Raw genomic sequence first — 57,671 nt, 5'->3', positions numbered from 1 at the left:
CTCAATCCCATCTTGACTAAAAGTTCAGCATTAAATACATTTGTAATGTATTTTTAAAGATAATAAGATTGCATAAAGCGATTCATAATACTGCTTAATCCTGAAATACAGTGAAAAGCCTATTCTTTTTTAGAATAGGCTTTTTGCTTTGTATCAAAATTTATTTTTCGGGATTATTTTACTCTTCAATTAACATAAAAAATAAACACCTTACAAAAGCGGAGCAAATGAAAGCCGTTAAATAACAAATTTTATGCTATTAATTTAAGCTAATTTCTCAAAAGTTACTCCGTTAATCGAAGAGGTGCAAAATGTTAAAGTCAATTATAGTATTGGGAACAGGTATCGCGATTGGGATGTGTATGTACAAGAAAAAGCAAAAAAATAGCAAAAGCTTTACCACAGATAGTGATACAGACTCATTGATTAGTAAAGACACTGCTAAAAATAAAGATGATGGTTCGCTGGATAACGCAGTACAAGTTTAGAATTAAATAAAAAGGGTTCAGTTAATGAACCCTTTAATTTTGATTAAAAGTAAATTTTTTAATAAGTAATATTTACATTGAATAGATTAACTTAAAAATAATATTTAAATTAAATAATCACTCAACTATTCATTTAATTATTGCAAAAATATGATTAAAACAAAGAAAACACTTTCATTATTAAAATTTACATATTGTATCAGTGGAGTCTTTATTATTGTCGATGCGGATAATAAAAAAATGGAGACTAGTATGTCAAAACGCCATATCTTAAAAGAAGTGAATGCTAAAAGTATGTGTGGTATGGAAATCGTTGTCGAACAAATTTATGAAAATATCAATGAAAAAAACTTTATAGACGTTGAACTGGAACAGAGCTGGTTACCACTTTCTAAAATTGTGATTTCGGATAAAGTCATCAATTTAGATCCAGATAATAGCTTTGCTCATCCTAGAACAGGTAAAGTCTTTAAAGTCCTTAATTCTTAATCGTTTTTCTGTAAGTACATTTTTCATATTTCTAAGTCATTGAGGCGAAACATAGATACGTTTCGCCTCAATGTATTTAACTAAGAATTAATTTTCTTTTTGGAAAATAGTTTCTCTGCGGCTCCCAACACAAAAATAAAGAACACGGGAACAAAAAAGATGGCCAAGATGGTGGCAGATATCATGCCTCCAAATACTCCTGTACCTAATGCATGCTGAGTTTCCGAACTTGCTCCAGTTGCAATGACCAATGGGATAACACCACAAGTAAAGGCAAGGGAAGTCATCAAAATTGGGCGTAGGCGTAACTTTGCTGCTGCAACGGCTGCTTCAATTAAAGTCATGCCTTCTTCTTTGAGCATCTTTGCGAACTCAACAATTAAAATCGCATTTTTGGCAGATAAACCAATAATAGTGATAAGACCAATTTTGAAGAAAATATCGTTTGGCATTCCTCTTAACATAATGGCCATTACCGCACCAAAGATGCCTAAAGGAACAACAAGCATGACAGATAACGGAATTGACCAACTTTCATAAAGTGCAGCTAAAACTAAAAACACGACTAACATTGATAAAGCAATAAGGAATATCATTTGAGATTCAGATTGCTTTTCTTGCAGTGAAATACCTGTCCACTCATAACCAATACCTTGAGGAAGTTTGGCAATCAGCTTTTCCATTTCTCGCATCGCATCACCTGAAGATACCCCTATGTTAGGCACTCCAGCGATACTTAATGATGGTCGGCCATTGTAGCGATTATATTGCTGCGGCAACTTATTCCACTGAGGAATCACGACCTCAGATAAAGACACCAGTTGTCCGTTTGCGCCTGCAACCTTCAAACTCAAGATATCTTTTAAATGCATTCGTGATTTTGCATTGGCTTGAACAATAACTTGCTGCATTCTGCCTTGATTTGGAAAATCATTGATATACATCGATCCCATTGAGGTCGAAATAATATCTGAAACAGAAGCAAAGCTTACTCCTAGAGTGTTTAGTTTTTCGCGGTCGATCTTCAAGCTAATATTGTCACCTTGAGGTAGACCTTCTGGGTAAACCATGTAAAATTTTTTGTTTTGGGCCGCCATTTCCATAAGCTTTTCTTGCGCCGAAATTAAAGCAGGCATTCCTAAGTTTGCTTTGTCTTGTAAACGTAAACTAAAGCCTGAAGATGTACCCAATTCATCAATTGCTGGAGGAAGTACAGACATAGTTGTACCTTCTTTACTGTTTGCCATTTCAGCATTTATGAAGTTGGTATAGTCAGTAGTAGATTTATCACGCTCACCAAAATCTTTTAAGGTTGTAAAAGCGAGTGCAACGTTTTGGCCAGCGCCACTAAATCCCCAACCCATAATTGAAATATTGCTTTTAACATCCGACTGCTCATTTAAATGGCCTTCAAAATCTTTCACAATTTTTGTTGTACGTTCAGCAGTCGCATCTGAAGGTAATTGGAACGACGTTAAAAACCAGCCTTGATCTTCCTCTGGCATAAAAGCAGTTGGCCAATATTTCATGCCTGCAAAAGTTAAACCTGTAATCACCACAAAAATAATTAGAGTCGGAATAGTATGTTTAACGACTTTAAGTAAAATCGCTTCATATTTTTTTGTGACTTTATCAAAGCTACGATCAAACCATGCATAAAAACCTTTCTTTTGATGATTTGCATCAACTGGTTTTAATAAGGTTGCACAAAGTGCAGGGGTGAGCGTTAAAGCTAAAAATGCCGAGAATAAAATTGAGACTGACATCGTAATGGTAAATTGGCGGTAAATAATACCGACTGAGCCACTTGCTAAAGCCATTGGTAAAAATACGGCTGCTAGTACCAAAGTAATACCAATAATCGGGCTGGTAATCTCTGTCATGGCTTTGGAAGTCGCTTCTTTAGGCGATAGACCTTCGGTTGCCATAATTCGTTCTACATTCTCAACAACTACAATAGCATCATCGACAATAATCCCGATCGCAAGCACCATACCGAACATAGTTAACACATTAATTGAGTAACCAGTTAAAAGCATGATGGTAAAGGTGCCAAGCAGGGCAATTGGAGCGACAATCGCAGGAATTAAGGTATAGCGAACATTATGAAGAAATATATACATCACAATAAAGACCAAAACCATGGCTTCAATTAATGTATGAACTACCTTTTCTATCGAAATTTTAACAAAAGGCGCAGTATCGTAAGGAATGCTAAATTGCATGCCTTCAGGTAAATTGACTTTTAGCTCTTCGAGTTTCTGTTTTACCGCATCTGCTGTTTTTACTGCATTTGCACCAGGGCTCAACTGAATAGCTGCAGCTGTTGCAGGTTTACCATTTTCTAAAATCGCAAAATTATATGACTGAGCACCCATTTCTACATCGGCTACATCCGACAACTTAATAGTGGCACCACTAATATTGCTCTTTAGACTAATATTTTTGAACTGCTCTACATTTTCAAGCTGTCCTTGAGCGGATAAAGGTATGGTAATTAATTGACCATTAACTAGAGGGCGATCACCAAGTCGTCCTGGTGCAATATCGATATTATTGTTACGAATCGCATTATTTACATCACTAATCGATAGGCCATAAGAAACTAATTTATTTGGATCTACCCAAATTCGCATCGCTTTTTCGGCACCAAAAGACTGAATTTTTCCGACACCTTCAACACGTTTAAGCTCTTCGACCACATTACGAACCAGATAATCGCTCAAATCAACTTCTGAATAACGATGGTTGGGTGAATTTAACCCCACAAGCATTAAAAAACCTGAGGAAGATGCCTCTACAGCTAAGCCTTGTTGGCGGACGACTTGGGGTAAGCGTGCTTCAACCGCTTTAATTTTGTTTTGTACGTCGACTTGTGCCATATCCACATCGGTACCGGGTTTAAACGTCGCGGTAATTTCAGCGGTTCCTGACGAATCCGTTGTAGCACTATAGTAGAGTAAGTTTTTTACTCCTGACATTTCCCGTTCAATGAGAGTAATCACACTATCATTAATCGTTTTGGGAGTAGCGCCAGGATAACTTGCTGTAATGTTCACTTCGGGTGGAGCGACACTCGGAAAGCGTGCAATGGGTAACTTTGGAATACTCAGTACACCAAATAGAATAATAAAAATTGCAATTACCCATGCAAAAACAGGACGGCGAATAAAGAATTGAGACATCATTTAGCATCTCCTTGCTTCACCGTATTTTCTGTTGAGGCCGCTTTCCATGCTGAAATTGCTAGTTTTTGGTTGGGCTGGATACGCTCTATACCTTCAACGACAACTTTTTCGCCTGCTTTCAGCCCTCTATTGATGAGATAAAACTGCTCATATTGTTGCCCTAATTCTACTGAGCGAACATCTGCGCCACCTTTGGCATTCACTACATAAACTTGAGGATCGCCATTCATATTGCGCTGAATAGCTTGTTCTGGCACGAGTAAGGCCTGAGGAACCGAAGCACGCTCAATATTAACGCGGACATACATACCCGGCAGTAATTTTCTTTCAGGATTGGTCACTTCAATACGGATGGTGACATCCCCAGTTTCAGGGTCTACATTAATATCTTCAAACAGCATTTTTGCTGTAACGTTATAGGGCTGTCCCAAACTATTCAAAATCTGTACAGCTTTTTGATTGTTGGCAGATAACTCACCACTTTGAAGGGCCGCCTGTAGGCGCTCATATTCTCCAATAGACTGCTTTACATCGACATAAACGCGGTCAATTTGTTGAATGGTCGCCATAGTATTGCTATCAGCCTGACTAACCAAAGCGCCTTCGGTTATGAATGATTTACCAATACGCCCGGAAATCGGTGCTCGCACTGTCGCATACTGTAAATTAAGATTTTGACGAGCCAATAACGCTTTCATTTGAGCAACATCTGCAATCGCTTGTCGATATTGCGCTTCGACATTACTTACTTCTTGCTTACTAATCGCATTACTTGGTAAAAGTTGCTGGTAGCGCTCCAGTTGTATTTTTAGGCGGTTTACTTCTGCTTCAGCTTTATTTAAACCCGCTCGATTACTATTTACATCAGCCTCAAATGTTTCTGAGTTTATTTTGTATAGAGGTTGTCCAGCTTTAACTTCACTACCTTGAGCGAATAAAACTTTTTCGATAATACCGCCAACTTGAGGACGAATTTCGGCAGTTCTGAAAGCTTGAACACGCGCCGGTAGATTTTCACTAAAGTTAATAGACTGCGGTTGAATTGAAATAACGGTAACCTTAGCCGTAGATACTTGTGTTTGATCACTTACTTGTTCATTGCCACAGCCATGTAATACAAGACCGAAAGATAAAACGAATGGAACTAAAAAATGCTTTTGCACTTTTATAACACCTAATGGACTTCTAGATGCTGGCATTATTTTTGATGTGTGTGTAACCAAAATCACGAATATGTGGAAAAAGTGTGGAGATCTATCAAAAAATACGCGTATGATAAATCAAATTTTTCCCGCGTCTTATTGCTATGTTCGAGTCAACCTTTACGTTTAATTGTCAGGATAAGCTTATTCTTGTGGTAGAAGATGAGTATGATATTGGCGATATTATTGAACATTATCTTAAGCGTGAAGGTATGCGTGTTGTACGGGCCATGAATGGTAAGCAGGCAATTGAAATACACGCAGCGCAACCTATTGATCTGATGATTCTCGATATAAAAATGCCGGAACTGAGCGGGTGGGAAGTACTGAATAAAATTCGGCAAAAAGCAGCGACACCAGTCATTATGCTTACGGCTTTAGATCAAGAAATTGATAAAGTCATGGCTTTAAGAATTGGAGCAGACGACTTTGTCGTAAAACCCTTTAACCCAAATGAAGTGGTCGCACGTGTACAAGCAGTACTAAGACGTACTCAACAAAACCAGCAAACTCCTAACCGAAATCTGATTTATAAAAATATTGAGGTGAATACCGAAATTCATACTGCTTACATCCATTCGGGCGATCAAAAACAAACACTCAATTTAACTCTAACTGAGTACAAAATTTTATTACTGATGTTACCGCATCCTCATAAAGTCTTTACTCGTTCAGAGCTCATGAATCAGTGTCTACCAGATCGAGATGCATTAGAACGTACGGTCGATAGTCATGTCAGTAAGCTACGAAAGAAAATAGAAGATCTGGGTTTACGAAATATGCTCATCAATGTTCGTGGTGTAGGCTACAGGTTGGATCATCCACATGAAAAATAAAACGGGAATTAGTAAGCAACTGATTATTGCACTGAGCTTTACCAGCCTAAGTGTTACGCTGAGTTCGCTAATTTTAGGTTATGGCACCTACTATGTTGCAATTGAAGTAGGGCTTATATCTCTCGAAAAGCTGAAAGAAAGTGATGAGTTTTTCCACTATCTAGATGGTATATGGTTATTCGCCGTGCTTCTGTTTGGCACAGCATTATCAATTATTTTAGGCATCAAGCTTGCTCAACGTTTTATTGTGCCTATTAATCTATTAGCCGATGCAGCTAAGAAAATTAGTCATGGGGATTTAAGCGCACGAGTTGAAAAACCGATGCATAATTCTTCTGAAATTGGTGAGCTCATGGATAATTTTAATGATATGGCTCAAAAACTAGAGACTTCAGTTGAAAATGCTCATGTCTGGAATGCTGCAATTGCACATGAGTTAAGAACGCCAGTCACCATTTTGCAAGGTAGGTTGCAGGGGATTATTGATGGTGTTTTTGAAGCTGATCCTATTTTATTTAAAAACTTACTGAATCAAGTAGAAGGTCTTTCAAACCTAGTCGAAGATTTACGTACATTGAGTCTTTTTGAAAACCAACAGCTTAGACTTAACCTCGAAACGATTTGTTTTAATGAAACTGCTCATAAAGTCGTGCACATGTTTGAAGAAAAATTAGAAAAAGCTCAGCTTAAAGTCATTTTCGATATTGAAGCGCCAAAAGTTGAGTGTGATCAACGGCGAATTGAACAGATTTTAATTGCTTTACTGGATAACGCTACACGTTATGCAAATCCGGGAAAGTTAATTGTTTCAACGAGACAAGAACAAACTAACTGGATTCTTGAAATAGAAGATGAAGGACCTGGCATTTCAGCTGAGCATCGCAAAGATTTATTTAACCCTTTTTTCAGGTTAGAACAATCAAGAAATAAAGAGTTAGGCGGCACTGGGTTAGGTCTTTCGGTTGTACAAGCCCTTGTGATTGCCCATAAAGGTCAAGTCGATTATTTAAATCAACATTCACATAGTATTTTTAGAATAAGCATTCCCCAATAATGATCGCTTTTGTATAACCTTTAACGCTTTAATTAAGAGAAATTGCATTTCATGACTCGTGATTAACTAAAAAATAGGTTAATTTGTTTATAAAATTTTTAAGTAAATACTGATTTTTTATGATAATTGAGATAGAAACCCATCCACTTGAGCCATTTTTACCTGAGAATGCCCGTTTATTAATGCTAGGCAGTTTTCCACCACCACGTAATAAATGGAAGATGGATTTTTACTATCCCAATTTCCAAAATGATATGTGGCGTATTTTCGGTTTGATCTTTTTCCAAGACAAAACTTACTTTTTAAGTGAAAGCCAAAAAAATTTTAATGAAGAACGTATTCGAAACTTCTTGATTGAAACTGGTATTGCAATCTTTGATACCGCTTATCAAATTAAGCGGTTGAAAGGGAATGCCGCAGATAAATTTCTTGAAATAGTAACACCAACAGATCTTGCAGTTTTACTTCAGCAGATTCCTCTATGTCAAACCATTATGACCACAGGCGATAAAGCGACTGATACTTTAATTTCAGTTTTACCAGAGCACACCGAAAAACCGCTTATAGGAATGTCTACCTCGACTTACTTTGCTGGACGAAATATTAATTTATATCGTCTACCATCTTCTTCTAGAGCATATCCATTAGCGCTAGAGAAGAAAGCAGAGGCTTATCAAAAATTCTTTAAAGAGATAGGCATTTTATAAGTAAACTTGAAATGCTGTTACATCATCCATTCAACTGGTAAATATGAAACAGCTTTAATCATGGTACGTTGGAAAAGGCTCGTATCTGGGTCTTTTTCATATTCAACAATCTTTCCATCCGACTGATAATCTAACCAAATGATCTTTCCTTCACTATTTAACTTAAGCTGGTAAGCAACTTGAGGTAAGTGCTGATCGAGCATGACTGAAATTTGCGCTTGTAATTGACTCGATTCAATAACCAGACCGACCTCAGTATTTAAGTAAGTCGAACGCGGATCAAAGTTAAAAGAACCAATAAATACTTTACCGTCTACATCAAAAAACTTGGCATGTAAGCTCGATTTATTTTTACATTTAGCAGGGATCACACTTCCAGTCACCACTTCATACCAAGTTCTGCGTCTGCGTTCTAAAAAGGGCTTAAACTCAAATAGTTCTACACCACTTTTAAGCATCTCAACTCGATATTGACTATAAAAGGCATGCACAATTGCCACGTCATTTGCAGCAAAAGAGTTGGTTAAAACCCTGACTTTAACACCTTGCACCTTGAGTTGCTTTAAATAGTAAGTGCCTTGTTGGGTAGGAACAAAATAAGCAGAAGCTAATTCAATATGCTGCTTTGGTTCACCCATAATCTTTAGGACTTGCCCATAAAGCATTTCTTCTTTAGAGGCTAGTCCTAAGATTTTTTTAGGTGAATCAGCAACAAAATATGCTTTTGACCACTGGATTGGATAGTGCTCTAAAAGTTCTTTTAAATAGCTTTGAGCATCGTAAAGCTTATCTTCGGTTTGAGTATGATTTTCACTTTCATGAATTAAATCATGGTAGTGCTGCCTTAGTGTTTGCAAATGGTGAACAGCACATGTTCCCACCAGCTCAGTAGCATTTTGACTTAAATCACTTTGCCAAAAATCATTAAAGACAGACTGTGCATGTTGTACGGTATGTCCATAAAATAAAATATCTAGATCTGTAAACTGAAATTTACTACTTGCATCAAAATACTCACTACTAATATTTCGACCGCCTGTTACCGCAATCACGCCATCTGCAATAATTAACTTATTATGCATGCGATGGTTTACTTTTTTGAACCGAAAAATATAGTCTAAAATTCTTAAATATCTAAACTTATATGGATTAAACAATCGAATTTCAAAATTGGGGTGGTGGAGAAGGCTTCTAAGAACTCCATCCAGCCTTACTCCATTTTGATCATCAATAAGTAAGCGGATTTTTACGCCACGATCTGCCGCCGTTAGTAACTCGTGCAGCATTAAGTTTCCAACAAAATCATTTGTCCAAATATAATATTGTAAATCGATTTTTTCTTTTGCATTTCTAATCAGATACATACGAGAAGCGATACTGATAAAGGCATCATCTAATGCCACAAAAGCAGTCAGTCCTTGTTCTGTTTTTTTTGTAGCTTGCTCATCATTCAACCAATTAAAGCTATTCGTCACTATATCATTCTCATCAGGGTCGTATGTACCGTTATACGAAGGTGTATGTGTAAAGCCCCAAGCATTTAATGCCATACTACTATACTGCTGATAAATTTGATTAATCATGTAAGCTTTTAAAGTCGCATCCAAGATAAGCACATCACAGCATTTTTATATTCAATTTATATGTCAAAATTCATATTAAACGTTATAAATACATTCTACCAAGCCTCAACGCTAGCAATTCTTTATTTTTATAGAGATATATCTATTTAAAAATATGAAGTTAAATTTAACCCTTTTATGCCTAATGCTATATTCAACATTATTTTTTAAGGATGCTTGAGATGAGTCACGTGGGTTCTTGTCTATGCAATGAAGTCAAATTTTCAGTTACTAAGAAAATAAACACGGTCTATCACTGCCACTGTAGTCTCTGCCGTAAACAAACTGGAACGGGGGCAAATGCAGCAACATTAGTAAATAAGGATAAATTTGAATGGTTATCAGGTTTAGAACTTGTCCGTACCTATAAAAAAGAAACAGGCTTTACATCTTCATTTTGCAGTCAATGTGGCTCACCAGTACCTAACTTGGTAGGCACTACTGATTTTATGTGGATTCCATTAGGTTTATTAGACAAAGATATTGTTGTGCTAAAAAAGCTTAATTTTTGTATCGTTTCAAAGTCAAATTGGGTAAACACAGTATATGCAGATGAATCTTACGATGAACTTCCAACTTTAAATGAACTAAACATATTGTTTGATTAAAGAATTTTTTAAAAATGAGACTTAGTCTGCATTAAATTTAATTTTTTCGGATGGTTATGCTTGCAGGTTTCACAAAAACACACTAATTACAATTGGCAGCACAACAATTACATTAGAAAACATGATATCTATCATACTTCCTTAAAGGGCTGAGTGAGTAGCTTAATAATAAAAGGGAGAAAATAGAGATGCCACAATATTTAATCATCGCTGAGAATGTATATAAAAAGATTGAGGACAAAAATTTATTTTCAGAAAGCTCGGCAGAAAACTTAAATCAATTAGTTGGTGTAATTCGTAATGAAATTAAAGGTACCAAATTTAAACTTAAATACAATTTTATAGATTTTGAGGAATGCCTAACCAAGCCCTTAGAGGAGTGTGCCATTAAGTTAGACATGAGCCTTATGCCTAAATATAAAAATAAAGACGAATATATACTTTGGCTTGCGGGTTTTATTGAAAGAATTACGACAGGAGGTGAGGCGAAGCTTCCTCCGATCTCAAAATTTATTCCTCCAGACTTTAAGTTTAATTATGAGGAACCACCCAAAGTATCATCTTCTACACAAGATGATGGAGAGATGATCATTAATTATTTCAAATCAGATGCTTTTAATAAAATTATAAGCCAAGAAAAATAAGTACATAAAAAATATAGAAGTGATCGTCCACTACACTTCTATATCTCGCTGTAAATTCAGCAACCGCCTACTGGGGCGGTTTTTTAATTTTACCCACCTTATTCATAAAAAATATATTGTTATAACTTTTCACAAAAGTTTGCATAACGCACAGAATCAGTCTCATTGGCCTAAAAACAGATACAACCTTCAATGTTAATTTTAAATTTACTTAATTATCGTTTGGAGATAAGTATGTTCAAGGCTATGTTTTTCTTTAGTGCTGGTGCTGTTTTCGGATACTGCTGTAAACACAAGGAGGATAAAGCTAAAGAGGAAAACTCATCAAAATAAGCGAAGTGCATTCATAAAGAACTTACTAATGAGTTGGTTTTTTATAAGGAGGTGTCTATGCTCCACAACCTTAGACAGGTTTTCTGTATTCATGTCTGGGAATATGACTTTGATATTACTCATGACGAAATTAAAGAATGCAGAAAATGTGGGAAAATTCATAAAATCAAGAGTTTTCCCAAATTGACTTAAGATGTAAATTTTTACTTTTAGTCTTAAGTGAATATTAAAAATTAAATAGGCTCAAAATTTTAAATATTGAGCCTATTTAATATAAAATTTAGTTAATTACCCTTAAATGAGATTAAAGAATACCTACCAATTTAATCAGAATAAAATCCCAAATAAATCACATTTTAAAATAATAAATAGTTATACTACACATTACTTATCACTTAAAATTAAAAATATAGAAACAATTTAATAAAAATTAAAAACTTATTTTTATAGCTTTCAACTTATACTTATATTTTACAAATAATTAATAAGGAGGTAGAAATGCCAAAATACTTACTATTAGCAGAAAAAATTAATAAAAATATTAAAAGTTCTTATTCAAACAATCATTTTAGAAATTTAAATAATCTTATTGTAGAAATAAAAAAAGCTATTGCAGGCACTGAACTAAAGTTTTTATATAACTTTGTGAACTTCGAAGGTGTTGTTATTAGTGTAAAAAATGAACTTCCTATTAAGTTAGATATGAGTTTGATTCCAAAGCATAAAAGCGAAGATGACTTCATTTTATGGTTGGCAGATTTTATTGATCGAATCACTATCGATACAAGCAAAAATCTCCCTTAAAAGAAACAATTGCAAACTCTTATCTTTAGAAAAATTTTTACACCAAACCACAATGGATAAGGTATTTAAGGTTCTTGTCTAAGAGCTGAATTCATATCATGTCGAACTTTACTTATATTTTCATAAATGACTTTGCGCATTCGGTTTACTGCGCCTAATGGTTTATGCTCAGGTAGGGCATGCCACGGTGTAAAAGACAGATTCTCACAAAACTTATTTTGTTCTGGTGTGTCAAAGTTCTGCTTGGGAATATGAATAGTTGCTACTTGATAGAAAGGAGCTGCTTTTTCATCCCATTCTGTCATTGAGTCCTCTACCAACATTTGATTTGAAGTTCGTGGTTGAATAAGAAATTCCATACAAGCATCTGTACTTTGCAAAGTTTTCTTTAAAGCTTCTCTTAAAAAATCATGACTAGGATTCTTGGGTAGATTGTTTGGCTGCATTGAACAAGCACGTACTGAATATTTAACTGCTTGTCGATCATTGCCAAGCCCTAACTGATAGGGAACCATAGACCAATAACGTGCGTATAATGGATTTGCAATTTGTGAATTACGTGCTCCCAGAGCATTCATTGTTCCTTTAAAACCTAACGCAAATGGAATGTGAAGTTTTCTGACCATATTATGGCTATTCACGTCATTCATAAAAGAAAGATATCGTTTAGCATCATTCGCAAAAAAGACTGGATGATTAATCATAATAAAATCTTGAGTGGTTGCTTGCTTTTCACTTTCTAAAATTTTCTGTCCAGACACACCTAAAATTTTTATTGCGATGCCACGTGCATCTTTTTTAATGTCGGCATTAGAGGCATCATTTGAAGCATTAGAAAATCGAATCCATGCTTGATAACTTCGATCTGGAATAAACATCCCTTTAGCAAACTGGACAGGTATATTTTTTGACACATGAAAATCGGCACGAACACATCCATGCGCCTTAGGATGTGCATCACGTAAAGCATTTCCTGCCGTATACTGTTCCCGAATCGATTTTTCAATAACTTGAGCTATGTGATCCGCTGTTAACTTTTCATTAGGTTGTAACTTTTCTCCTAACACTGGGTCGATCTCTGGATAAGAGTTACTTTCCGAAAAGGTCTTTGCAGTTGACGTTGTGTTGGAATATAAAGTTTCAGTACAACCTGATAATGCAAATACAAGAGGAGTAAATAAAAACAAACCTTTAAAATTTATAGGCTGTATAAAAGTTTCCATTTATTAACTCCTCAGTGTAAAAATATTTTAGGATAATATTAAGATTTCATGTTTAATTTTATTTTGAACTTTATGAAAAATATAAACTGTAAATAATTTAAACGTCATTGTTACTTATCTGAACAATAAAATAGGAATTATTATTTAATATAAAATCTCTTAATACATTAAGAGAATGTAGACATGATAACCAACTCACAAAATGTACAAAATAATACTAATACATCACCTCGCCCAATCACTCAGAATACACTTATTGATCGGTTTAGCCCTATTTATTGGAGAATAGACGGCCCGCAAACGATGTCTTTCGCCATTACGAACTATGGAAATGGTTTTGAAGCATCTTTTAGATCACGTATGACAAATGATTTGGTAGGAATTACTTGGGATTCTTATGACAATAAAGATCATAAATTTTTAGCGTATCAAACCAAATATAGCTATGCAGGGGTGGTTTGGGACTTCGATATTGAGTTATCTGCCACGATGCCAGTGCTTAACAATCCAAGTTTAACCCCCACTTTAACGGTGTACTATAATGAAAATGGCGTAAATAAAATTGCATATATTGTTCTATTTAATTACGCAAATAATCCTTCCTCGCGAACGGCGCATATTCGTATTAATTGGGATACAGTAAAAGCAGGCTTCTCTGCTACAGATAGCTTTCCGGTAACCAATATTCAGCGAATCTCATTTTCGGGCTTTACCAGTGACTATAATGGTCAAACCGCTATACCTCTAAGTCAACCAAAAGATGGCTACATTCGCCTCACTAACTCCGTTGTAACTGGAACAAATGCAAAGTTAAATTTGAGCCGTGTCGTTGTGCCACAGCACAATTATGGTATCTGCACCAGCTATGACGACCATTATGACTTAAACCCGCAGCGCCTAGTCAACAATATGGTCGCTTTGGGATACCAGGGTTTTGTTAACCACTATTGTGGAATGTCGCATTATCCAGAAATGACATGGAAAAGCGATATTAATAAATGGCAAATACCTGATACGTTGGTGACAGGCGAGGCGGTCGTTAACTCATGCACTCGTAAATGGCATGAGAAATATGCCCAGGCTTTACATAACGCCAGTTTACAACCCATTTTTGGGGTCAGTTTTGAAATGTATTCCTTGGGGGCCAATGAATATTGGGCACAGCGTGACTGGAACAGTAATTTAGGTAAAACAGGCTACCAACCACCGAGCTATTTTTTTAGTTTAAGTCATCAGAATGCTTTGGCATATTTACATAAAGTCTTTATTGAGTTTGCAGATGCAATGGTAGTGAGTGGATGCGATGTAAATATGCAGATTGGTGAACCTTGGTGGTGGTATAACACTGACACCAATCTACCTTGTGTGTATGACTACCCAACAAAATTGGCTTTTAATGCAGATACAGGATTATATGCACCAGATTTAGGTACTATTTATGAGGCAATGAATAAAACAGGAACGCCATATGATGAGTTTAAAACATGGCTCAGAAATAAATTAGGTCAAACCTGTCAAAATATTCGTACCGTGATCAAAGCAAAATACTCCAGTGCCAAAGTTAGCCCGCTCATTTTCTTTCCTTCCATTCAATCTCCAATTCAGACTTTAGCCACTTATATTAACTATCCAAGCCAACACTACTCATATCCTAATTTTGATTACATGATGACAGAAGCTTATGACTGGCTATTAGAAGCTCGCTTAGACTTGGCACATCAGGCAGTTTCTCAGATTCCTATACAAGGGTTAGGCTATCCTGCCAATAAAGTCATTTATTTATCTGGTTTTGTTCCCGATGCATCTATTGCCTATATTTATGGATTTGATAAAACCAAACCTTATCGAACACCCATTTGGCAACGAATTTTTGGTGATATGAAGAATAATGTTTCTTTAGGGTTAATGAAGCAATTTATCTGGGCATATCCACAAGTTATGTTTGATTCAATTACGATTGATACCACTCAAGCCCCAAATGGCTTCTTTGTTGAAAATACGCTTTATTCTCCAATTAGTGATAACACACCATATCCACCAGATATTTACCTCTAAGTAAAAACAAGCTGCTTATAAGCTAATGATTTGATAAGAAACCTCTTCAAGTAAGAGGTTTTCTTCTTTTTTAAATGTAGGCTTGCTTAGATGTATTTGACTGGCTATGCTGTGATAGATTGTCATGAAAGCCAATTTTAATTTAAGCAAAATTAAGCTCTTGTATTATCAATATATAATCTATTTTGCTCGACTATAAATACCGAATGATTTAAAGGAAACCCAAAGATGAAATCTCGTGCAGCTGTCGCCTTTGCCCCAGGAAAACCTTTAGAGATTGTTGAAGTTGATGTTGCACCACCTCAAGCGGGTGAAGTTTTAATAAAAATTACCCATACAGGGGTATGTCATACCGATGCTTTTACATTATCTGGCGATGACCCAGAGGGTGTTTTTCCTGCCATCTTAGGTCATGAAGGCGCAGGTGTTGTGGTTGAAGTGGGTGAGGGCGTAACAAGCGTTCAACCAGGTGATCACGTGATTCCACTTTATACAGCTGAATGTAAAGAATGCTTATTCTGTAAATCTGGAAAAACTAACTTATGTGTTGCGGTACGTGCTACTCAAGGTAAAGGTGTAATGCCAGATGGAACCACACGTTTTTCATATAATGGTGAACCAGTTTACCACTACATGGGTTGTTCAACCTTTAGTGAATATACGGTAGTTGCGGAAGTCTCTTTGGCTAAAATCAATCCTGAAGCGAATCACGAACAAGTTTGTTTACTGGGATGTGGGGTGACTACTGGTATTGGCGCCGTGCATAACACAGCAAAAGTACAAGAAGGTGATTCAGTTGCTGTATTTGGTCTAGGCGGTATTGGTTTAGCTGTTGTACAAGGTGCACGTCAAGCGAAAGCAGGGCGCATTATTGTCGTAGATACAAATCCAGATAAATTTGAACTTGCTAAACAGTTTGGTGCTACCGATTTCTTAAATCCAAAAGATTATGATCAACCTATTCAGCAAGTGATTGTAGAAATGACAGGCTGGGGCGTAGATCATTCATTTGAATGTATTGGTAACGTCAATGTTATGCGCTCGGCTCTAGAGTGTGCACATCGTGGTTGGGGACAATCCGTTATTATTGGTGTTGCTGGTGCAGGCCAAGAAATTTCGACACGCCCATTCCAGTTAGTTACAGGCCGTAAATGGTTAGGTACTGCTTTTGGTGGAGTAAAAGGTCGTACACAACTTCCTAAAATGGTCGAAGATGCTATGAAAGGTGAGATTCAACTTGAACCTTTTGTGACTCATACTATGCCTCTACAAGACATTAATACTGCTTTTGATTTAATGCATGAAGGTAAATCAATTCGTACTGTTATTCATTTCTAAATGAAATAAAAAAAGGGCTGTGATTCAGCCCTTTTTTACCACTTATAGGTTTATATCTTAAATGGCATTACCACACATGTCTGTTGTACCTTGAGGGTAGTTAAACTGTAGCGCATTACGGTCAGTAATCAGTTCATTTGACAACTCTTGTCCAAATAATTGTTCAGCATCTATTGATATAGCACTTGAAGCAGAAAAACTTATATTCTCAAGTGGGGCAGGTAAAGTAGATTTATATCCCTGATCAACACCATTTATAATAAAGCCAACTTGCTTAATGTTCTGATTAATATACACACCTAATCTTTGGTATCCATTTGCATTATTTGTCAGCTTCTGACCTTTATAGTATGGATGGTCTGGGCCGCTATTATCTCTAAGCCGATAAGCTATATTATAGCTTAATTTAGTAGGATTCTGACCAAAATCTGGATCATAAGTGCCCATATCAAACCAATAGTTGGATCTAACTGTATAGCCATTATTTGTTACGCCATTAAAACCAATGGCAGAGGAGTAATAAGCAGAATTACCAAATGATGAGTTTCCAAGAGCTGAGATTGGAAGCTTAAGCTCCATTTCAAATGCAATAATACCTGTGTGAGGTAATATGAAATCTCCAATGTTATGGGATGAATGAAGACTAGCTTTACTTTTAGCTACATACTCTACAATACCATATTCATTTTCTGGTATAGGCTGATCCACTTTAAGACTAAATTTTTGGCCAATTATCAATGGGAATTTTTTCATAGACCAATAATCAGAGTGTTCATTATTCCAAAGATCATAATCTTCTTGAGTTGCATCAAAATTGTATTGGCAGACTGGGGCAGAGGAATTAAGGGAATTCGTTTGAGCCAAGAGGATTTGAGGCGCTAATTTTTCATTCTTTACAGTTGATGAAAAGTTTTTAGATCCGGCTTTTTTGCTTGAATCATTATGTGTTACTGTATTGGTATTATCAGGATATACATCATATATAGCCCAACATAATGTAATTGCACTAAGAGTAACTATACCTATTTTTTTCATAAATATTCCTATCAAATTAAGTATTAACTTTTTATAAAGTATTGATAAAGTAAAATTTATTATTAATATTTAAAATTATTATGTTTATAAACTATTGAATATGATTAATCATATTCAATAGTTACAGTGGCCATTGCACGAACTTTACCAGGCGTAACATTTGCTGCAGTTTGATAGTATCGAGCTGTTAAAGGAACATCATATTGAATGGTTTGATTTGATTGTACGGTTCCCAATTCTAGTTTATTACCTACGCCAATAACCTGATTCTTATTTTGATAATTCCATACAAGTTGAACTCCAACACCATTTGCTTTAGTTGTATTTGGTTCAAGATTTTTTAAAACTTGAGTATTAGTGCCGTCTTGTTGATAATCAAAACTCAAGCTAATAAGGTTTTTTTCTTCATAACCCGTTGGGTTTATACCGCCATTACACAGAATATTTAGTTCGAAGGATTGGTCTCCTTGAGTTGAACCAACACCTTTAAAACCTGCCTTTGTAACCGTTGGCAGTTGTACCTGTTTATTAATAGCACCACGCCATTCACAAGAAGACGAAGCGATAGTAATTGCGTTACCATATACGGTACTGGTTAAGAATGGACGATCACTTCGGTTTCCAGCATAATAACTACTATAAACACCAGGAACTAAAGTTCCGGCTCCAGTACTTTCAGCTGTTTTCACAATTTCTACAACGAAATAGCCTTCTGCAAGATAAAAGCGACTGCTTGGGACACGACGAGTATAAGGGTAGTAACCAGAGAAATTTCCAGCATTAAATGCTTCACGATAGAGACGAATACCAATTCCTGGGATATTTGTTGAATAGATACTATCCCCAAGTGAACTAATTGGGTAATTTTGTAATAACTGTGCCGTCAACATATCCGAAAGACTACAGGTATAGTAGGTATAAGAATCTGGTCTGATCTCAAAAAGTGATTTAACTAAAACTTTACCCACAGGGTCGCTTGGTCGAACTACAACTCGTCCAACCCTCATAGGAACATCAATTGTTTTGAAGCCCGAACTAGGTGAACACGCAGCTTGAGTCGCCGTATTAATACAAAAACCTACTGCGACTAATGCACTGTTTAAGAGTAATTTTTTCATTTGCAGACAGCCTCAGTCATTACCATGCTTTGTTGCTTATTTTGCAACTGATTACTAATGTTGTACTCAACCGAACAACGTTCATTGCTTTCATCGCCCCATTTTACATAGAGACTATCTTGAGCAAGTGGGGTACGTAAGTAAATCATACTACCTTGTGCAACAATACCTACAGCTTCATCTTTTTGATTAAAGACTTGAGCGCCAAACGGTAAACTGTTGCCATCAGCAGTTTTACTATTAATGTAGACTGCATAACCTGTCTTAGTCGCAAAATCTACTTTAGCAATTGCGCCAGCAAAAGGTGCGATACGTTGACTAGTTTCTTCAAGCTCTACTTGGCTCGACATTTCTTGTGGGTCAAGCGTAATATCGTTTAGGCGATAAGGTGTTACATACGGGATAACCGCATAACCAGCCTTATTAACGCTTAAACCAACGGTATTATTAACTTTTGCTCCAGCTGCATCAGGTGCATGTACAAGTACCATTGTTTGGCCTTGCTCAGGTCCAAATAAAATACCATCTGAATGTGCAACCACACTACCACTTAAGCTAACCATTGCTTGTTGGTAAGAGTCAGCAATACTATAAGAGCCGCCAACAGTTGCATAGTTCGTACGATAACGACCATTAGCGTTAAACGTTGGGTTTGCATAGTCTTGATGTGAAACAGAGGCACCATAACTAAAGCGATCGCCAACCATTCCGCTTGCACCAACAGTACGGCTGTCTTCAGAAGCAGTAACGTTGACGTTGACTGAATTCTTCTTAAAGTTAATCGGGAATGAAAGCGTCATTAAATATTCAGTATCATGCGTCGCATCATTTGAACCGTACTCAACCTTACGGTTAATCGCAGATAAACCATAAGTTAAACCATGGTAGTTATTGCTATAACCAATTTGGTACTGTTTAGTACTTTCGCTACGGTTCCAATAGTCAACCCACGAACCTACTACATAGAAGTTACCCCAACCTTCAGGAAGTCCTTGGTTTAAAGTAATTTGGAATTCACTACGCTGGTGGCCCGCAGCCGCATAAGTGTTTACACCTTTTTCTTCTAAATCACGAATAAGTAGAGCATCACGTAATTTATAGAAGTTTTCTGTCGAGTAACGATATGCAGCAAGAGTTAAGTTTGTGTTAGTCGGAGAAATTAACTTACTATAGCTTAAACGGAAACTTTGCCCAGATTGTGATGACTGTTTTTCAAAGTCGGCTTCAGAGTGGGTCACATCTAACGCAACAGCACCAATTGGTGTAGCAAAAGCAGCACCTAACAATACAGCAGCATAATTTTCTGTAGCTTGTATGCCTGTATAACCTGTTAGGTAGTTGTTAATACCTTGTTGGTATTTACCCTGAACTACCCAAGGATTAAGGTCAATATCTTGATCTCGGAACTGACCTACAGTCAAAGAGTAACGGTTTACACCTGGACGCAACATTTGTACAACTGAAGCATATGGAACCGAAAATTTTTGTACTTGACCATTTGCTTCAATAATAGAAACTTCAATTTCCCCACCAAAACCAGTAGGGTAAAGGTCATTAATCTCAAAGTTACCTGGTGCAACAGTTGTTTGATAGATAAGTTGGCCTTGTTGACGAACTTCAACTTTTGCATTGGTTTTTGCGTTACCACGAATACGAGGAGCATAGCCCAACATACTATTTGGTAGCATGCGGTCATCGCTTGAAAAATCAATACCGCGATAACCAATAGAGTCAAATACTTCGCCGTTGGTAAAACTATCACCTAGCGTTAAAACACCACGATATTTAGGGAAGGCTCTTTGTAAGTATGTACTTGTTTCTTGATAATCTGATTTAGATTGATTTTCAGCAGGCGTATCTTGCCACTGCCACTGGCCATTATGACGTAATTGCCAACCAGCAATATTTAAACCAGCTGTAACGCCCATAAACGCATTTGTTGTCTCGCTTTGATCATTAGACTGATTAAATGTTTTATATGCACTACCACTATAAGACAGAAAACCAGCATTAATACCGCGATCCCATACGCTTGGGTCGACATAACCTTGCGCATTTTTTTGCAAAGCAACTTGCGGAATAGAAATATCTACACGTAAACGAGAGGTATCAAATTCATAGAATGCATTTTCAACCCACTCTTCAATTTTATAACAGCTATTATTTTCTTTTTGAAGGGCAGTGTGTTTAGACAGAACGTCTTGTTTAACGCCGTACTCAAGCAGGTTCATTCCCGTAAAACAGGTTACTGCATTTTTATTAGGGTCTAATGCTTTAAAGACCATACGACGTTTACCAAACCATTGACCATTTACATATACGTCAACGTTATATTCGCCTGGTAAAACAGGATTTCCATATTTAAAACGAGAAATATCAACTTTCTGAGCGTCCCCAATTAAAAAAGCAGAATCAAATTCAGCCTCTACTGGAGCACTCGTAGTTGTTTCTTCAGCATGCACGAATACAGGCATTGTCATTGTGACAACACCAGAAGCCAAGTAGTAACAAATATGGCGTTTTAATAATTTATAAGATTCTTGCCTTTTTTTTGGCATAGCTAAGTCCGCCTACACATATAGGTGCTTAAATTTATTAAAAAGATAAATCTGATTACTGAAGTTTTATCGGGTGCTCAACGCGACCACCGTAGTCATTGACGTTAATAAAACTCATATCTTGAAGGTTGCCATTCTTAAGCTGAACTGACGCTTCAGAGAAAGGCTTAATCATTAGCCCCTGAGGTAATAAATCAACCTTTTTATCACCTGCCTTTTGGTAAACAGAAGTCATTGTGATATGAAAAGGGGTAGGATTTTTTACCGTTAAATTTTGACCAGATTTAATCCATTGAAGCTTATCTGATGCTAAATTCACATCTTCTTTAATCGATGAAGGACGATAGAAGAATTTAATACGTGAACGAATTGCAAGTTGTAAGAAATTATCAGGCGTCGTATCTTCACTTTTTGAAGTAGGTCTTGGTGGAATATCTAAGATATTCAACCATAGAACTGTTTCTTGCTTCTGATTTAACTGAGAAGCATTTGGTAAAGCTGTAATACGAAGAGTCTGACTTTTCGTTGCTTCAACACGAGAAATAGGAGGAGCAATCATAAAAGGAACTTTTGATTGGTCCGGTGTACTTTTTGGGTCACCTTCGTCAATCCAAGCTTGGACAAGTGCTGGCTTTGAACCGTTATTGCTAACTTGTAGCGTAACTTCTCTAGCATCTGACGGGTAAATTACACGAGTGCCATGAATTACAATTTCTGCTTGAGTAGCAGGTGCAATAACTGCTGAAGCAAATGCTAAACCTAACAAAAAATTATAACTGTTCAATTTCATTTTCGAGTTCTCAACCAAGAAAGATTCAGGAAAGTGTTACACAAAACAGGGTTTCCATGCGGACATAGAAACCCCGCTATCAATTAATTATTGATAGATAATTGTGTATTGAACAGAAGTAGTTACTTTACCAGCAGTAGAAGCGCCAGTTGCATAGTATTCAGCATAGTAGTTAAGGTCAGCAGTACCAGTTGCACTTACATCAACCCATTGAGAATTAGCTTGAGCACCATTTGTACCCGCAGCAAGTACAGGTATGAAATTATTGTTACTACCTAAAAGTTGAACATTAACGTTTTTAGCGCCAGTAGCATCTGTGTTAATTAAACGACCAGTATTGAAGTCAACAGTTGCACCTGGCTCAAAGTAAGTAGCTACTTTACCTTCAGAACATTTATCTAATTTAATTTGGAAAGGAGTACGACCAGCAACATTCCCAGCAGCAGCTAAAGTTTGTTTAGAAACAGTTGGAAGAGTAACTGTGAAATCTTTACCAGCTGGAGTAGCGATGTTACAAGTTTTGTCTGTAACTAAACCATTAATTGTAATTGTACCATCAGCAGCTTGAGCATTAGCAATCCCTACAACCGAAAGAGCAGCGATCAAAGCAAGTTTTTTCATAGTGTTTTCTCAAAAGTCTGGATAAAAGTTTATTTCCTTACTTTTCCAGTGTTTGACATCTTGAAAAGTAATGCGGCGATCTTAACACTTCTTAAACAAAATGCAAACTAGATCACATTATTTTTTCATAATTTTAATTAAATCACGTTTTGTGTTTGAAGTTCAGGCCGACCATCAATAGCCTATATTATTGTTTATGAAAGTTTTTTTATTTTATAAAAAAGAAAAGCTATGAAGAGAAGAAAATTACATAAGAACACGATGTAAATAAAAAAGAATTAAACAAATTATGTGAAAAATAAGCTTAAATTCATAGAATACAATTATATAGAATAAATTATGCATATGTATACAGAAAAAATATACAAATAGTCATTTTTTATGAAAAAAGAGTGACTCATCAATTAATTGATCAAAAAATGCGATCAATTCGACAAATCACTCTTTCATCAAACTTACTGCAAAAATAAGTTGGGATATTAATGGTAATTAATAAGCACGACTTTGTGGTTAGAACTTATGCTCTCAATGCTTGTGTCCATTTTCTCAGTATGTTGAGCTAATTTAAAAAGACTATCTTTATTTAAATATTCACTATCAAGTTTAATATTTAAATTATTTACCTCAACACATTCTATCTCGCTATGTTCTCTTGAACATGTATCTTCAACAATATTTCCTCTTATCATTATTGTGTTACTTGCATAACAAAATAGTGGGGAAGAGGAAAGCACCATCAAAACAAGAAGTTTAAATATATTATTTTTCATTTTATATACCTATTTATAAAATAGTTTATATATATGTGATACCTTATTTTTAATTTAAAAACAATCATTAAGCTTTAAATAATAAAAAATCATTAATTTATACGTGATATAAATCACATTAAATACTTTAAATAATGTAATAGTTATAATTTCTAAAAATTTATTAATAATAAAACCACCAAAACAATATTAAGTTATTGTTATTTATAAAAACTTAGAAAATAATGATTAATAAAAAAACAGACTGCAAATTAAAACAGAATGATATACATTAAAATATTTAATAAAAATATAATTCATTTTATAATTTATAATTTATATTTCAAAATTATTACTGAGAAATAAAATATAGATTTCAATAAAAATGTGACTAAATATACATTATTCAACCAATCTGTAATTAAATTTGTTTTATATTGCGGATTTGAGCATATCAGAGCTAATAAATTAGAATTTAGCATAGACTTTAAAGATTTTAGGAAAATGGTCTAGCGAAATATAATTTTAGATTCCAAGGGCTTTTGGTAGAGAAAAAATTCAAAAAGAAATAAATAAGCGATTATTAGCCAAACCTAATCATAATTTCTATTTAATTAGATTTTATGAATCCTATTTATTATCCATCAATAGCAACGTCAGAAGATGCTAGTGCTGAATTTAATTAGAATAAAAATTCATTCCACATAGCTAAAAGTACCGCAATAGCTAGAAAGAAATAAGCACTACAAACAAATGAAAGATAGCTACCAAGCTATGGGGCAATACTGAATTATACAATTGTTCGTATAATGTATATTATGTTAAATAAAAGATTTGAAAATCTACGATATATCAGACTTCGCTTCTCTATGTTGTTGCTTCACTACTAATTCTTTACTGTGATGAATACTTAGCTTGGTTAACTGTATGTGTTGTTCTAGCAAATTACTAAACGCCTAAGCTGGTTCTATTGGATGCTTATGTATTAAACCCTATTTCTAATCTTAACCAGAATAATTTTCTAGACAACTTCCTGTAAGTTGTCATTACACTTTTATATTTACCCTAGTGAGCTGAGCTACTTACAAGATGTATTTGCGACTACTGGCTGCTATAGAGATTTCTTTTTCTAAATCTCCTTCTAATCCTCAAAATTTTTAGCCTATTAAATTAAAAACTGAAACTCAAATTATTATGTATGCTATTGAAATTTAAATAAAATATTTAAAAAATTCTTTTATATGCTTGAAAAAAAAGATATAGTACATGTATACAGCTGTTCTTTAAATTTAGCTCAATGGTAGATCTCAATTCATATACAATATAGCCATACAATTAAAAAAAATAAGATGCTGATCCAAAGCCATCTTTTGACCTTTTCTTTTTAAATTTTTATTGAGGTGTCATATCTAATCTAAGCCAGATTCATAAAATAATTTTTATAATTTAAATAATGGATAATTAAATGTGGATTGTTTTAAAAATATTTTATTGATTACAAGTGCCTGTTTAACCACAACTGTTTATGCCAAACAACAAGTAGTCTGTGTATTTGACCCAATTGGTAAGTCTGGAGAAGCTTTTGCTTTAGCAAAGGATTATGCTCTTGAAGCTAAAAATTGGGGAGCTGATCTATCTTTAAAAGCCTATGTGGATGAACGTGTTGCAGCTGAAGACTTAAAAGTTGGGAAATGTGATGGCGCTATTATTAGCGGTTTACGTGGCCGTCAGTTTAATAAATACACAGGATCTTTAGATGCGGTTGGCGCATTAACAAATATGAAAACGGCAATTAATGCCTATAAGCTGTTGTCATCACCCATGGCCGCAAAAAACATGGTGGTAGGCCCTTACGAAATTGCAGGTTTAGGGACTATTGGCCCTGCATATTTATTTGTAAATGATAGAAGTATCAATACACTCGCTAAAGCTGCCGGTAAAAAAATTGGGGTATTTAAATACGACGAAGCCCAACCAAAGCTTGTGCAACATGTCGGAGGTCAGGCTGTATCAGTAGACGTCACCAATGCCGGTGCAAAGTTTAATAACCATGAAATTGATATTGTCCCTGCTCCTATTGTGGCATTTAAACCTTTTGAGCTACACAAAGGTCTAGGTGAGAAAGGAGCAATCGTTCGTTTTCCTTTAACTCAAATTTCAGCAAACTTCATTATTCGTAAAGACCAGTTTCCAGCAGGTTTTGGGCAAAAGTCTCGAACTTGGGTAGCCAGCCAACTCAATAGAACGTTTGGCATTATTGCTAAATATGAAAGTGATATTCCTTCAAAATATTGGATGGATATTCCTAAAAATGAGCAATTAAATTATATGAAAATGATGCGCGAGGCACGTATACAGCTAACCAAGGCGGGTATTTATGACCCTAAAATGATGAACTTTTTGAAAAAAGTAAGATGTAAAGAAAACCCAAGTAATTTTGAATGTGCGTTAAATGATGAATAAATACTGAGGCAGAAGAGGCGAATTTGGATAGGTAAATTCTAAATAGCCTTACAATTTGGAAAACTTAGGATTTTTCTTAATGTATTAAATAAATATTTTATAAAATTTATTTATTTTTATCATTAGGACCCACCAGTAGTGATAATGGGGGTCCTTTTTTATATTTATTATATATCTATTACTAAAGTACCCAACGTATCAACAATTATACTATCTTGAGTAGCAATAACGTGATTATTTCTTATCAAAATACCATTACAAGCTACTAAGCGAACCGTATTGTAAAATTGTCCATGAGAATCATAAACAATTGTAGATATCTGAAAATTTTGAGATAGCGGCTCATTTGTTGAGGATGAAAGGGTTTGATAAATTCCGCTATCATTAGGAATATCTGAGACAAGAATTGGAAGTTTTTGCCCATTTTCTAATAAAACATTTATATACATATATTTATCTCGGTTATCCTGAAGTCACATAACTTCACTGTATGTTTGGATAGTATATCAAAAAGCAAAGTATTGTATTTGATAAGTTATTATTTATTCTTAATGGAATTTTTTTAATCATCGACGCACACCTCTTTCTCTTAGCAGAGTGCTGATCTCCTGAAGTGTTAATAGCTGACGTTTTTCAAAATCAGTAGGAGTATCCGATGCTTGAAGCGTTTTTATTCCAACAATCACTCCTGCCATTCCTATTACTAATGACGCTATATCAATAGCTCCTTGGATCCAATACCAACAAGAAGCAATAAATAATAAAAATATTGCTAAACCAAAAAATCTAAAATTAGTTCTATTTTTCCGCGAACGCTCATCTGCAAGTAAAGCCTTTCGATGAGATTCTTCTTGTATTAACTCCTCAGGTGTACAATGAATAAGCAATTTATATTTAGTATTATTGGAGTTATCATTAATTTGAACATCTCCATGTATATCACCAGAATTAAAGTCTCTCAAAATATACTCCTTCGTATCAAAAATGCTATGTCTGTTGTGTAGTTGTATCAGTAGCAGTTAAATAAATTTGTTGAATATATTTCTACTTATATTAAAAATTAGAGATTATTCATTTTGAATCAATTTCCTTAGCTTATTAAAAGAATAATTCAATAAAAGTTATTCTCTATTTTTAAATTAATTGTTATTAAATATATTCTAGATAGGTAAAAAGCATCTTATGATGCTTTTTACCTGAATTACTACTTACGTTTACGGTGCCACTCGATAAACTGCTGCACTCTCGGATGGGTTAAAACATCTTGCAAGTTCATAATATAATACTTGCAATAGTGAACATCCTTCCCTGTCTCTGTCCGATAAGGGATTTTATGTGCTTCAATTAACCACCCATCTTGCCTTAGTTCACAAATACGAGCAGCCGAGCTAACACAGTCAAGCTTATGTCCCATTTGCCTATTGGTTGGCTGATCACCAGACAATAAAAACATTAAGATTTCAGCTTTATTTGTTCCAAGTTTCGGAAGTTTACCGATAATTGGAGTCATTTTTGGCATATCGCCAAAGTCTAAAAATTCCATGATGGAATCCTCTTATAAAAGAGAGACTTTGAGCAGTAATGTCATCCTTATGACACTAAACTAGCATTTAATATAGCTAAGGCATTCCAATTTGATCTGCTTTTCGCTATAATCACGCGGCTTTTTGAACGACCATCTTAAACGAAATTCAGCTTGACTAAATTTCAAATAGGATGTAATTCTAAATTTCAACACTTCGTTTAATGCTTTTAAGAGTGACATTTCTAATCTCCGTCTCTTACTTAAAGGTTGATGTGTTCTAGATATTGAAGAAAGGAACTAGGCTGCCACCTAGTTCTTTTCTATATCTAGTGCACTTCTAACTGTCCAACCACTAAATGTTGGGCATTGATCTAATTTTATTACAAAAATTATTTCAGTGGAAGTTAATTGCGTCTAAATATGTCGCACTTGCTCTCTAAGACACTTTATAGTTTTTACATACTAAGAGCTAAAAACATCAAAACTCTGCGAAATATGAGAAAATATGCAGAAATAAAGGGTAAAAAGCGGTAGATTCTCGTTTTTTTGTTCTAAAAATAGCCAGCATGCTGTCTATATTTTAATTGATAATTTATGTAACAAAAAATTTCAATATTAATTTTGAGTACTAAATCACATTGCTTGCACATTATGTGGAGTAGTAAATCATTCTGTAATCATATAACTTAAATAAGATGAGGAAAGCTTAAAAGCCACCTCACCCCATCCCCCTCAAAAACACCTCAACCACCCTCTCATCAACTTCACCCAAACTTAAACGCTGAATAATTACGCCTTCGATCATATATAAAAATAGTTTGGCATCGGTAAAAGAAACATCGTCATTAAGTGCTCTAAGCAGGCTATATATTTCGTTGGTGAGCCATGTTCTATAACGCACGGCGGTTATGTACGCTTTTGGATGAGTCAGTTTTATTTCAAAAATGGCTTTAAATAATAAGTAGTACAGCCCGTCTAGGTCGGTGTGTAAAAGATAGAGCTTTTTGAGTTTATCGATTACGTTTGTATTGCGGTCATATTCAACCACTGAAACCACTTTTTCTTTTAGGCGCTCTTTTTGCACAATCAGGCAGATTTCAATCAACCGTTCTTTTGAGTGAAAGTAGTTATAAAATGTCGCTTTGGTCACTTCACACTCTTTCACAAGTCTGTCGATGCCTACCAGATGAAATCCGTTGTAGTGAAATAACTCAATTGATTTATTTACGACTTGTACTGCACGTGTTGGGAGAACTATTTTTGGCATATTTTTACCGCTATAAAAATTATTGTTGTATATAAATGAGATATAAAAACCGCTGCCTTTTGGGAGAAAAAAGGCATAGCAAAGCCGTAAAGACTGTGCGCAGCACATCTCAAGGTTTAATTGTCTAAGTAAGTTTTAAGTAATAACGAGCTAAAGCCTGAAAAAGCCTTACGGCGATCAAGCTGCGTTAAATGTTTTAAGCTGTGTTGTTATAGCTTTTGGCAATGGTTGCCAAGAAATGACGAATGTACAAAGCCAACTCCTTATATATGGAGTTCTGCCAAGACATTAGAATTATGGTGGCAGAACGAGAAAGGGTTGACAGACTGGTACGACGCCAGCACACCCGAGGGTGTCCCTCTCCCGTCCTACCGCTACGGGAGGGAACGAGGAGCTTACACATAAGACTATTCCTCAGAAGAAATAATCCTGATGCGGTCGTATAGCAGTCTGTCAAAACTGCCTGGCAATGTAGGCCAGCCCGCAAATGGTAATCTCCAATATTTGAAGTGTCAGTGTGAAATTGGCTAGAAATTATTTAAATAATTATTGTTTTTCATTTAATTACATAATTAAGGAAATTCTTAAGTAATATTTTTAATCTACCCTTATATCATTAAGTTAAAGTTTAAAATTTCAAAAACTTAAAGTCTGAATTGTCCTAACTCAACTAAAAATGAATAAATAAAAAGAGACACTACTGTTATTAAGGGATGTTTTTAAGAGTCGCTATCCAGTATAAAATTATGACTTAAGCGTCCCATCTCACAAATTAGGCCGTGTCATATACTTAAAGTAATAAGAGCAAAAAATGACTCAAAATCAAGTTGAACTCGCAGAGAAATTATCAAAAGAATCACATCAAGGTCAAAAGTATGGTCCTCATGATTACTTTGATTACCATATTAAAGGTGTGGTCAATTCATTAATTGAGCACCAATTTTCAGAAGTTTATATTATTACAGCCCTTCTCCACGATAGCGTTGAAGACACACCCCTTACGCTAGACAAAATCGAAAGTTTATTTGGAAAAGAAGTCCGTGATGCCGTTGATGCATTAACTAAACGGGAAACTGAAACACGCGAAGAATATTTAATTCGTTGTGGTTTGAATCCGATCGCTCGAGTCGTAAAACTTCATGACGCAGCCTTTAATGCGCATAACTCACATAAAGAAAATAATCAATCACGAGTAGATTATTATCTTCAAACCATGTTAGCTGTTTCAACGGCGCAAGATAGGTTGGGGTAAAAGACAACGAAATGAATCCGTTGCCTTTTTATTTTTAAGATTGTGCAAATGCCCAAATATCTTTTGAGGCAACCGTGTCAGATACGAGTCTAAAACTCATAGGCTCTAAGTCTTCATCTACCACAACATAACCTTTCGAGTTATTTTTTAGCGCATCACACTTGTTATCGGTCAGTTGATAGCTCGCTGTATTGGCTAATGCACTTTCAGTAATCACACCTGTAAATACACAATTCGGGTCTTTCGAGACAATTTTGCCTTGTGCATTCACCTCGGCATTTACCGTTGTTCCATCTGGAAAAGATAAATCGTAATTGCCGACCAGTTGATTCAGCGTAATTTTCTGATCAGCAATTTTTTCATAATGCGCTAATTCAACGGTCATTGATTGATTAGACTGGTTGCTCTGCCAAGCTTTGGTTTTTGCGTCATAGCTCATCACAATTTTGGCGCGGTTTTCGTCATCATCTAAAACCAATAATTTAGAACCATCTGCGCCAGAATAGTATTTGCCCGCCATAGGTAACTCTTGATCAGTTTCGGTACTAATAATATAAGTACCGACGTCTAAGCTCGGAGCAAGTGCAGGTTTTTCAGTCGAGACTTGGTCATTGTTGTCATCATCATTACAAGCCGCCAATCCAAGCCCAAGGAGTAAAACCAACAAACAACGTTTCATGGTCTTTCTCCTTACTTGTTAAATAAGCTTTTTAAACGAATTTTGAGCCATTCTTGACCTGCAGGTCGCTGATCGTAAGCAACTTGCATTGCAGTTACAGCAATTTTGCTTTGCATTACGGCGCTTTCATCCGACATTTGCGCGGCAGTCGGCGCTGATGGTGCCGCGTCTATTCCTAGGCCAAACTGGTTGTTGCCTTTATTGTCCTTAGTTACTTGGAACTTCAATTTATATAAGTCATAGGTCCCAATTTTTGAGAAAGCAAACGGTGTGCTGGTTGTTAAATTTTTAGGAAAATTCACATTTAAGGTAATGCCTTTTGGCAACAATTGGCCCTTACCTGCCTTAGCTTGTAATTCTTTTAATAACACTACGGTTTGTTTTGCCACAATCGCAGAGTTAGGGTTGTTTAAAGTCTTATCATCTACTGTGTTGGTATCAGCACTTAAAGCAATAGACGGAATCCCGCGTCCTGCCGAAAACTGTACATTGCCAATGGTGCCAGAGTGTACAACGACTTTTCCGACATTTTGTCCTTCATTCGGACCGGATAAAACTAAGTCTGGCGCTTTACCCCAGCGTTTTGGCGCAACCACATCTAGTCCATAAACTGTTGCCATGACTGGTGTACCATGCGCGTAGTTCCAGTCACCATTGGTATAACCCGCTTTGGTAAAAGTCCCCGCAGCAGGTGCGCCAATGGGTGCTGCGCCATTGTGACAACCATTTTCAGCCGCAATTTGCTTATCATTATCCGCAGTAATCGTTGTTGAGCTGTACATCACGATTGCGCCACCGCGGCCACTTTGTGGTGAACAAGGTACAGACACAAGCACGTTATGACCATTTGCTTTTAATTCATCATAGAGTGCTTTGACATTGCTGGTTAGACCGTCATCATTAACCAATAAAATATTTAGTGCAAAAGCTGGAGTTGTACACAAAGACAGAATAAGGCCGCCCAATAAACTTTTTTCATCACTTAACTACCATGTTCTTAAATTTCGATTTGTATAGTAGTTGCGCTATATGTACGTTTAGTGACTATGCATTAATAAAAATTAAAATAATTTTCCATTAAAAATTAAATAATTATATTATAAATTATTGCTAAGTTTTCTTTTATAAAATGATCTTCAACTTTAGTGCTCATATTCAAAATGACAAAACCCACATTCGTGGGCTTCATTCAAAATGTCATTTCAAGCTTTAAATTAAATACGTCCGACCTCTAAGTATGGAATCAAGTTTTTATCAAAATGTGGTCGTGGGTCGCCCTCATAACTAATAAAACCATGCATACCTGTTAAGCGTTCACCTTTATAAAACTGATTTAACTGATAGCGCGGGTCTTTATGTGAAAGTGTAAAGCTCACCACACCAACACCCTGCTGTTTTGACTTGTTATAGGCATCTTCAAGCATTTTATGATGCAAAGCCAAATCTTCTGGATGGCACATAAGCGTATGCAGCACATGGTATTGAATAGAGTCACCGAGTTTAGGCAAACGCATGCCCTTAGTAATTGGAGTCAACAAGTTATAAACGGGTCTAAAAATTCCAATGACTGAACTGTAATGCAAAATTTTGGTTTGCTTAATACTATGCTGATCCCACAAACCAAACATGCCCACCAGCTTTTCACCCTTAAAGTAAAGTGAAAAGTCTGCGAGTTTTATTCCTGAAAAGTACTGATGACCTTGGGCCAGCTCTTCAAAGTTATAGGCAGGAATAAAGTTATAAAACCCTGCCATGTCGTTAATAAACTGGTTCATCGCTTCCACATGTTGAGCTTCGGCAACACATGTACGAATCTCTTGAATGTCACTCTGCTGAGAAGCCTGTTTTAAAAAAGCCGTGATTTTTCGTTTTGCGCCAGTATCGGTCAGACTTAATGTCTCAATAAGCCCTTCATCATAATAATCAGGCATTCCCGTTTTGCCCGTTTGGATGGCAGCGCGTGCGGCATGGTTATCATCAAAAATAATCATTTGGCTATAGTTCGGTTCATGCATGGTTTGTTTTACATGCTTGGCTAATACCTTCACCAGTGATTTACCCCGATAGTTATGATCTACCCGTAAATCACCCGCATACCGTAAGTTTTGAATGTTCCGATCAACATAACATGGGCGGTAACCATTGCTATAACAAGCGACATGCTTTTGGCTTTCGGTATCTTCAATCAACACATGTAATTTATGTCGATAGACAATGTCAGACGCTCTAAAATAGCTCGGTTCGCGCTGAAAGCTAATTTGTATACCTTTAGTGGTCATCGGTACGGCGATTAAGTCTCTTAAAGCCTGATCATCTGCCAAAGTTGCTTCTCGGGTAATCAGCGTATTGTCAGCAAGTGGTGGATTTGTTTTATTCATTATTCACCTGTTGTGCGGTCTGAACGGGAACCAAGTTATTTAAACGCCCCATTTGGTCGAGTAGCTGATAGACAAACACGACTTCGTCTTGGTCATTTACTGTTTTTTGGGTTTGAACATCGAGTAACTTTTGTTCGGTATTGAGCAAATCAAAGGTGGTTTTGGTGCCAACATCAAACTCTTTACGTGTGTAGACAAAGGCAATAGACGCTGCCTCTATGGCATTTGCCAGTGCTTCTTTATTTTGTCGAATGGTTTGAAGCTGCGCATAGGTCGTGCGTGTACGCTTATTTAAGTCTAGTTCAAGACTTCGCGTTTTTTGGTTAGCCAAATCAATATCGGCCTGCGCTTTTTTAACATTGGCCCGATTTAAGCCATCGTCATAGAGCGGTACATTAAGTTGCACCCCAACCATATAGTTATTACTTTCCGAACCAATATAACTCGCTTCATCTTGCTTTCCGGCACGGCTGGTGAGCATGACCGTTGGCCATAGTTCCCGCTTAGTTAAAGCGTATTGTTTCTCGGCAGCCTGCTTTTCGTATTTACTGCGCATTAAAGCTGGATGGTTTTTGGTTTGCGCCAAAATTTCATCTAAGCTCGTGGGAATAGCGGGTAGCTGTTTAATCGCAACAAGGTTATCAGGTGTTACACCTGTCACTTGATAAAACTGTGCTTCGCTTACGGTTAAGTTAGATTGGGCCTGTGTAATATCGGCTTGGCCTTGTGCGACTTGCGCCAAAACTTGGGCTAAGTCAGCACGGGTAATCATGCCCACGTCAAAACGGCGCTTTGATTCATATAAAGACCGTTGCAGGTTTGCCATGGTCTTTTGTCTGAGTTCTAAAATGGCTTTCTTTTTTAGTACATCAGTATAGACCATTACGGTATTTAAAATAGTTTCTGATCGTTGATCTGACAAACCTTGGTTTTGGGCAGAAAGCTGACTTTCGGCAACATCTATTCCTAAACGGTGTCGTCCAGACGTATAAATCGGATAATCTGCCTGCAATTGTAAACTTCGACCCTTACGGTTTCCTTCAGTTGGAAACAGGACTTGTGAAGGCGTATCTATTCTTTCATAGTCCAGTTGGCCGACTAAATTGACTTTGAGCCCGTCACGCTGTTTGGCTTGCTCAAGCATAGCAGTTGACTGGTTTACGCTTAAACGGCTTACTTCAAGCTGACTTTCATGTCTTAAGCTGGCAGACAATGCCTCGTCTAGAGTCATGGCATGTGTATTCGACACAACCAACACGCCAAGATACAAGGCGTGTCGAAGTGTTAAAAACCGAGTATTAAATTGCTTCATCCCTTTCATAGTTGTTCCAAACTATTGAGGGTGACTTTTTTGAGTGGTTCAGGCTTGATATTGCCTTCGATAATGCCATCAAACATGACCAGTTTTTTATAAGCATTCCAACCATTATTGGCTTGGCGAATTTGAGGTTGGTCGAGCTGCCCTAAGTTTCGAGCAAGTTCATAGTGGAAGTTTTGACGCAAAATACTGTCGATATATTCATTGCTAATGCTGTGATGGATTTCGCCTTCAAAAAGCACGCAATAAAATGGTTTAACCTGTTGCTGCGTATCAATCGCGAGTAAAGAAATCGCCTTCGATTCGGTTTCATTTAACTGCGACAATAACTGATGAGCTGTTTCAGGTGCGAGTTTTTCACCGACCAGATCTACGCCAAAACGGCGGCCTTGGAACTCAAAACACGGGATTTGCTCTATAAAGCCAGTAACGACTAAGCAATCATCCAGACAGTAACGAAGTAAACCATTACCTGAAGTAATGAGTGGGCTCACCACATCGCCTTGTTTAAGCTGCCACGATGGAATGATTTGTCCTTGTTTATCGCCTTCTAAATATTCAAATTCATAGAAGTGACTTTGGTATGCGAGTGGGTATTGATCGTTATAGGGAATCGTTACTACACCTTCCGTCGCCCATAGGCCTTTGCCTTCAAACTGAACACTGGGCAATTTTTCTTTTAATTTTTCGGCCCAAGCTTTTGAACCCGCAGTATCCCAACTCGACACCAGACTCAACTTTGGCCAAAGTTTTTTAAAGTCGATCTGTGTGCCGTTTGAACTTGCAATTAAGGCTTGAGCACTTTTAGAGCTACGCGGTGCAGTCACTTCTTTTAATGAAGCCTGACGGTTACCCCATGAACCACTTTGTAAAACCTCAAGCACGTCTTGTTGTAGCAACTCCAAACGTTCAAGTAATTGCAGCGCAAAAGTTGGACTCCATACCGAAATCATGGCTAAGTTACGGTTTGCGACCAAATAGCAAATGGTGGCAAACAGTGCATCGTCAGCATTTGCAGCAAAAGCAACATTACTTGGAACCGCTTGAGTAAACTTAGACAATATACGTTTACCTACACCAAGTAGCGCACTATCGTCATTTAGGTTTTTGTCTTTTAAAACTTCACGCTGGCTTTCAGGCAACCATGACACCGACCAATAATGCGTACCCGAACTCAACTGAGGGCATTTGCGGTATAAACTTGCCATCCACGGCGCAATCGCATGATCAAGTTCATCTAAAAACAGCTTGGTGTATGGAATAAACTTAATTTGTTCGCTCGAACCACTGGTTGGCTGGAAACGAACCAGTTTACTACTAGAGAGTGAAAGCTTTTGTTCACGGTAACGCTGAATGTCTTCTCGCCATGCGCCGTAACGTGTTGCAGGAAATGCTTTTACAAACTGCTCATAGTTTTGAACTTTCTTATCTTGGGCAAAGGTCGAGGTCTGTAATATCGAATGCAAAATTTGACGTTGCGTGGTCTCTAAGGCATTAAACTGTTTTTGAAAATTGCGGTCAGATGCATCACACCATTTTTTTAAAATAAGATGCGAACCCAAAGTTAGCCATTCATTAGTTTTCATTGGATGGCCTCTCTACGTTTTGTTTTATGGGTTACGCATGCTTCACACTTTCCTTTACTGGTCGGTTTAGTCATCAGCTTTACGGGGAAACGGGCTATGTCTTTCCAACCAAGACGGCCAATACAAGGTAGTTCTGTACCAGCTTTCCATGTCGGATTTTTTTGTTCAAAGAAATGAATATTTGGGTTCTTTTCTCTCATTTCGGCAGTAATTGGTGCGACTTCACCTTTTAATGGTTGATAGTCATCGCCAAAATTTAAAAGGCCAGCTTCACGGTCGTAGTACTCCCCAAAGAATTTTTCACAATAGTGCTCAACCACTTCCGAAAGATGCTGGTTTTCGTCTTTAATATTTGGGTAATAGACATAGTAGTTATTGGCGAGCAGTAAGTAGGTTTTATAACCTTTAGAAATGAGGAGCCAATAGAGTTCGTTAAATGGATATTTGATTCGAAGCTTAATCATGAGCTTGAGCATGGTACTTTGCAGACTACGCGTGCCCCAAAACTTCTTCAAAATGACCGTATCACCGCTAAATAACACGGTGTAGTCTTTACCGTTTAAATAGAAATGCTGCACCACCACAGTCGAGAAACCAACAATCTCATCTGTTTCCGAATCAAAAATTAAGATCGCACCGCTTTTATTTTGAAAATCATCTACAAAAATAGAAAATCTCGTATTTTCATAATACTGTTCGTAAATGGAATACATCACTTTTAATCGCTCAGTATCGATTTGCTCTTTTTCAAAATATTGACCATAAGTCGTGTTTTTCAGGTTCAATTTTGAAATTAGTTTATACGTTGTATTAATCATAATCCTTTAACCTTCCACCTCTAATTTGTGAGTTCCCCGATCTCATCAACCGATTTTTAGAAAACTCAGATCAATGTTCTTTTTCTATGAAGGGATACGTTTTGATATGCCCTATTGTTTTTCATTCTTTGAAAGCTGCCTTTATTTTTTAATATCTACATATTCATTTTCTTCCCCCGATCCATAAAGATGGTTAAAAATGCAGTCACAAACATGATGATTGCGAGCATGCGTAATAGATCATTAAAGCTAGAGGTCAGTGCCTGAAAATGAATGTCGCGATAGATCACGCTGAGCGCGATTTGCTGTGCATTTGAGCCGACTTCTTGATATTGCGCCGTGAGCTGATCGAGTCTTTCTGTAAAAATCCAGTTTTGCGGTGTCATCCCCTGATTAATCTGCGTGACATGTAGCGCAGTTAACCAATCTAAAGATGAGTTAATGAGAGCTAGTCCAACCGCACCGCCAATATTGCGCATCAGGTTATAAATACCGCTGGCATCGGCTACTTTGCTGAGTGGCAAAGTGCTCATGGCTAAATGCGAAACTACAATCAGACAAATCATGAGACCAATACCACGGTAAATTTGCGGCCAAAACATAAAGTCATAATCGCTATGAATGCTCAAATGTGAATTGAGCCAAACACCAAAGCCAGCCAGAATCATTCCAACAAATACCGTTTTTCGGGTATCAAAATTGGGAATGAGCCATGCAAGAAATGGCGCAAAGCAGAACATGACAATGCCTGTCACCATCATGACGTGACCAATCTGGCTACTGTTCATTTCACGGACTTGCCCAAGAAACACGGGAATCATGTAACCCAAGCCATACAGCGCCATGCCAATCACAAAAGTTGTGATAGCACTTAAGGTAAAATTTTTGTTTTTAAATACGGACAAATCGAGTAAAGGCTTAGGCTGGGTAAAACTTCTAGAGAAGAAAATCATGCCACCCACAATGCAGATCATAAACGCAATCCGAACGCCTGTGTCTGCAAGCCAGTCATGCCGTGCGCCTTCATCAAGGAAATATTCAAGCCCACCCAAAAACATCGCCATACCAATCAGGCTAAACCAATCCATACTTTTGATGAGTGAATAGTTTGCACGGTCGATATTGGGGCCTGAGTAAATAACCGTAGCAATGATGATGCCCGGAATAATATTGATCAGGAACATCCAGTGCCACGAAAAGTTATTGGTGAGCCAGCCGCCAATGGTGGGGCCAATGGCCGGACCCAAAGTGCTGATCATCCCAAACATCACCAATGGCAATGAACGTTTTGGTTCTGGAAAAAGTAAGTACAACGCCGTCATGGAAGTCGGAATCATGCCGCCGCCCATAAAACCTTGTATGCCACGGAAAACCAATAAACTTTCTAAGTTCCATGCCAAGGCACAAAGTAAAGAACTGACCGTAAAACCAATTGCACATATGGTGTAATACACTCGTGTTGAAAGCACCCGCGAGACAATACTCGACATGGGAATTGCAATAATCTCGGCAATTAAATAAACCGTTTGCACCCAAGTAACTTCATAACGACTTGCACTCATACCAGCTTGAACTTCGTTTAGAGAACTCGCCACAATCTGAATATCAAGAATCGCCATGAAGTTGCCAAAAATCATGGCAGCAAAAATTGCCCATGCAGTTTTTGCTGGGAATCTCCACTCGGCCTCAAGGTGCTTATTCATTGGTTATTACCTAAAATTTTATTATTAAGTTCTTAGGTCAACGGTGGCACTCACCGACATTCCGGGTTTTATCAAATCAATATGTGGGCTTGAATCTATGGCAATACGCACAGGAATACGCTGAACAACCTTGTTAAAGTTGCCTGTGGCATTGTCTGGTGGCATGAGTGAAAAAGTTGCGCCTGAAGCAGGTGAAAAGCTTTCAATTTTTCCGGTATAGGTCAGGCTTGGGTAGGCATCAAGTTTTAATTTAACTTTCTGACCAATATGCATTTTTTCAATTTGGGTTTCTTTGAAGTTCGCTTGTACATACAAACTATTTTCAGGAATGATCGCCATTAAGCGGGTTTGCGGAGAAACACGTGAACCTTTCTGGATTGCAAGGCTACCGACCTTACCGTTTACAGGACTGACCACTTTGGATGAAGCCAAATCGACCTGATACAGGTTTAAGTTTGCATTGGCACTTTGAATATCTGCTAGAAGCTGTGCTCGACTGGCTTGTAAGCTTCCCAACTGAGCTTCTGCTGCATTTACTGCGGCTTGCGCTTTGCTAAGTTGAGCTTGGGCCGTTAAATATTGAGACTGAACCCCTTCAAAGTTTTGTCGGGTAATTACCCCATCTTTTAATAAATCTTGATAACGCTCAAACTCTTTTCTTAAACGAGTTAAATCAGCTTGTGCTGCCACTACGCCACTATGAGCTTCAATAATTGAAGACTTGGCAGACTTTTCATTTTGTTGTTGTACACCCAGTGCGGCCTCTTTCAAGCTGACTACTGAACGAGCCTGATCATAACGAGCTTGATAATCGCGGTGATCTAATACTGCTAAAGTTTCCCCTTTTTTTACTACCTGATTATCATTAATTAATAATTCCATCACTTCGCCTGAAATCTTTGGCATCACCCAAGTGACATCGGCTTGCACATAAGCATTATCCGTAGATTGATAGAATCGATATACAAAAAAATAATATAAGATGCCAGCAACTAAAAATAACAGCAGGACACTAAAAACACCCCAAGTTATTTTCTTTCGACTTTGGAAATTAGTATCAGTTTCTAGCTGAGCTACGTTATCCATATTCATTCCGCTTATTTGTAATATTCAATTTTTTATTTAAGTCAATAAAACTATTGATTTCTTTTTTACGTAACTTTTCAATTGGTTTTATTCAATGAATCGTGACAGCGTAAAATTTGGTGCAAATTATGGTTCTTAAGTTAATTAAATATCATTGACCTATTTACCAGATATTTTTTCTATTTATGTCAATAAAACATATTATATAAACTATATTAAAAAATTATGTAATTCTAATTTTTGGAGATTTTTGGTTAAAAAAATCACAAAAAACAAAGATAAGTATTTGTTAATAAATAATTTATAATAATAGTAATAAATAGAGATATATGTTTGAATAGAGTGATTTATTTCACTAATATTAAGAATAAGTTTTATTGTGTAATCATTAAGTATTATTAATTAAAATAATATTTAATTTAAAAATGAGTTAACAATCAAAGTTATTATACTTATAAATATAAAATATATATAAGTTATAAATATTATATTTTTCAAAAATAACAATATCCATAAAACAAATAAACGATATTTTTGATAAATAAGCCATCCTGATGACTAAAATGACCTATATTTTCCAGATAAAATAATTTCAAACTCTTTATTTAAACCTTTAAAAATAGTGATTTAAGTGATCTTTTACTTATATAAACCCTTAAAAATTTCTTCTAAAGTTATTCCAAATGAAAACCCACTCATTGAGTGGGTTTTTTATTACTAGCCGTTTTGCCTGAGGTGGTCTTGGAACTCTTGGTCGTGTATTTTGTCGTAATTAACAGGGTCGTAAACGCATCCAGTTAAAACAACAATTACAGTAAGTACAGCAACCAACTTTTTCATTGAGACAGCCTTTCCTTTAACGCAAAAGATTTGCTTTAAGTATACTCCTCGATAGCCATTTTGATTGGACATAATTAAGGCAAACAATTGTTATTTTTAAATTATCGCCGTGCTTTAGCATATCATTTGATTTTTTTAGCAAGATCAAATCAGCGGTTAATACAAAACTTAAGCCTCAGTCGCTAAATACCAGTTTTTCCAAGAACTGGTTCCTCTGGTTTCAATTGCTACTGTAGGAATCAATTTCTCTTTTAGTATTTCAGTTTGTGCAACTGCTTTTGCAAGTCTTGCTTTTACTGAGTGAATACATTCACGGTCACCAAATTCACAGCGGTCTAAAGTTGTTCCGCCACAGGGCCCATTGGCTAAACCTTTTGGACACGTTTCAGGGCAAATATATAAAGTATCGCTTAAGCGACACTGACCACAGCTTTCACAACCCACTAGGCTATGTTTACTTAATACTTCTGTTTTAATTAATACCTTAGCGACTAAAGCATTTTCCCAAAAGGATGCCTTAAAAATAAACCGCCCAACGCCTTTAGCGATTTTTGATCCAAACATTGCTTCATGCATAACATGTAGCTGACGATATTTAATTAATTGTTTAGAGGTTGGTTGACGTGAAAAACGCGAAATTTCAGGCGAAAATACTTTGCCTGATGTGACTTGCCAAAGTGAATTCCAAAGCTCTTCTAAAGCTTTAAGCTCCAAATGTCTGTATTGCTCAATGTAGCTCTCAAGCAACATTTGCTCTTCTGGCTTATGACAAGCAGATAAGTGAATTCCTGAAAATCCTACATGTTTACATATTAAAATCTGTAAAGCACAGCGCAAATAAACACGGTCTGTATGCCCTGCCTGTTTTTCATCTGCCAAGACTTTTAACATGTGCGGGGTAATCACAATACCTGCGACTTTATGCTTCACCATAAAATTGGCTCGGCCCAAAGTCAGTGGCATTACACAAGCCAGTATTTGCTGCGAATAATTGTTCTTTGTTAAAAATGATTTGACTTGTTTTAAGGCTTCAATGTCATAGCCCAATTGCGTAATGATAAAGTCAGCGCCTGCTTTAATCTTCTTATGCAGTTTTAAGTACTGTGCATCACGCTCAGCTTCGACATATTTAAATGGGTTAAAAGCAACCCCAATGCGAAACCCGCCGTGTTGCTTAGCAGCCATTACCGCGTTTACCGACTCTAGGTATCGGCTACGCGGCTGTCCATCTCGCCCATTATGGTGTTCTTTGAGTTTATCGCCTGTAAGCAATAACAAGTTTTGAATATTGGCTGCTTGAGCTTGTTCTAAAAAGCGCTCAAAGTCTTGTATGTCTCGGGCCTTACCTGAAAAGTGTAAAACTTTATCGACTGAGTCAGGGTAACTTTTGCTGGCTTCAAGCGGCGCGATATCATGATCTGAATGTACACGATCTGCCAATGTCATTGCAGCCGGATATCCTGCAAACTCATGTTTCACAGGATAAATTTCATGCAGTGAAGTGAGATATTCCACCAATACAAAAAACTGGTTTTGCTGGAAGCAGGGAGAAACGTGTGACATAGGCAAAGTGCTGATCAAAACATGACATCAATCATAAGCGCGGCATTATAAATCAAAGTGCATCAAGATGCGCTACTCAGAAAGCTCATTGTTTTGCTTATCTTCACCCTCTTTATTTCTAGGTAATTCGAGTGAGCGAGGAAATATAAAATCGAAAGAATCGAGTGCATAGCGATAAAGTTGAGCTGGTCGTTTACCCACAATTTTACTGTGATTGGTTTCTTCAACTGCACCTGCCTCTATCATACGGCGTCTAAACGCTTTTTTATCTAAAGATTGCCCAAGAATAATTTCATAAATGGTTTGTAGTTCAGTTAGTGTAAACAACTCAGGCATAAGACTGGCTGGCAATGCGGTATAACGGGTTTTACTGGTTAAACGCTCTAAAGCTAAGCTGAGCAATTCATTATGATCAAATGCCAATGCGAAATCTTGTGCTTTTGCTACAGGCACCCATTCGCTGTACTCAGCCAAAGCTTGATGTTGATAGGCATTAAAATCAATTAATGCAAAATACAAAATGGTCACTGCCCAGCCACGCGGGTCACGTTTGGCGTTACCGACAGAAGCAACTTGTTCTAAGTAAGGTGATGCAATCCCTGTTTTTTCGACCAGCTTACGATAGGCTGTGGCCATCAAATCTTGATCATGAGTTAAATTGGCAAAACCACCCGGTAAAGCCCATTGGTCTTTGGCTGGAAAGTTGGGGCGCTTAATAAGTAATACCTGCAACTGACCATTAAAAACCGAGAAAATAGCCATATCGACCGTGAGTAAAGGTGCGTCATAATCTCGGCGATCATAACTGGCAAGGAATTCTTGTTCAGTTTGAATAGTCACGTTCAGCCTCTCAATGAAAATGATGAGCCGATATTCATGCAACGGCTCATCTAAACTCAGTTATGCGATGGATAAACGCTCACGTATTTGATCCAAAGTACACTCATATTGAAGTTTACCATTTTCAAAGACTGTTTTAAGTGCTCCACCTTGTTCTTGTTCGGCTGTTTGCTCATCAAACAAGGTAAAACCATTTTCACTTTCTTCGATGCGTAAAAGACCTTTCGCAGATTTTTTTACACCTGAGTCAGTAATTGGGTCTTTAAACAACTCACGGCCTACCCCATTCACTTGTCCCCAAGTCGCTTTCACAGCAAATCCAAAAGTATCGCGAGTTAAGTAGTTATAGGTAAAACTGCCGATCCCAAACACCAAGTTGTTTGAAGCAAAACCTTTGGCTTCAAGGCCTTCTAAAATACGCTGCGCACGCTCTAGAGTAATCGAGTCGCCGTAAATTAAACCAACACGTTCATTGAGTACTTTATAGCCTTGGTCAGTTATTGTACCGCCAAATACTTCCCATAAACATTCAACTGCACCTTTGTAGGCTGGGCTGCCGACTTCGGCGTCTGGGTCGCCGCAAATAATTTTAACCGGATCACCAGAGTCTGGTCGGAAAACCAATTTAGCCAAGCCTAAAGCATTAGGTTGTCTTGCCAGAATTTCAGGTTTTAAAGCCACCGTAAATTCTGTAATGACTCGCCAAAAGTCCCAAGTATCAGACACAATACTGACAACTCCCGACGGATAAAGTTCGCAAATTAAACGCTTAAATGTTTCTAGCTCACTGTCTTCTGTGCCCATACACATCACACTGTGTTCGGTCGCTGGTACAGATACCCCAATCACCCCCGTGGCATTGTAATATTCTTCTGCGTAGTCAATTGAAGCAACCGAGTCTGTTCCAATAAAACTAGTTAAGTGACCCACACCAGACTGAGCAGCATCATAAACTCCACTCATGCCACGGCTACTAAAATCGTGTCCTTGCACAGGCACAAAATCGAGTGGTGCGCCAGTTTTTACGGCATATTGTGTTAATAAGCGTTTGTATTCATAGGCAATTGTGGCCGTAGTACAGCTTTTCCAAAGCTCAGCACTTAATACGGTTTCAATATAGTTAGTTAACCAAAAGAAACGCGGGTCAGTGTTAATCACGGTAAGTACAGGTACACGCATATTGACGCGGCTACCTTCTGGCAATGCTTTAATGCGCAATGGTAAATAACCCAAGTCGTGTAACGCTTCAATGTGATCAACAGGTACAGCACCTTCACCTAATGAGCTATCCATACGGCGTTTATATGCTGCCACTACCTTGTCTTTAGGTTGTTTGAAAAAGCCTTCATTCCATGTATCGATTAAAAAGTGTTTGATAAAACCCTGAAGTCCAAAGAACACAACTTTATCGTCGAAGTCAGGTAACATCTTGGCGAGTCGAGATGAACGCGGTGTAAAGTTTGCATACACGTACTCTGTGCCTTCTGGATACTGACGTCTGTGATCAGCTTTATAAAAATCGATAGCGTTTAATGGATTAAGTTTAATCGTCATCTTTGTTCTCTTTATTCTGCTGCAAAAGCAATTACTGAAATTTTGTCTGATGGTTGTTGTGGAAAGCTGTCTGAGGTAAACAGTTGATCTAACAGCCCATCAAAAACCTCTGTTCCTTTACTGAAAATACCGTGGGTCACATATAGAACGACCTTATGACAATTAAGGCGACGCAGTTCTTTGGCAATACCAATAAAGGTTGCACCGCCGTCACAAATATCATCGGTAATGACCGCTGTTAGGCCTGATAAATCCGTTGCATGTACATGTGTACCCAAAATTTTGCCAGACACTGGGTCACGTTTTTTATCACACTGAACAATAGTGATTGGCTGTTTGCGCTCGCCATTAAAAGCACTTGCAACCATTTGTGTACGTGCTTTTGCCCCTTTGTCTGGGCAAATCAGTACTGTTTTTTCATCTTTTAACAATGTGCTTAGCGCTTCACTCTTTTCGATGATGTCGACTGAACTCACATTCACAACTTCACTAAAAGAAGTATTGGCAGCAAGCAAGGCTGTTGTTACTTCACTATGACAGTCCCAAACAGTGATTTTGCCTTGTTTGCCCGCTTTTTTGTCGGCATTGATGTTAAGTAACTTGGTCATCACATCAAGTGAAAATGCTTGGCCTACTGCACAAATACGATCCTGACGTGCATATGGAAAATACGGAATTTCTAGGTCAACGGTTAAGCCTTGAGTCAGCAATATATTTTCAAGTAACAAATAGTCCATCACATCGTGACTTGAGGCCATCTTTGCACGGACCAATACCTTGCCAGATAGTGAACCTAAGGTTGTCTCATCAATTTGAACATGACGCTCGCCACCAGAAAACTGCGTAAATTTCACTGGAATTTCATTTCTTGCCGCATCTAAAAGCTGGATAGCCATATCATCCTCTTTTTGTCTGATGACCTTCGATGAATATATAGTGGCATAAAGCCACTATATATTTCAAGTCTATTTTTCAAACTTTTTTTAAAGCCATTTAAGACATAAAATTTACAGTTTTAGAGCATTTAGAGATTTGTTATTTAAGAAAAATTATTCTTCAAACAATTGAAATAAAAAATTAATTTACTAAAAGCATGACAACTAGAACTATTATTAAAAGTAGCGGATACAACTTTGCCCGCCATAAATCAGGTAGTTTTGAAATAAATTTTTCTGAAAAATATAGCCCAATCCATGTTCCAGCAACCAAGAATAAAGCAGCTTCAAACCAGATTAGACCGATAAATCCGTTGGGTGTAGATTGCCAAATTGACAATACACAATAGGTCAGCGTTGCAGTTAAAGACAAAGGCAGCGTGAGAATGTTTGCAATAGCCGCGGCCTCTGCCATAGAACTACCCCGACGCCGTAATAAAGGAACTGTCATTACGCTTCCTCCAACCCCTAAAAGTGCTGCAACCCAGCCAATAACTCCGCCTTTAATAAGTTCGCTGTTTTGACCATCATGTTGCCTTTGCACTGATGTCACCATAAACCCTGGTCGGTAATAACAATCAATAATGGTTATGAACACATAACCCATAAATATCCAGCGAAGCCAATTTCCATTAAACAATGAGGCCATTAACGCACCGACAATTCCACCAAGTGCGATACCACCGCCTAAAAAGCGGATCTTTTGCCAATCTATATGTCCAGACTGATGGTGCCGAAAGGTTGCAAAACTTGCCGAGCAGAGCATGACAAAAGCTGATGTAGCTACGGCAATTTGCATGGCATGTATGCTGACACTGCTTTCATTGCCCCACTTTTGAAGAATGACTGTATAAAGCAAAGGCACAGCAACAAAACCGCCCCCAAAGCCAAATAACCAAGTGGTTATGCCTGAAAGTAGTCCAAATAAAAATAGCTCATATAGCATGATTATCTTCCTCATATTTATAGAGGCATGATATAAAATAGCCTTATGGCAAACTAACGTAGAAAAGCCATATTTTTATTTATTTCAGCCAAAAATATGCGTAATATTCCAATTAACGAGGTAGACCATCTACCGCAAGCGGTTCTAGCTTTAGGATCAGATTATCCTGCTGATACTTTGTTAGATACGCATAGCCACCGCCGTGCTCAGTTCTTATATGCACCCGAAGGACTCATGAAAGTTGAAACTGAAGATGGACAGTGGCTCGTGTTACCATACAGCGGTGTATGGATACCGGCAGGCAAACCACATCGGGTATGGTTATCTAAAGTCAGTACTTATAGTTTGTATATAGAAGTGAGTAATGCCCCAAGACAAGCAAACTATTGCGAGGTTATACAAGTCTCGCCTTTGTTACATCAACTGCTCATTCAGGCAAATCAGCTACCTGTTGACTACCAGCATTCAAGCCGTGACGGCGCTCTTATCGATTTATTGTTATATGAACTAGAAGCTGCACCAGCCCTGCCTCTATTTATTCCGCTACCTCACAACACATTACTATCTAAACAGTGTGCTGAGTTTATGAAGCATCCCGATATTCATAGCAGCCCTAAGGATTGGGCACATGAACACAATAAAAGTGAACGGACTTTTCACCGCTGGTTTAAGTCTGAAACTGGCATGTCCTTTCAGGCTTGGCGTAATCGAGTCTGCATCATCTATGCTTTAAATGCCTTAAAAGCGAATATCTCAATTACTGAAATTGCTTTTAGTTTGGGCTATGAACACTCGGCAGCTTTTACTGCAATGTTCAGTAAAATTATGGGTTATCCGCCTACCCATTTTCAAAAAAGATTTCATGCGCATGATAAAGCACTATAAAGATTTACTCATGTGAATGGTGTCATAGGTCTCGATCCACTCACGTTTAATAACGTCAAAGCCTTGTAGACGCCAAAACTCTTCAGCCGCAGGCAAAAATGGATGAGTGTGCAAATACAAAGTGGTAATTTCATTCTTTTGTGCATGGCTAAACAACATGTTGCATAGCTGAGTTGCGATGCCATTACGGCGGTATTCAGGCAATACAAACAACTTAACCACTTCCACTGTCTTAGATGGCAAATTTAAATCAAAACGATGGTCATAAGCCCGATAAGCAATCGTGCCAATAATGCGGTTTTGGTCTTTTACTGTAATGAAACAACCCAATCGGTCATGGACATAAAATTGTTCAAAATTTTTTAAATCTCTGGGAATGTGCCCATAATAAATTTCTGGAAATAAGAGCTGCCTTGTATAAAGCGCAAACTCTACCGCAGGCTCATAGTCTGTTTTTCCGACCACCTGATAATTCAACATATTCATAGCCACGAATGATCAGGAATAACAATAGTTTTGTCTTGAATCATGGCTTCATGAAACTCAACATCGTAGACACTTTTTAAAAACTTCGGATCGGTTATTCGTGTTTTAGACTCAGGCTTAACCACTTCATGTTGGCGCATAAAAAACAAATGGTCTGCAAATAAAAAAGCCAAATTGGGATCATGCATAATCGCAATCACCGTAAAATTTTGCCGCGACAACTGACGCAATTTTTTCATTAAATAAGACTGATAATAAACATCGAGATGGTTGGTTGGTTCATCGAGCAAAATAACTTTTGGGGCTTGCACTAAAATACGGGCAATCATGACCAATTGTCTTTCGCCACCCGATAGCTCGGTATAAGGACGATCGCGTAAATGTTCAATGTCTAAATCAAGCAAAGCTTGGTCTACACGTTCCCAGTCTGATTTTGAAGGACGATATCGGCTAAAAGCAGCACGTCCGGTAATCACTACATCTTTAACCAAAAATGGGAATACGGTTTTATGAAACTGCGGTAAAAAGCCGAGCAATGCAGCCCGATCTTTCCCTTTAAAGTCCGATAGTAGTTTTCCAGAGTAACGAATCAAGCCATCTTTTACAGGTTCTAGGCCAGCCATCAATTTAAAAAGTGTCGATTTTCCGCAACCATTACGCCCTAAAATGACGGAAAACTGATTTTCAGGAAACTCCAGATGAATGTTTTTGAGAACCTGTTTGTGCCCATAGGAATAATTTAACTGATCAATTTGAATCATGCCCAATGAGTCCTCTGTGTTTTCATTAATAATAAGAAAAATGGCGCGCCAAGTAACATGGTAAAAATACCAATTGGTATTTCAAACGTCAGTAAAACCCGAGAAAAGTTATCAATCATGAGTAGAAAACTACCGCCCAACACCATATTGGCAGGAATGCTGTAGCGATGATCTGGTCCAACCAACATTCTCACAATATGCGGCATAAAGAGCCCATATAGACTAATAATACCTGCCGCAGCCACAGAAGTTGAGGTACATACAGTCACTAGCGCAATTAAAAGAAGTTGTTCCCACCTTGGGTTAACACCCACGGCCTGCGCTTCTTCAGCACCGAGTGCCATTAGGTTTAGGCGCCAACGCATCGCAAATAATCCAGCAAGACCAATACAAATAGGCAGCACGGCATATTGAACCTTTTGCCAAGACGCCTGATGTAAGTTGCCCATGGTCCATTGCACGATCGCTTGTAATTTAAATGGATCACTTAAATATTGAATAATCGTGAGACCTGCTAAAAACAGCCCCGAAACAATCATGCCCGATAAAATTACCATGACTAAAGACGTCTGGCTTTCATGTTTTTGATGCGCAAATAAATATGTTAAGCCAACGGCGCACACACCAAAAATAAAGGCTGATAGATTTGGCGAAAGCCAACTTAAAGAAAGTGCCAAAGCTGCACCAAACGCGGCACCGGATGAAATACCCAGCACATAAGAATCGACCAAGGGATTACGAAACAAGGCCTGCAAGCCATTACCCGCGGTTGCTAATGCGGCTCCCACCATAAAGGTCAGTAAAATTCTGGGCAGCCTGACATTCACAATAATGTTCTGCATCAGTCTAAATCGTTCCGCATCAAAATACGGTGTACCAAAAACTGCTTGTATACCACACCGCAAATAGTCCCATGCACTCAACGTCTGAGTTGGCCCAATAAGCAGCGAGATAAAAGTCATGAGGAAAGGTAAAGGGTAAAACCAATAATATTTCATTTTTTCCATTTTTATTGCACCAACGCTTTGGCAAGGTGCTCACCATACAACTTGGTTAAAATACGCTGTTGTAAAGCACTTACAGGTAAATCGGACTGTTCGGGATAAATACTGTGATTCAAATAAATCGCCGTAATAATGATTTTGATGGTGTGTGGGTTATATATAAATGCAGGACTCAAATTAAATACCTTTCGGTTTTGTACAGCGCTTAAACCTTGTAATTCTTTTCGTTCATAAATCAGTTTTGGGTTGGTATTCCAAAGCACAATATTGTCAGGGTTCCATTCAATTAAAGTCTCGGGGTTTACATTAGGTTGATTGGCATTGGTCTGAACAATGTTGTAAGCACCCGCCAGCTCAATAAAGCCATTAGTAATAGACGTACGTCCCGAGGTAGAAAAAATTCGTCCACCTGACCATGCATAATAAATCGATTGCTTATTTGGCTGACGTGCTGTTTTTGCTGCGACTTCCGACACAATTTCATCAGAAAAATTTAAAATTTCTTGAGCACGTTTTTGAGCACCACTCAGTACAGCAATTTCAGAAAGTTCTTCTTTCACTTGCTGATAGGTGCCGGACTCCATCACATATACAGCAATGCCAAACTGCCCCAACAGTTCAATCGTTTGGGTTTGCCCACTCCCTAAAATTACCAGATCTGGTTTTAACAAAACGAGACTTTCAATATTGGTTGCATTTGCGCCTTGTGAAGGTGTCGCAAGCTGTTTATTGGCGATACGCTTATCTATTTTTGAATAGGCATTAAATAATAATGGTTGAATGTATACTTCGGCCGGTATGCCAATCACTTTATGACCTTGCCCTAACATATAGAGGCCATCTAAACCCGACTCAAACAAAGACACAATTCTTTGGGCTGGTTTGGCTACACAGACTTTTGTATTTGTACTATCAAAGACACATATCGAATGGGCTGCTAACTTTTCTTGCGCTTTACCACTTTGTTCAGATGAAGAGCATCTACATAGGATGAATACAGTGAGTATTGAAACCAAAAACTTCATTACGGCATACCTTGCACAAATACAGTGCATAATAAAAAGATGTGCCTATTTAGTGCATTTTTCATGTGAAAAAAACACCATAAGAGAGCAAGACGGTTTGAATCATAAGCTGTGAAGTTATCAAATAAAGTTTGGTAGACAAGATCTTAAATACTAAGCAAAAAAAGCGCCAAATTTACCAAGTAATAAAAACTATCTAATTATTAGTCTAAACACTCTACCTAAGCGCTATTCAAATAATTTAATAGCGGTTACAGCTCGATCAACATTAAGAGAAATAAGTCGTTATAATCCGCCCAACACCTGATAGACATTATCTTCTGATGCTGACCCATTCATCCTTTTGGCGTAGTCTTTATCGCTTAATTCATATTTATGCTGGTATTTTCATTGCACCATTTATATTGGTCGCTGCATTCACCGGCTTACTCTATGCAATTACACCTCAACTTGAACAAGCGATTTATAAAGATGTTCTATACGTTGAGCCATTGAACCAAGCGCAATATAAGCTCAGTCAGCAAATTGAAGCCGCAAAGCAAGTGATGCCCAAGTCCGCGCAGGTAATTGAAGTTAGACCAGCCCCAAGTTCTGACCAGACAACTCGTGTTATTTTCTCAGACCCGATACATCATTTTACCAGTGAAGCCGTTTTTATTGATCCCTTTACGCTTAAAGCCAAAGGCCATCTGGCTGTGTATGGTACTAGTGGGGTTCTGCCGTTTCGAACTACGCTCGACCAATTACATAGTAATTTATTACTAGGGAAATGGGGCCGTTTTTATAGTGAACTGGCAGCAAGTTGGTTAGCCATTTTGACTTTAACTGGACTGTATAATTGGTGGAAACGTCGTCAAAATCTTAAAATCAGGCAAACACAAAAAAATAAATTATTACGATGGCATAGCACGCTTGGTTTATTTTTATTTCCACTCTTATTAATAATCGCCATTACTGGTCTTACATGGTCCCAGTGGGCTGGCGATAATATTCGAGTTGCTCGTCAGTGGCTTAACTGGCAAACCCCAACATTAGCAACTTCCCTTCAAACAGATAATTTACCTACAGTGATGCATCATGAACATCACGAGATGCCACACAGTGAAAATCTTAATTTAAATATTGTGTCAGGTGAGTTTGATACCGCTCTTTCAATAGCCAGAGCACATGGCATTGAGGCGGCACAAATACAAATCAAACCACCCACTAGTGGAAATCAGGCTTGGACGGTAGCCGAGATTCAGCGTAAATGGCCAACTCAAGCAGATAGCATCGCCATTAATATGGAACAACATAAAGTCATTGATCAACTTGCTTTTAAAGACTATTCACTGGTTGCAAAACTAACTCGTTGGGGAGTTGATGCTCATATTGGTATTTTATTTGGCTGGATAAATCAGTTGGTTCTCGCACTTTATGCGCTTGCACTTTGTATCATGATTATTTATGCATATAAGGCTGCATTTAAAAACTCAAATTTAAAACTCATGACAACTCACTTTGTTGGTCAAAGCTTATTTATTTGGAAGCGTGCAACTGGCCAACAAAAAGTATTGTTAATGCTAGCTGGCATTGTGTTAGGCCTAAGCTTACCTGTTTTTGGTCTTAGTATTTTGCTTACGATACTCATCCTTGTAATGCGTAAATATATCCCTTCTAAATCATAAATCTTCATTTCATTAAGGAGTTAGACTTAAATTTTGCCTAACTCCTTTTTTAATCAAAAGTTCCAAGTCAAAGAAAGAATTACGCAATCTGCGCCAAAAAATAATCTAGCAACCTTTCCCTGTCATCCACACTATTTGAATCTAAAAGCTGAACCATCGCCCCATCAATCACAAACAAGAACATGTGGGCATCAGGTTTTGAGGCCGTACTTTTTACCGTTAAAAGTAAATTATAGATTTCATTGATTAACCAGTTTCGATAGTTAACTACAACCTGATAAGCCTTGGGATGCGTTTTTGCAATTTCAAAAATGGCCTTAAATGGCAAATGATAAAGCCCTTCTAAATCGGCATGTAAAAAGTAAATTTTGCGAAGTTTTTCAATTACGGTTAAATCTTTCTGAACGTAGATGATTGAAAGCACCTGTTCTTTTAATCCATCTTTTTGAAAGGTCAGACTCATTTCAATGAGGCGTTCTTTTGAGTGAAAGTAATTATAAAACGTGGCTTTCGGCATCTTTGCTGCTTCAATAATTCGGTCTACTCCGACCTTATGAAAGCCATAATTATTAAAAAGGTCCCGAGAGGTATGTAGCGCGCTTAAAGCACGAAATGGGAGATCTGAATGTGGCATAGTTTTACCGTTATAAAATAAATTCTTGTTGTATATAAATGAGATATAGCATCGCTACTTTTCTAATAACTGAAAAAAAAGGCATAGCAAAGCCACAAAGACTGTGCTTGGCACATCTCAAGTTTTATTGTTGATGCAAGTTTTTGAGCCGTAATGACTTAAAGCCTGAAAAGCCTAGTGGCAATCAAACTGTTTTAAAGACGAATCAAGTTGTGTCGTTATAAACTTTGGCAAAGACTGCCAAGAAATGATGAATGTGCAAAGCCAACTCCTTTTTATTTGGAGTTCTGCCAAAACATTATAAATTATGGTGGCAGAACGGAAGTGGGTTGACAGACTGGTAGGACTCCAGCACACCCGAAGGTGTCCCACTCCCGTCCTACCGCTACGGGAGGGAACGAGGTGTGCACATGAGACTATCCCTCAGAAAGGAATAAGTCTGATGCGGTCCTATGTGGTCTGTCAAAACCACCTGGCAATTTAGGCCAGTCCGCAAATGGTAATCTTCAATATTTAAGGTGTCAATGTGATATTGGCTAGAAAATATTTAATTAATTATTGTTTTTCATTAAATTACATAATTAAGGAAATTCTTAAATATCAGCTTAATAATATTGTCTTGTTTAGAGAGTTTTTTGAACTGTGCACCCTAAAGCGAAATGCACAGCCCAGATTAATTAGAAATAATGAGATTTACCGAAACACGGCGTTTATTGAGGAGCAAAGAAAGTGATATTTCAATTACTCGTATTTAGATGGACGCGGATTTATTTAGAACTTTACTTAAAATACGATCATTCCTTAGCATCAAACTAAATACTACAACCATTAATGCCACAGCTTTGACCCTCTGTGATCATTAATTCATTCTGCTTTTCTTCCCATACCTGCTCTAATGCACTTAAAAAAGTTTCTATAGGCTGAGCACCACTGATTGAATATTTATTATTTATAATGAAAAGCGGCACTCCACTAGCACCCATCGCATGTGCACTTGCTTCATCTTTTAAAACTTCTTGTTTAAACGAAATATTACTAAAGGCACTGTTAGCTTCTTCACGAGGAACTCCAACTTCATTAGCAAGCTCAACCAACACCTTATGATCAAAAATAGACTTACCTTCAGTTATGCTTGCCTTAAAAAACTTTTCTGTTAATAGTTCACCAACACCCTTCTGTTGCGCCAACTTTACAATGGCATGGGCATCTAAAGTATCGCCAAAAAGCATACTATTAAAGTTATAGATCAGACCTTCTAGCTCACCTGCACTTTTTACATGGCTCATCATCGCATCAGCCCCACTTTTCCCACCAAATTTTTTATACAATGCATTTTTAAAGGGCTGTGGTGTAAGGCCATTTGCTAGACGGTAACTGTGATATTGGATAGTTACCTGATTCTTATGTTCAAAGGCATCTAAACCTTTCTCAAATCTTTTTTTAGCAATCCAGCACCAAGGGCAAACAAAGTCTGACCATATATCTACGGTAATTTGTGAAGGTAGAGTTTTCATAAATATCTCAGTAAATTCATTAGATGTTTAAAAACAAAGAAGTTTTAATGCCTAGTGTCAAAAATTAACTAGGCACCCCATTTTTTATTTGCCGTTATATTCTGGATAATCTGTATAGCCTTTTGCTGGAGATCCACTTACGCCGTAGTATGTTGTGCGATCACTTTCCGCCAAGGGCCAGTTATTCTGCATCCGCTCTACTAAATCGGGATTAGCAATATAAGGGACACCAAACGCAATTAAATCAACCTCACCTTTTTCTAATGCCGCCTCAGCACTTTGTTGATTAAAACCACCAGCTGCGATAATAGTTCCAGAAAAAATTTCTCTGAATAAAGTTTTAAAATTTTGGGCTTCTAAAGGTGCTGTTTCATAGGTAGGTTGATAGTACAAATGGACATAGGCCAATTTACGTTTACCAAGAGCTGACGCAATATTTGCCCAAGTATCAACCTCGCCTTCATAAGGTGCCAAGTCATAAATACGACCAAAAGGAGAAAGTCGGACAGCCACTTTGTCATGGCCAATTTCTTGGGAAATAGCATCAATAGTTTCTAGAAGAAAACGTTGGCGATTCTCAACAGTTCCGCCATATTGATCTGTTCGGTTATTTAACTCAGTACTGAGGAACTGGTCAAAGATGAATCCATTTGCAGCCATAATTTCAATGCCATCAAACCCTGCTTCAATTGCTAATTGTGCAGATTTAACAAAATCATGAGTAACACGTTTGATTTCTTTAGTTTCTAAAGCTCGAGGTTTACTTGGCGCAACTGGACCGGGTTCACCCGAATCAGTATATGCAAATACTGTAGTGTTGGTCGCTGGAATAACTCCAGAAGATACAGGCACTTGACTATCAGGTAAAACTGAAACATGCGACATTCTTCCCACATGCCAGAGCTGAGCAAAAATACGACCACCTTTTGCATGCACTGCTTCAGTAACCTTTTTCCATCCTTGCATTTGTTCATCATTATATAAACCAGGCGTATATAAATAACCGCGCCCTTCTTCAGACACAGGTAAGCCTTCAGTAATGATTAGACCTGCGGAAGCTCGCTGGGAGTAATAAAGTGCAGTAAGTTCATCTGCAACCCCATTCAATGTTCGCGTACGCGTCATGGGCGCCATTACTACGCGATTTTTTAATTGGATATCCACCAAATTATGGGGAGTGAATAATTTATTCATCACAGACCTCTAGAGAGATTTACAGATAATTAAGAAATTTCTTTAACCACACTCATCATTCAGTGAATGACTCAGGCATTGACCTGTTTTAGAAGTACAAAATTTGCACTCCCTCATTCCTATTGCACAAATGATAAGTTGATGCCACTATATCAACCAACTAGTAGGTAGGCAATAGTATTTTTAATTTCCCTCTGAAATTTATTGCGCTTAATAAGTGATTAAATACTATTCACCAAATGAATTCTGAATCTGCAAATACAGAAAAGAGGTAGTTTTATAATGCGTAAATTACATGCTTTAAACGAAGATAGCTTTCATGAAATTGAATGGAAAGAAGGCTTAGCAGTGGTCCGTTTTTATGCTCCTTGGTGCCCACCGTGCCACAATAGCGAAAGTTTATTTAATACTTTTCTGAAAAGTATTGAAGCTAATGTAACTATTGGCACAGTTAATGTTGATCAGGCACCAGTTTTAACAACCCGTTATAATATATGGGGTTTACCATCTGTATTAATGTTCAAAGATGGGCAATTAATCCATCGTATTGTAGGTGTAAAGCCTATCTCCGATTACCAAAAAGCTTTAGAAGAACTCATAAAGTCCGAATCAAAAAATGATGAGAAAAACGAAGAAAAGAGTTCCATTGGTTCTCTTTGCTTAACGAAATCTGAGATTAAAGCTGAATAATTTTCCAAACTATTTTCTGCTAGTGCTTGACATTTAAAATTAGCCTATATAATCTACAAACCAACTAGTAGGTAGGCTACTTTCTGATTGGTATTAATGATTAGGTGATCATATGAGTGAGCAACAATTTAAAGGCAAGAAACTTCTCGTCATTGGTGGTACTAGTGGCATTGGTTTAGAAACAGCAAAGAAAGTTGCTGAACAAGGTGGGACTGTAGTAATTGTTGGCAATCGCACAGATAAAGCCGAGACTGCCCGTAAACAATTAGTTGCTATAACAACTGAAGAACAAGTTTTTGCACTGACTGCTGATTTAACAAATTTTGATAGTGTTCAAAAGTTAATTAGCAAATTGGATAGTGAACATAAAGACATTAACTTATTAGTTAATTCAGCAGGAATTTTTTATCCTAAAAGCTTCCTAGAGCATTCGCTAAATGACTATAACAATTTTCTGGATCTAAACCGCGCATTTTTCTTTATTACTCAACAAGTTGCTTCATCAATGGTTGCGCAGAATAAAGAAGGTTCAATTGTAAATGTTTCTGCTGTTGCAGCTCGCCAAGCTATCGAAACTGTCACCGCATCTGCCTACTCAATGGCAAAAATGGGTTTAGAAGCTATGACCCGTCATGTGGCTGCAGAGCTAGCAGAACATGGAATTCGAGTAAATGCTGTTAGTCCCGGCATGGTGGAAACCCGTATTTTTGAAAGATTCATTCCTTCAGATCAATTAGATAATGCACTTCAAGATTTCAATAGTTTCCATCCCTTAGGAAGAAACGGTACCCCAAACGATGTAGCAGAAACTATTGTATTCCTTCTTTCCGAAAAAACATCTTGGGTAACTGGTGCTATTTGGGATGTTGATGGTGGTGTCATGGCATCAAGAAAACTAGGCAAATAATATTTAATAAATGATGAGGTTTGAAAATGAACGGTGAATGGACTAACAGATTATCTGCATTGGTTAAAAACATTGGTAATTTTGCAAAAGCAAATAAACCCGTTGCCACTGCTTTTCACAACTTAGAAGTTGCAACGCGTAAAAATAAAGTACTCGACGCAAAAACTCACGAGTTGATTGCGTTGGCAGTAGCAGTTACTACGCGTTGTGATGGTTGTATATCAGCTCATGCGGGCGCAGCTAAAAAAGCAGGTGCTACAAAAGAAGAAGTTGCGGCAGCTTTAGGAACTGCTATCGCTTTAAATGCTGGTGCAGCCTATGTGTACTCGGCACGAACTTTAGATGCTTATGACGAAATGTAACTTCGCCAGAGGTTACATAGACAAGCTTAGTGATGGGGAAATTATTCTCCATTCACCACAATTTATATCTTAATTGGAGTTCTATAATGAACAATGTAGTAAATGAAATTGATCTAAATGCTTTTCAACAATTTGCAGATAAAGTAAGCCAGAATCCTACTACTTCAAAAGCTCGCTTTAACGTACAAACAAGATGGGCGGGTCAAACACGTTCTGTTTCAACTGTGAAATCTTATGAACTCTTTGGTAAGACTTATGAACGTAACTTCCATATAGCTGCTGATGAACCTCATGAAATTTTAGGAACAGATAGTGCACCTAATCCAC

General features: G+C 37.3%; 53 protein-coding genes (1 of these 53 running past the window's edge). 18 read left to right on the top strand and 35 right to left on the bottom strand.

The window, feature by feature from the left end; genetic code table 11:
* Positions 1-311: 311 nt before the first annotated feature.
* Both AC52J8_RS09060 and AC52J8_RS09055 read left to right on the top strand, forming a co-directional pair.
* On the top strand, positions 312-488 hold the full coding sequence (locus AC52J8_RS09060; protein ID WP_002113575.1) for a hypothetical protein: 177 nt from the start codon (positions 312-314) through the stop codon (positions 486-488).
* A gap of 252 nt (positions 489-740) precedes the next feature.
* Entirely contained in the window at positions 741-977 is a 237-nt protein-coding gene (locus AC52J8_RS09055; protein WP_016806236.1) for a hypothetical protein, read from the top strand.
* 80 nt (positions 978-1,057) lie between these two features.
* On the opposite strand, the gene AC52J8_RS09050 is transcribed toward AC52J8_RS09055, so the two are convergent.
* Positions 1,058-4,165: an AdeB/AdeJ family multidrug efflux RND transporter permease subunit gene (locus AC52J8_RS09050; protein ID WP_060465638.1), complete on the bottom strand. Its 3,108-nt coding sequence runs from the start codon at positions 4,163-4,165 to the stop codon at positions 1,058-1,060.
* Positions 4,162-5,328, bottom strand: a complete 1,167-nt coding sequence (locus tag AC52J8_RS09045) for an efflux RND transporter periplasmic adaptor subunit (RefSeq protein ID WP_060465795.1) — start codon at positions 5,326-5,328, stop codon at positions 4,162-4,164. The genes AC52J8_RS09050 and AC52J8_RS09045 overlap by 4 nt, the downstream gene beginning before the upstream one ends.
* Before the next feature lie 143 nt (positions 5,329-5,471).
* Between AC52J8_RS09045 and adeR the strand changes: the two genes are divergently transcribed.
* The 3 genes from adeR to AC52J8_RS09030 all read left to right on the top strand — a co-directional run bounded on the left by adeR (position 5,472) and on the right by AC52J8_RS09030 (position 7,964).
* A complete protein-coding gene (adeR, locus tag AC52J8_RS09040) occupies positions 5,472-6,203 on the top strand; it encodes an efflux system response regulator transcription factor AdeR (protein ID WP_060465637.1) in 732 nt (243 codons plus the stop codon).
* Positions 6,193-7,257 (top strand): two-component sensor histidine kinase AdeS, encoded by a 1,065-nt coding sequence (adeS, locus tag AC52J8_RS09035; RefSeq protein ID WP_086399033.1) that lies wholly within the window; start codon positions 6,193-6,195, stop codon positions 7,255-7,257. The genes adeR and adeS overlap by 11 nt, the downstream gene beginning before the upstream one ends.
* A gap of 119 nt (positions 7,258-7,376) precedes the next feature.
* The gene (locus AC52J8_RS09030) at positions 7,377-7,964 is read left to right on the top strand and encodes a DNA glycosylase (RefSeq protein ID WP_017386949.1); all 588 of its coding nucleotides are present in this window, start codon (positions 7,377-7,379) and stop codon (positions 7,962-7,964) included.
* Between the two features lie 17 nt (positions 7,965-7,981).
* Here the strand turns inward: AC52J8_RS09030 and AC52J8_RS09025 are convergent, their stop codons facing one another.
* Positions 7,982-9,571: a phospholipase D family protein gene (locus AC52J8_RS09025; RefSeq protein WP_086399053.1), complete on the bottom strand. Its 1,590-nt coding sequence runs from the start codon at positions 9,569-9,571 to the stop codon at positions 7,982-7,984.
* Between the two features lie 188 nt (positions 9,572-9,759).
* Here AC52J8_RS09025 and AC52J8_RS09020 point away from each other — a divergent pair, with 188 nt between their 5' ends.
* The 3 genes from AC52J8_RS09020 (at position 9,760) to AC52J8_RS09010 (ending at position 11,975) form a co-directional block, all read left to right on the top strand.
* Positions 9,760-10,194, top strand: a complete 435-nt coding sequence (locus AC52J8_RS09020; RefSeq protein ID WP_086399034.1) for a GFA family protein — start codon at positions 9,760-9,762, stop codon at positions 10,192-10,194.
* 188 nt (positions 10,195-10,382) lie between these two features.
* A complete protein-coding gene (locus AC52J8_RS09015; protein ID WP_002113876.1) occupies positions 10,383-10,838 on the top strand; it encodes a hypothetical protein in 456 nt (151 codons plus the stop codon).
* Positions 10,839-11,669: 831 nt separating this feature from the next.
* Positions 11,670-11,975: a hypothetical protein gene (locus AC52J8_RS09010; protein WP_002113703.1), complete on the top strand. Its 306-nt coding sequence runs from the start codon at positions 11,670-11,672 to the stop codon at positions 11,973-11,975.
* A gap of 65 nt (positions 11,976-12,040) precedes the next feature.
* Here the strand turns inward: AC52J8_RS09010 and AC52J8_RS09005 are convergent, their stop codons facing one another.
* Entirely contained in the window at positions 12,041-13,198 is a 1,158-nt protein-coding gene (locus AC52J8_RS09005) for a catalase family protein (protein WP_086399035.1), read from the bottom strand.
* Between the two features lie 183 nt (positions 13,199-13,381).
* Between AC52J8_RS09005 and AC52J8_RS09000 the strand changes: the two genes are divergently transcribed.
* Together AC52J8_RS09000 and AC52J8_RS08995 are read left to right on the top strand one after the other, a co-directional pair.
* Positions 13,382-15,253, top strand: coding sequence for a non-contractile tail sheath protein (locus AC52J8_RS09000; RefSeq protein ID WP_197738996.1), 1,872 nt, complete (start codon positions 13,382-13,384; stop codon positions 15,251-15,253).
* Between the two features lie 228 nt (positions 15,254-15,481).
* The gene (locus AC52J8_RS08995) at positions 15,482-16,591 is read left to right on the top strand and encodes an S-(hydroxymethyl)glutathione dehydrogenase/class III alcohol dehydrogenase (RefSeq protein ID WP_086399037.1); all 1,110 of its coding nucleotides are present in this window, start codon (positions 15,482-15,484) and stop codon (positions 16,589-16,591) included.
* Positions 16,592-16,648: 57 nt separating this feature from the next.
* On the opposite strand, the gene AC52J8_RS08990 is transcribed toward AC52J8_RS08995, so the two are convergent.
* The 6 genes from AC52J8_RS08990 to AC52J8_RS08965 form a co-directional block, all read right to left on the bottom strand.
* Positions 16,649-17,626, bottom strand: a complete 978-nt coding sequence (locus AC52J8_RS08990; protein ID WP_086399038.1) for a DUF4882 family protein — start codon at positions 17,624-17,626, stop codon at positions 16,649-16,651.
* A 104-nt stretch (positions 17,627-17,730) separates the two neighbouring features.
* Positions 17,731-18,744, bottom strand: a complete 1,014-nt coding sequence (locus AC52J8_RS08985; protein WP_069031244.1) for a fimbrial protein — start codon at positions 18,742-18,744, stop codon at positions 17,731-17,733.
* Complete coding sequence (locus AC52J8_RS08980) at positions 18,741-21,302, bottom strand: fimbria/pilus outer membrane usher protein (protein ID WP_086399039.1); 2,562 nt, start codon at positions 21,300-21,302, stop codon at positions 18,741-18,743. The genes AC52J8_RS08985 and AC52J8_RS08980 overlap by 4 nt, the downstream gene beginning before the upstream one ends.
* Positions 21,303-21,357: 55 nt before the next feature.
* The gene (locus AC52J8_RS08975) at positions 21,358-22,092 is read right to left on the bottom strand and encodes a fimbrial biogenesis chaperone (protein WP_140157898.1); all 735 of its coding nucleotides are present in this window, start codon (positions 22,090-22,092) and stop codon (positions 21,358-21,360) included.
* 87 nt (positions 22,093-22,179) lie between these two features.
* Positions 22,180-22,713 (bottom strand): fimbrial protein, encoded by a 534-nt coding sequence (locus AC52J8_RS08970; RefSeq protein ID WP_000731824.1) that lies wholly within the window; start codon positions 22,711-22,713, stop codon positions 22,180-22,182.
* 479 nt (positions 22,714-23,192) lie between these two features.
* Complete coding sequence (locus tag AC52J8_RS08965) at positions 23,193-23,483, bottom strand: hypothetical protein (protein ID WP_005069200.1); 291 nt, start codon at positions 23,481-23,483, stop codon at positions 23,193-23,195.
* A 1,446-nt stretch (positions 23,484-24,929) separates the two neighbouring features.
* On the opposite strand from AC52J8_RS08965, the gene adeT1 reads away from it, so the two are divergent.
* Positions 24,930-25,925 carry a putative multidrug efflux protein AdeT1 gene (gene adeT1, locus AC52J8_RS08960; protein ID WP_086398722.1) on the top strand — a complete coding sequence of 332 codons (996 nt, stop codon included), beginning with the start codon at positions 24,930-24,932 and terminating at the stop codon, positions 25,923-25,925.
* Between the two features lie 167 nt (positions 25,926-26,092).
* Here adeT1 and AC52J8_RS08955 read toward each other — a convergent pair whose 3' ends face one another.
* The 4 genes from AC52J8_RS08955 to AC52J8_RS08940 form a co-directional block, all read right to left on the bottom strand.
* On the bottom strand, positions 26,093-26,374 hold the full coding sequence (locus AC52J8_RS08955) for a hypothetical protein (protein WP_005075987.1): 282 nt from the start codon (positions 26,372-26,374) through the stop codon (positions 26,093-26,095).
* Between the two features lie 117 nt (positions 26,375-26,491).
* Positions 26,492-26,887 (bottom strand): hypothetical protein, encoded by a 396-nt coding sequence (locus tag AC52J8_RS08950; RefSeq protein ID WP_057070842.1) that lies wholly within the window; start codon positions 26,885-26,887, stop codon positions 26,492-26,494.
* 242 nt (positions 26,888-27,129) lie between these two features.
* Positions 27,130-27,468: a helix-turn-helix domain-containing protein gene (locus AC52J8_RS08945; RefSeq protein ID WP_005075983.1), complete on the bottom strand. Its 339-nt coding sequence runs from the start codon at positions 27,466-27,468 to the stop codon at positions 27,130-27,132.
* 700 nt (positions 27,469-28,168) lie between these two features.
* Positions 28,169-28,717, bottom strand: a complete 549-nt coding sequence (locus tag AC52J8_RS08940; protein ID WP_086398723.1) for a TetR/AcrR family transcriptional regulator — start codon at positions 28,715-28,717, stop codon at positions 28,169-28,171.
* An 811-nt stretch (positions 28,718-29,528) separates the two neighbouring features.
* Between AC52J8_RS08940 and AC52J8_RS08935 the strand changes: the two genes are divergently transcribed.
* Positions 29,529-29,969 carry an HD domain-containing protein gene (locus tag AC52J8_RS08935; protein ID WP_032042475.1) on the top strand — a complete coding sequence of 147 codons (441 nt, stop codon included), beginning with the start codon at positions 29,529-29,531 and terminating at the stop codon, positions 29,967-29,969.
* A 34-nt stretch (positions 29,970-30,003) separates the two neighbouring features.
* Here AC52J8_RS08935 and AC52J8_RS08930 read toward each other — a convergent pair whose 3' ends face one another.
* From AC52J8_RS08930 to AC52J8_RS08865, 14 genes are all read right to left on the bottom strand, one after another.
* On the bottom strand, positions 30,004-30,648 hold the full coding sequence (locus AC52J8_RS08930) for a hypothetical protein (RefSeq protein WP_086398724.1): 645 nt from the start codon (positions 30,646-30,648) through the stop codon (positions 30,004-30,006).
* Positions 30,649-30,659: 11 nt separating this feature from the next.
* Positions 30,660-31,613 (bottom strand): 5'/3'-nucleotidase SurE, encoded by a 954-nt coding sequence (locus AC52J8_RS08925; protein ID WP_086398725.1) that lies wholly within the window; start codon positions 31,611-31,613, stop codon positions 30,660-30,662.
* 249 nt (positions 31,614-31,862) lie between these two features.
* The gene (locus tag AC52J8_RS08920; protein WP_086398726.1) at positions 31,863-33,026 is read right to left on the bottom strand and encodes a hypothetical protein; all 1,164 of its coding nucleotides are present in this window, start codon (positions 33,024-33,026) and stop codon (positions 31,863-31,865) included.
* Positions 33,019-34,347 carry a TolC family protein gene (locus tag AC52J8_RS08915; protein ID WP_198912091.1) on the bottom strand — a complete coding sequence of 443 codons (1,329 nt, stop codon included), beginning with the start codon at positions 34,345-34,347 and terminating at the stop codon, positions 33,019-33,021. The genes AC52J8_RS08920 and AC52J8_RS08915 overlap by 8 nt, the downstream gene beginning before the upstream one ends.
* Positions 34,344-35,930, bottom strand: coding sequence for a GH3 family acyl-acid amido synthetase (locus tag AC52J8_RS08910; RefSeq protein WP_086398727.1), 1,587 nt, complete (start codon positions 35,928-35,930; stop codon positions 34,344-34,346). Before AC52J8_RS08910 ends, AC52J8_RS08915 begins: the two co-directional genes overlap by 4 nt.
* The gene (locus tag AC52J8_RS08905; protein WP_171293752.1) at positions 35,927-36,715 is read right to left on the bottom strand and encodes a hypothetical protein; all 789 of its coding nucleotides are present in this window, start codon (positions 36,713-36,715) and stop codon (positions 35,927-35,929) included. Before AC52J8_RS08905 ends, AC52J8_RS08910 begins: the two co-directional genes overlap by 4 nt.
* A 188-nt stretch (positions 36,716-36,903) precedes the next feature.
* Positions 36,904-38,451 carry a DHA2 family efflux MFS transporter permease subunit gene (locus tag AC52J8_RS08900; protein WP_086398729.1) on the bottom strand — a complete coding sequence of 516 codons (1,548 nt, stop codon included), beginning with the start codon at positions 38,449-38,451 and terminating at the stop codon, positions 36,904-36,906.
* A gap of 24 nt (positions 38,452-38,475) precedes the next feature.
* A complete protein-coding gene (locus AC52J8_RS08895) occupies positions 38,476-39,537 on the bottom strand; it encodes an HlyD family secretion protein (RefSeq protein ID WP_086398730.1) in 1,062 nt (353 codons plus the stop codon).
* A gap of 717 nt (positions 39,538-40,254) precedes the next feature.
* Positions 40,255-40,377 carry a hypothetical protein gene (locus AC52J8_RS08890; RefSeq protein ID WP_000737386.1) on the bottom strand — a complete coding sequence of 41 codons (123 nt, stop codon included), beginning with the start codon at positions 40,375-40,377 and terminating at the stop codon, positions 40,255-40,257.
* Positions 40,378-40,545: 168 nt separating this feature from the next.
* Complete coding sequence (locus AC52J8_RS08885) at positions 40,546-41,940, bottom strand: methylenetetrahydrofolate reductase C-terminal domain-containing protein (protein WP_086611560.1); 1,395 nt, start codon at positions 41,938-41,940, stop codon at positions 40,546-40,548.
* Between the two features lie 72 nt (positions 41,941-42,012).
* Positions 42,013-42,780 carry an ADPR responsive transcriptional repressor NtrR gene (ntrR, locus tag AC52J8_RS08880; RefSeq protein ID WP_086398732.1) on the bottom strand — a complete coding sequence of 256 codons (768 nt, stop codon included), beginning with the start codon at positions 42,778-42,780 and terminating at the stop codon, positions 42,013-42,015.
* A gap of 60 nt (positions 42,781-42,840) precedes the next feature.
* Positions 42,841-44,334, bottom strand: a complete 1,494-nt coding sequence (locus tag AC52J8_RS08875) for a nicotinate phosphoribosyltransferase (RefSeq protein ID WP_086398733.1) — start codon at positions 44,332-44,334, stop codon at positions 42,841-42,843.
* An 11-nt stretch (positions 44,335-44,345) separates the two neighbouring features.
* The gene (locus AC52J8_RS08870; RefSeq protein WP_086398734.1) at positions 44,346-45,230 is read right to left on the bottom strand and encodes a phosphoribosyltransferase family protein; all 885 of its coding nucleotides are present in this window, start codon (positions 45,228-45,230) and stop codon (positions 44,346-44,348) included.
* A gap of 181 nt (positions 45,231-45,411) precedes the next feature.
* Positions 45,412-46,215 carry a sulfite exporter TauE/SafE family protein gene (locus AC52J8_RS08865; RefSeq protein WP_086398735.1) on the bottom strand — a complete coding sequence of 268 codons (804 nt, stop codon included), beginning with the start codon at positions 46,213-46,215 and terminating at the stop codon, positions 45,412-45,414.
* A 96-nt stretch (positions 46,216-46,311) separates the two neighbouring features.
* Between AC52J8_RS08865 and AC52J8_RS08860 the strand changes: the two genes are divergently transcribed.
* Positions 46,312-47,100, top strand: a complete 789-nt coding sequence (locus AC52J8_RS08860; protein WP_086398736.1) for an AraC family transcriptional regulator — start codon at positions 46,312-46,314, stop codon at positions 47,098-47,100.
* On the opposite strand, the gene AC52J8_RS08855 is transcribed toward AC52J8_RS08860, so the two are convergent.
* Genes AC52J8_RS08855 through AC52J8_RS08840 form a run of 4 tightly spaced genes read right to left on the bottom strand, consistent with a single transcriptional unit; the run spans position 47,095 to position 50,376 of the window.
* Positions 47,095-47,586 carry a GNAT family N-acetyltransferase gene (locus AC52J8_RS08855; RefSeq protein ID WP_086398737.1) on the bottom strand — a complete coding sequence of 164 codons (492 nt, stop codon included), beginning with the start codon at positions 47,584-47,586 and terminating at the stop codon, positions 47,095-47,097. The two genes, AC52J8_RS08860 and AC52J8_RS08855, sit on opposite strands and share 6 nt — an antisense overlap.
* Positions 47,583-48,347: an ABC transporter ATP-binding protein gene (locus AC52J8_RS08850; protein WP_086398738.1), complete on the bottom strand. Its 765-nt coding sequence runs from the start codon at positions 48,345-48,347 to the stop codon at positions 47,583-47,585. Before AC52J8_RS08850 ends, AC52J8_RS08855 begins: the two co-directional genes overlap by 4 nt.
* On the bottom strand, positions 48,344-49,354 hold the full coding sequence (locus AC52J8_RS08845; protein ID WP_086398739.1) for a FecCD family ABC transporter permease: 1,011 nt from the start codon (positions 49,352-49,354) through the stop codon (positions 48,344-48,346). Before AC52J8_RS08845 ends, AC52J8_RS08850 begins: the two co-directional genes overlap by 4 nt.
* A 2-nt stretch (positions 49,355-49,356) precedes the next feature.
* Positions 49,357-50,376, bottom strand: coding sequence for an ABC transporter substrate-binding protein (locus AC52J8_RS08840; protein WP_496538910.1), 1,020 nt, complete (start codon positions 50,374-50,376; stop codon positions 49,357-49,359).
* 323 nt (positions 50,377-50,699) lie between these two features.
* On the opposite strand from AC52J8_RS08840, the gene AC52J8_RS08835 reads away from it, so the two are divergent.
* On the top strand, positions 50,700-52,043 hold the full coding sequence (locus AC52J8_RS08835; RefSeq protein WP_086398741.1) for a PepSY-associated TM helix domain-containing protein: 1,344 nt from the start codon (positions 50,700-50,702) through the stop codon (positions 52,041-52,043).
* Between the two features lie 79 nt (positions 52,044-52,122).
* Here the strand turns inward: AC52J8_RS08835 and AC52J8_RS08830 are convergent, their stop codons facing one another.
* The 3 genes from AC52J8_RS08830 to AC52J8_RS08820 all read right to left on the bottom strand — a co-directional run bounded on the left by AC52J8_RS08830 (position 52,123) and on the right by AC52J8_RS08820 (position 55,385).
* On the bottom strand, positions 52,123-52,677 hold the full coding sequence (locus AC52J8_RS08830; protein WP_086398742.1) for a TetR/AcrR family transcriptional regulator: 555 nt from the start codon (positions 52,675-52,677) through the stop codon (positions 52,123-52,125).
* 812 nt (positions 52,678-53,489) lie between these two features.
* On the bottom strand, positions 53,490-54,191 hold the full coding sequence (locus AC52J8_RS08825) for a DsbA family oxidoreductase (RefSeq protein ID WP_086398743.1): 702 nt from the start codon (positions 54,189-54,191) through the stop codon (positions 53,490-53,492).
* Between the two features lie 84 nt (positions 54,192-54,275).
* Complete coding sequence (locus AC52J8_RS08820; RefSeq protein ID WP_086398744.1) at positions 54,276-55,385, bottom strand: alkene reductase; 1,110 nt, start codon at positions 55,383-55,385, stop codon at positions 54,276-54,278.
* Positions 55,386-55,667: 282 nt separating this feature from the next.
* Here AC52J8_RS08820 and AC52J8_RS08815 point away from each other — a divergent pair, with 282 nt between their 5' ends.
* The 4 genes from AC52J8_RS08815 to AC52J8_RS08800 all read left to right on the top strand — a co-directional run.
* Positions 55,668-56,075 (top strand): thioredoxin family protein, encoded by a 408-nt coding sequence (locus AC52J8_RS08815; protein WP_086398745.1) that lies wholly within the window; start codon positions 55,668-55,670, stop codon positions 56,073-56,075.
* A gap of 112 nt (positions 56,076-56,187) precedes the next feature.
* Positions 56,188-56,982 carry an SDR family NAD(P)-dependent oxidoreductase gene (locus AC52J8_RS08810; protein ID WP_068556606.1) on the top strand — a complete coding sequence of 265 codons (795 nt, stop codon included), beginning with the start codon at positions 56,188-56,190 and terminating at the stop codon, positions 56,980-56,982.
* Between the two features lie 26 nt (positions 56,983-57,008).
* Complete coding sequence (locus tag AC52J8_RS08805) at positions 57,009-57,344, top strand: carboxymuconolactone decarboxylase family protein (RefSeq protein WP_086398746.1); 336 nt, start codon at positions 57,009-57,011, stop codon at positions 57,342-57,344.
* A gap of 86 nt (positions 57,345-57,430) precedes the next feature.
* Positions 57,431-57,671: the 5' portion of an OsmC family protein gene (locus tag AC52J8_RS08800; RefSeq protein ID WP_068556605.1), read on the top strand. Its footprint extends 314 nt past the window's final position; the window shows 241 of its 555 coding nt (coding positions 1-241); its start codon is at positions 57,431-57,433; its stop codon lies beyond the right edge, outside the window.

This window comes from Acinetobacter sp. S-1, assembly GCF_059579785.1.
Note: the sequence above shows the minus strand (reverse complement) of the source record. Positions and strands in the feature narration are given on the sequence as shown.

What these genes read in the sequence shown, in the direction of transcription:
- AC52J8_RS08895 (WP_086398730.1), bottom strand. Translation starts at nt 39,537, where the DNA reads ATGGATAACGTAGCTCAGCTAGAAACTGATACTAATTTCCAAAGTCGA.
- AC52J8_RS08995 (WP_086399037.1), top strand. Translation starts at nt 15,482, where the DNA reads ATGAAATCTCGTGCAGCTGTCGCCTTTGCCCCAGGAAAACCTTTAGAG.
- AC52J8_RS08865 (WP_086398735.1), bottom strand. Translation starts at nt 46,215, where the DNA reads ATGCTATATGAGCTATTTTTATTTGGACTACTTTCAGGCATAACCACT.
- AC52J8_RS08940 (WP_086398723.1), bottom strand. Translation starts at nt 28,717, where the DNA reads ATGCCAAAAATAGTTCTCCCAACACGTGCAGTACAAGTCGTAAATAAA.
- AC52J8_RS09000 (WP_197738996.1), top strand. Translation starts at nt 13,382, where the DNA reads ATGATAACCAACTCACAAAATGTACAAAATAATACTAATACATCACCT.
- AC52J8_RS08975 (WP_140157898.1), bottom strand. Translation starts at nt 22,092, where the DNA reads ATGAAATTGAACAGTTATAATTTTTTGTTAGGTTTAGCATTTGCTTCA.
- AC52J8_RS08935 (WP_032042475.1), top strand. Translation starts at nt 29,529, where the DNA reads ATGACTCAAAATCAAGTTGAACTCGCAGAGAAATTATCAAAAGAATCA.
- AC52J8_RS08965 (WP_005069200.1), bottom strand. Translation starts at nt 23,483, where the DNA reads ATGAAAAATAATATATTTAAACTTCTTGTTTTGATGGTGCTTTCCTCT.
- AC52J8_RS08930 (WP_086398724.1), bottom strand. Translation starts at nt 30,648, where the DNA reads ATGAAACGTTGTTTGTTGGTTTTACTCCTTGGGCTTGGATTGGCGGCT.
- AC52J8_RS09055 (WP_016806236.1), top strand. Translation starts at nt 741, where the DNA reads ATGTCAAAACGCCATATCTTAAAAGAAGTGAATGCTAAAAGTATGTGT.
- AC52J8_RS08915 (WP_198912091.1), bottom strand. Translation starts at nt 34,347, where the DNA reads ATGAAAGGGATGAAGCAATTTAATACTCGGTTTTTAACACTTCGACAC.
- AC52J8_RS08990 (WP_086399038.1), bottom strand. Translation starts at nt 17,626, where the DNA reads ATGAAAAAAATAGGTATAGTTACTCTTAGTGCAATTACATTATGTTGG.
- AC52J8_RS08845 (WP_086398739.1), bottom strand. Translation starts at nt 49,354, where the DNA reads ATGGAAAAAATGAAATATTATTGGTTTTACCCTTTACCTTTCCTCATG.
- AC52J8_RS09010 (WP_002113703.1), top strand. Translation starts at nt 11,670, where the DNA reads ATGCCAAAATACTTACTATTAGCAGAAAAAATTAATAAAAATATTAAA.
- AC52J8_RS08805 (WP_086398746.1), top strand. Translation starts at nt 57,009, where the DNA reads ATGAACGGTGAATGGACTAACAGATTATCTGCATTGGTTAAAAACATT.
- AC52J8_RS09015 (WP_002113876.1), top strand. Translation starts at nt 10,383, where the DNA reads ATGCCACAATATTTAATCATCGCTGAGAATGTATATAAAAAGATTGAG.
- AC52J8_RS08970 (WP_000731824.1), bottom strand. Translation starts at nt 22,713, where the DNA reads ATGAAAAAACTTGCTTTGATCGCTGCTCTTTCGGTTGTAGGGATTGCT.
- AC52J8_RS08885 (WP_086611560.1), bottom strand. Translation starts at nt 41,940, where the DNA reads ATGTCACACGTTTCTCCCTGCTTCCAGCAAAACCAGTTTTTTGTATTG.
- AC52J8_RS08920 (WP_086398726.1), bottom strand. Translation starts at nt 33,026, where the DNA reads ATGAATAAAACAAATCCACCACTTGCTGACAATACGCTGATTACCCGA.
- AC52J8_RS08875 (WP_086398733.1), bottom strand. Translation starts at nt 44,334, where the DNA reads ATGACGATTAAACTTAATCCATTAAACGCTATCGATTTTTATAAAGCT.
- AC52J8_RS08820 (WP_086398744.1), bottom strand. Translation starts at nt 55,385, where the DNA reads ATGAATAAATTATTCACTCCCCATAATTTGGTGGATATCCAATTAAAA.
- AC52J8_RS08980 (WP_086399039.1), bottom strand. Translation starts at nt 21,302, where the DNA reads ATGCCAAAAAAAAGGCAAGAATCTTATAAATTATTAAAACGCCATATT.
- AC52J8_RS09005 (WP_086399035.1), bottom strand. Translation starts at nt 13,198, where the DNA reads ATGGAAACTTTTATACAGCCTATAAATTTTAAAGGTTTGTTTTTATTT.
- AC52J8_RS08815 (WP_086398745.1), top strand. Translation starts at nt 55,668, where the DNA reads ATGCGTAAATTACATGCTTTAAACGAAGATAGCTTTCATGAAATTGAA.
- AC52J8_RS08890 (WP_000737386.1), bottom strand. Translation starts at nt 40,377, where the DNA reads ATGAAAAAGTTGGTTGCTGTACTTACTGTAATTGTTGTTTTAACTGGA.
- AC52J8_RS08910 (WP_086398727.1), bottom strand. Translation starts at nt 35,930, where the DNA reads ATGAAAACTAATGAATGGCTAACTTTGGGTTCGCATCTTATTTTAAAA.
- adeR (WP_060465637.1), top strand. Translation starts at nt 5,472, where the DNA reads ATGTTCGAGTCAACCTTTACGTTTAATTGTCAGGATAAGCTTATTCTT.
- AC52J8_RS08825 (WP_086398743.1), bottom strand. Translation starts at nt 54,191, where the DNA reads ATGAAAACTCTACCTTCACAAATTACCGTAGATATATGGTCAGACTTT.
- AC52J8_RS08810 (WP_068556606.1), top strand. Translation starts at nt 56,188, where the DNA reads ATGAGTGAGCAACAATTTAAAGGCAAGAAACTTCTCGTCATTGGTGGT.
- AC52J8_RS08985 (WP_069031244.1), bottom strand. Translation starts at nt 18,744, where the DNA reads ATGAAAAAATTACTCTTAAACAGTGCATTAGTCGCAGTAGGTTTTTGT.
- adeS (WP_086399033.1), top strand. Translation starts at nt 6,193, where the DNA reads ATGAAAAATAAAACGGGAATTAGTAAGCAACTGATTATTGCACTGAGC.
- AC52J8_RS09020 (WP_086399034.1), top strand. Translation starts at nt 9,760, where the DNA reads ATGCTTGAGATGAGTCACGTGGGTTCTTGTCTATGCAATGAAGTCAAA.
- AC52J8_RS08835 (WP_086398741.1), top strand. Translation starts at nt 50,700, where the DNA reads ATGCTGACCCATTCATCCTTTTGGCGTAGTCTTTATCGCTTAATTCAT.
- AC52J8_RS09050 (WP_060465638.1), bottom strand. Translation starts at nt 4,165, where the DNA reads ATGATGTCTCAATTCTTTATTCGCCGTCCTGTTTTTGCATGGGTAATT.
- AC52J8_RS08855 (WP_086398737.1), bottom strand. Translation starts at nt 47,586, where the DNA reads ATGAATATGTTGAATTATCAGGTGGTCGGAAAAACAGACTATGAGCCT.
- AC52J8_RS08870 (WP_086398734.1), bottom strand. Translation starts at nt 45,230, where the DNA reads ATGGCTATCCAGCTTTTAGATGCGGCAAGAAATGAAATTCCAGTGAAA.
- AC52J8_RS08850 (WP_086398738.1), bottom strand. Translation starts at nt 48,347, where the DNA reads ATGATTCAAATTGATCAGTTAAATTATTCCTATGGGCACAAACAGGTT.
- AC52J8_RS08840 (WP_496538910.1), bottom strand. Translation starts at nt 50,376, where the DNA reads ATGAAGTTTTTGGTTTCAATACTCACTGTATTCATCCTATGTAGATGC.
- AC52J8_RS08860 (WP_086398736.1), top strand. Translation starts at nt 46,312, where the DNA reads ATGCGTAATATTCCAATTAACGAGGTAGACCATCTACCGCAAGCGGTT.
- AC52J8_RS08955 (WP_005075987.1), bottom strand. Translation starts at nt 26,374, where the DNA reads ATGTATATAAATGTTTTATTAGAAAATGGGCAAAAACTTCCAATTCTT.
- AC52J8_RS08900 (WP_086398729.1), bottom strand. Translation starts at nt 38,451, where the DNA reads ATGAATAAGCACCTTGAGGCCGAGTGGAGATTCCCAGCAAAAACTGCA.
- AC52J8_RS09060 (WP_002113575.1), top strand. Translation starts at nt 312, where the DNA reads ATGTTAAAGTCAATTATAGTATTGGGAACAGGTATCGCGATTGGGATG.
- AC52J8_RS09030 (WP_017386949.1), top strand. Translation starts at nt 7,377, where the DNA reads ATGATAATTGAGATAGAAACCCATCCACTTGAGCCATTTTTACCTGAG.
- AC52J8_RS08945 (WP_005075983.1), bottom strand. Translation starts at nt 27,468, where the DNA reads ATGGAATTTTTAGACTTTGGCGATATGCCAAAAATGACTCCAATTATC.
- AC52J8_RS08830 (WP_086398742.1), bottom strand. Translation starts at nt 52,677, where the DNA reads ATGCCACATTCAGATCTCCCATTTCGTGCTTTAAGCGCGCTACATACC.